General features: G+C 47.5%; 48 protein-coding genes, 1 tRNA gene and 2 pseudogenes (2 of these 51 running past the window's edge). 13 read left to right on the top strand and 38 right to left on the bottom strand.

The window, feature by feature from the left end:
• From SP90_RS03050 to SP90_RS03000, 11 genes are all read right to left on the bottom strand, one after another.
• Nucleotides 1-2,753, bottom strand: partial view of an FtsX-like permease family protein gene (locus SP90_RS03050; protein WP_082936262.1) — the 5' portion only. 2,227 nt of this gene lie to the left of the window's left edge; only the first 2,753 of its 4,980 coding nucleotides appear in the window; the start codon lies at nt 2,751-2,753; its stop codon lies beyond the left edge, outside the window.
• The gene (locus SP90_RS03045) at nt 2,750-3,493 is read right to left on the bottom strand and encodes an ABC transporter ATP-binding protein (RefSeq protein ID WP_066852428.1); all 744 of its coding nucleotides are present in this window, start codon (nt 3,491-3,493) and stop codon (nt 2,750-2,752) included. Before SP90_RS03045 ends, SP90_RS03050 begins: the two co-directional genes overlap by 4 nt.
• Nucleotides 3,475-4,383 (bottom strand): class I SAM-dependent methyltransferase, encoded by a 909-nt coding sequence (locus SP90_RS03040; RefSeq protein ID WP_066852426.1) that lies wholly within the window; start codon nt 4,381-4,383, stop codon nt 3,475-3,477. Before SP90_RS03040 ends, SP90_RS03045 begins: the two co-directional genes overlap by 19 nt.
• An 8-nt stretch (nt 4,384-4,391) precedes the next feature.
• A complete protein-coding gene (locus SP90_RS03035) occupies nt 4,392-5,084 on the bottom strand; it encodes an ABC transporter permease (protein WP_066852423.1) in 693 nt (230 codons plus the stop codon).
• Between the two features lie 106 nt (nt 5,085-5,190).
• Nucleotides 5,191-5,994, bottom strand: coding sequence for a polysaccharide deacetylase family protein (locus SP90_RS03030; protein WP_066852421.1), 804 nt, complete (start codon nt 5,992-5,994; stop codon nt 5,191-5,193).
• A gap of 46 nt (nt 5,995-6,040) precedes the next feature.
• Entirely contained in the window at nt 6,041-7,234 is a 1,194-nt protein-coding gene (locus tag SP90_RS03025; protein ID WP_066852417.1) for a glycosyltransferase family protein, read from the bottom strand.
• The gene (locus SP90_RS03020) at nt 7,234-7,848 is read right to left on the bottom strand and encodes a histidine phosphatase family protein (protein ID WP_066852415.1); all 615 of its coding nucleotides are present in this window, start codon (nt 7,846-7,848) and stop codon (nt 7,234-7,236) included. The genes SP90_RS03025 and SP90_RS03020 overlap by 1 nt, the downstream gene beginning before the upstream one ends.
• Before the next feature lie 30 nt (nt 7,849-7,878).
• Nucleotides 7,879-8,991, bottom strand: coding sequence for a glycosyltransferase family 4 protein (locus SP90_RS03015; RefSeq protein WP_066852414.1), 1,113 nt, complete (start codon nt 8,989-8,991; stop codon nt 7,879-7,881).
• Nucleotides 8,988-10,352: a glycosyltransferase gene (locus SP90_RS03010; protein ID WP_066852412.1), complete on the bottom strand. Its 1,365-nt coding sequence runs from the start codon at nt 10,350-10,352 to the stop codon at nt 8,988-8,990. The genes SP90_RS03015 and SP90_RS03010 overlap by 4 nt, the downstream gene beginning before the upstream one ends.
• Nucleotides 10,345-11,556 carry a glycosyltransferase family protein gene (locus SP90_RS03005; protein ID WP_066852410.1) on the bottom strand — a complete coding sequence of 404 codons (1,212 nt, stop codon included), beginning with the start codon at nt 11,554-11,556 and terminating at the stop codon, nt 10,345-10,347. The genes SP90_RS03010 and SP90_RS03005 overlap by 8 nt, the downstream gene beginning before the upstream one ends.
• A 111-nt stretch (nt 11,557-11,667) precedes the next feature.
• Nucleotides 11,668-12,843: a radical SAM protein gene (locus SP90_RS03000; RefSeq protein ID WP_066852408.1), complete on the bottom strand. Its 1,176-nt coding sequence runs from the start codon at nt 12,841-12,843 to the stop codon at nt 11,668-11,670.
• 134 nt (nt 12,844-12,977) lie between these two features.
• On the opposite strand from SP90_RS03000, the gene SP90_RS02995 reads away from it, so the two are divergent.
• From SP90_RS02995 to SP90_RS02955, 8 genes are all read left to right on the top strand, one after another.
• Entirely contained in the window at nt 12,978-13,286 is a 309-nt protein-coding gene (locus SP90_RS02995; RefSeq protein ID WP_066852406.1) for a hypothetical protein, read from the top strand.
• A 270-nt stretch (nt 13,287-13,556) separates the two neighbouring features.
• The gene (locus SP90_RS02990) at nt 13,557-15,581 is read left to right on the top strand and encodes a PAS domain-containing sensor histidine kinase (RefSeq protein WP_066852404.1); all 2,025 of its coding nucleotides are present in this window, start codon (nt 13,557-13,559) and stop codon (nt 15,579-15,581) included.
• A gap of 261 nt (nt 15,582-15,842) precedes the next feature.
• Nucleotides 15,843-16,202, top strand: coding sequence for an ArsR/SmtB family transcription factor (locus SP90_RS02980; RefSeq protein ID WP_066852399.1), 360 nt, complete (start codon nt 15,843-15,845; stop codon nt 16,200-16,202).
• 258 nt (nt 16,203-16,460) lie between these two features.
• Nucleotides 16,461-17,183 (top strand): FadR/GntR family transcriptional regulator, encoded by a 723-nt coding sequence (locus SP90_RS02975; protein WP_066852397.1) that lies wholly within the window; start codon nt 16,461-16,463, stop codon nt 17,181-17,183.
• A 43-nt stretch (nt 17,184-17,226) separates the two neighbouring features.
• A complete protein-coding gene (locus tag SP90_RS02970; protein ID WP_066852395.1) occupies nt 17,227-18,024 on the top strand; it encodes a sulfite exporter TauE/SafE family protein in 798 nt (265 codons plus the stop codon).
• A gap of 254 nt (nt 18,025-18,278) precedes the next feature.
• A complete protein-coding gene (locus SP90_RS02965) occupies nt 18,279-19,508 on the top strand; it encodes an ABC transporter substrate-binding protein (protein ID WP_231895523.1) in 1,230 nt (409 codons plus the stop codon).
• Entirely contained in the window at nt 19,492-20,565 is a 1,074-nt protein-coding gene (locus SP90_RS02960; protein WP_066852391.1) for a nucleoside hydrolase, read from the top strand. Before SP90_RS02965 ends, SP90_RS02960 begins: the two co-directional genes overlap by 17 nt.
• A 365-nt stretch (nt 20,566-20,930) precedes the next feature.
• The gene (locus SP90_RS02955) at nt 20,931-21,206 is read left to right on the top strand and encodes a hypothetical protein (protein ID WP_066852390.1); all 276 of its coding nucleotides are present in this window, start codon (nt 20,931-20,933) and stop codon (nt 21,204-21,206) included.
• A 180-nt stretch (nt 21,207-21,386) separates the two neighbouring features.
• Here the strand turns inward: SP90_RS02955 and SP90_RS02950 are convergent, their stop codons facing one another.
• Both SP90_RS02950 and SP90_RS02945 read right to left on the bottom strand, forming a co-directional pair.
• The gene (locus SP90_RS02950; protein ID WP_066852388.1) at nt 21,387-21,704 is read right to left on the bottom strand and encodes a TusE/DsrC/DsvC family sulfur relay protein; all 318 of its coding nucleotides are present in this window, start codon (nt 21,702-21,704) and stop codon (nt 21,387-21,389) included.
• A 518-nt stretch (nt 21,705-22,222) separates the two neighbouring features.
• Nucleotides 22,223-22,897 carry a CBS and ACT domain-containing protein gene (locus SP90_RS02945; RefSeq protein WP_066852387.1) on the bottom strand — a complete coding sequence of 225 codons (675 nt, stop codon included), beginning with the start codon at nt 22,895-22,897 and terminating at the stop codon, nt 22,223-22,225.
• A 224-nt stretch (nt 22,898-23,121) separates the two neighbouring features.
• Between SP90_RS02945 and larC the strand changes: the two genes are divergently transcribed.
• A complete protein-coding gene (larC, locus tag SP90_RS02940; RefSeq protein ID WP_066852385.1) occupies nt 23,122-24,300 on the top strand; it encodes a nickel pincer cofactor biosynthesis protein LarC in 1,179 nt (392 codons plus the stop codon).
• Nucleotides 24,301-24,418: 118 nt separating this feature from the next.
• Here larC and ade read toward each other — a convergent pair whose 3' ends face one another.
• The 5 genes and pseudogenes from ade to SP90_RS16925 form a co-directional block, all read right to left on the bottom strand.
• Nucleotides 24,419-26,155, bottom strand: coding sequence for an adenine deaminase (gene ade / locus SP90_RS02935; RefSeq protein ID WP_066852383.1), 1,737 nt, complete (start codon nt 26,153-26,155; stop codon nt 24,419-24,421).
• 161 nt (nt 26,156-26,316) lie between these two features.
• Nucleotides 26,317-27,666, bottom strand: a complete 1,350-nt coding sequence (locus SP90_RS02930; RefSeq protein ID WP_066852381.1) for a D-serine ammonia-lyase — start codon at nt 27,664-27,666, stop codon at nt 26,317-26,319.
• Between the two features lie 24 nt (nt 27,667-27,690).
• Nucleotides 27,691-28,542 (bottom strand): glycerophosphodiester phosphodiesterase, encoded by an 852-nt coding sequence (locus tag SP90_RS02925; protein WP_066852379.1) that lies wholly within the window; start codon nt 28,540-28,542, stop codon nt 27,691-27,693.
• Between the two features lie 364 nt (nt 28,543-28,906).
• Nucleotides 28,907-29,503, bottom strand: a pseudogene (locus SP90_RS16930) (methyl-accepting chemotaxis protein); the annotation flags it as partial.
• A 303-nt stretch (nt 29,504-29,806) separates the two neighbouring features.
• Nucleotides 29,807-31,330, bottom strand: a pseudogene (locus SP90_RS16925) (Cache 3/Cache 2 fusion domain-containing protein); the annotation flags it as partial.
• A gap of 496 nt (nt 31,331-31,826) precedes the next feature.
• Between SP90_RS16925 and SP90_RS02915 the strand changes: the two are divergent.
• From SP90_RS02915 to SP90_RS02905, 3 genes are read left to right on the top strand one after another with little or no spacing between them, the layout of a single operon-like run.
• A complete protein-coding gene (locus SP90_RS02915) occupies nt 31,827-32,636 on the top strand; it encodes a TetR/AcrR family transcriptional regulator (RefSeq protein ID WP_066852376.1) in 810 nt (269 codons plus the stop codon).
• Nucleotides 32,560-33,618, top strand: coding sequence for an efflux RND transporter periplasmic adaptor subunit (locus SP90_RS02910; RefSeq protein ID WP_066852374.1), 1,059 nt, complete (start codon nt 32,560-32,562; stop codon nt 33,616-33,618). Before SP90_RS02915 ends, SP90_RS02910 begins: the two co-directional genes overlap by 77 nt.
• Nucleotides 33,615-36,821, top strand: a complete 3,207-nt coding sequence (locus tag SP90_RS02905; protein ID WP_066852372.1) for an efflux RND transporter permease subunit — start codon at nt 33,615-33,617, stop codon at nt 36,819-36,821. Before SP90_RS02910 ends, SP90_RS02905 begins: the two co-directional genes overlap by 4 nt.
• A 92-nt stretch (nt 36,822-36,913) precedes the next feature.
• Here SP90_RS02905 and SP90_RS02900 read toward each other — a convergent pair whose 3' ends face one another.
• The 20 genes from SP90_RS02900 to ffh all read right to left on the bottom strand — a co-directional run bounded on the left by SP90_RS02900 (nt 36,914) and on the right by ffh (nt 56,947).
• Nucleotides 36,914-38,302 (bottom strand): aspartate ammonia-lyase, encoded by a 1,389-nt coding sequence (locus SP90_RS02900; RefSeq protein ID WP_066852370.1) that lies wholly within the window; start codon nt 38,300-38,302, stop codon nt 36,914-36,916.
• Between the two features lie 123 nt (nt 38,303-38,425).
• Nucleotides 38,426-39,166 (bottom strand): DNA/RNA non-specific endonuclease, encoded by a 741-nt coding sequence (locus SP90_RS02895; RefSeq protein WP_066852368.1) that lies wholly within the window; start codon nt 39,164-39,166, stop codon nt 38,426-38,428.
• Nucleotides 39,167-39,455: 289 nt separating this feature from the next.
• A tRNA-Ser gene (locus SP90_RS02890) sits at nt 39,456-39,549 on the bottom strand.
• Nucleotides 39,550-39,690: 141 nt separating this feature from the next.
• Nucleotides 39,691-40,869: a bifunctional glutamate N-acetyltransferase/amino-acid acetyltransferase ArgJ gene (argJ, locus tag SP90_RS02885; protein ID WP_066852365.1), complete on the bottom strand. Its 1,179-nt coding sequence runs from the start codon at nt 40,867-40,869 to the stop codon at nt 39,691-39,693.
• A gap of 481 nt (nt 40,870-41,350) precedes the next feature.
• Nucleotides 41,351-43,864, bottom strand: a complete 2,514-nt coding sequence (gene secA / locus SP90_RS02875) for a preprotein translocase subunit SecA (RefSeq protein ID WP_066852361.1) — start codon at nt 43,862-43,864, stop codon at nt 41,351-41,353.
• 338 nt (nt 43,865-44,202) lie between these two features.
• Nucleotides 44,203-45,537 carry a (Fe-S)-binding protein gene (locus tag SP90_RS02870; RefSeq protein ID WP_082936259.1) on the bottom strand — a complete coding sequence of 445 codons (1,335 nt, stop codon included), beginning with the start codon at nt 45,535-45,537 and terminating at the stop codon, nt 44,203-44,205.
• Between the two features lie 10 nt (nt 45,538-45,547).
• Nucleotides 45,548-46,927, bottom strand: a complete 1,380-nt coding sequence (locus tag SP90_RS02865) for an FAD-binding oxidoreductase (protein WP_066852359.1) — start codon at nt 46,925-46,927, stop codon at nt 45,548-45,550.
• A gap of 251 nt (nt 46,928-47,178) precedes the next feature.
• On the bottom strand, nt 47,179-47,652 hold the full coding sequence (gene smpB, locus SP90_RS02860; protein ID WP_066852357.1) for an SsrA-binding protein SmpB: 474 nt from the start codon (nt 47,650-47,652) through the stop codon (nt 47,179-47,181).
• Nucleotides 47,652-49,439, bottom strand: a complete 1,788-nt coding sequence (gene ptsP, locus SP90_RS02855; protein WP_066852355.1) for a phosphoenolpyruvate--protein phosphotransferase — start codon at nt 49,437-49,439, stop codon at nt 47,652-47,654. The genes smpB and ptsP overlap by 1 nt, the downstream gene beginning before the upstream one ends.
• The gene (locus SP90_RS02850) at nt 49,439-49,732 is read right to left on the bottom strand and encodes an HPr family phosphocarrier protein (RefSeq protein ID WP_066852353.1); all 294 of its coding nucleotides are present in this window, start codon (nt 49,730-49,732) and stop codon (nt 49,439-49,441) included. The genes ptsP and SP90_RS02850 overlap by 1 nt, the downstream gene beginning before the upstream one ends.
• A gap of 15 nt (nt 49,733-49,747) precedes the next feature.
• On the bottom strand, nt 49,748-50,506 hold the full coding sequence (locus SP90_RS02845) for a PTS system mannose/fructose/sorbose family transporter subunit IID (RefSeq protein WP_066852351.1): 759 nt from the start codon (nt 50,504-50,506) through the stop codon (nt 49,748-49,750).
• A 30-nt stretch (nt 50,507-50,536) separates the two neighbouring features.
• Entirely contained in the window at nt 50,537-51,367 is an 831-nt protein-coding gene (gene rsmI, locus SP90_RS02840; protein ID WP_066852349.1) for a 16S rRNA (cytidine(1402)-2'-O)-methyltransferase, read from the bottom strand.
• A complete protein-coding gene (locus SP90_RS02835) occupies nt 51,309-51,713 on the bottom strand; it encodes a YraN family protein (protein ID WP_066852347.1) in 405 nt (134 codons plus the stop codon). The genes rsmI and SP90_RS02835 overlap by 59 nt, the downstream gene beginning before the upstream one ends.
• Nucleotides 51,707-52,360, bottom strand: a complete 654-nt coding sequence (locus tag SP90_RS02830) for a ribonuclease HII (RefSeq protein ID WP_066852345.1) — start codon at nt 52,358-52,360, stop codon at nt 51,707-51,709. The genes SP90_RS02835 and SP90_RS02830 overlap by 7 nt, the downstream gene beginning before the upstream one ends.
• A gap of 129 nt (nt 52,361-52,489) precedes the next feature.
• On the bottom strand, nt 52,490-52,837 hold the full coding sequence (gene rplS, locus SP90_RS02825) for a 50S ribosomal protein L19 (RefSeq protein WP_066852457.1): 348 nt from the start codon (nt 52,835-52,837) through the stop codon (nt 52,490-52,492).
• Between the two features lie 58 nt (nt 52,838-52,895).
• Nucleotides 52,896-54,173: a tRNA (guanosine(37)-N1)-methyltransferase TrmD gene (gene trmD / locus SP90_RS02820; protein ID WP_066852342.1), complete on the bottom strand. Its 1,278-nt coding sequence runs from the start codon at nt 54,171-54,173 to the stop codon at nt 52,896-52,898.
• A gap of 8 nt (nt 54,174-54,181) precedes the next feature.
• On the bottom strand, nt 54,182-54,712 hold the full coding sequence (rimM, locus tag SP90_RS02815) for a ribosome maturation factor RimM (protein WP_066852340.1): 531 nt from the start codon (nt 54,710-54,712) through the stop codon (nt 54,182-54,184).
• Nucleotides 54,713-54,728: 16 nt separating this feature from the next.
• A complete protein-coding gene (locus SP90_RS02810) occupies nt 54,729-54,962 on the bottom strand; it encodes a KH domain-containing protein (RefSeq protein ID WP_066852339.1) in 234 nt (77 codons plus the stop codon).
• An 82-nt stretch (nt 54,963-55,044) separates the two neighbouring features.
• Complete coding sequence (rpsP, locus tag SP90_RS02805) at nt 55,045-55,281, bottom strand: 30S ribosomal protein S16 (protein ID WP_066852338.1); 237 nt, start codon at nt 55,279-55,281, stop codon at nt 55,045-55,047.
• A 100-nt stretch (nt 55,282-55,381) separates the two neighbouring features.
• Nucleotides 55,382-56,947, bottom strand: a complete 1,566-nt coding sequence (gene ffh / locus SP90_RS02800; protein ID WP_066852337.1) for a signal recognition particle protein — start codon at nt 56,945-56,947, stop codon at nt 55,382-55,384.
• A 356-nt stretch (nt 56,948-57,303) separates the two neighbouring features.
• Here ffh and SP90_RS02795 point away from each other — a divergent pair, with 356 nt between their 5' ends.
• Nucleotides 57,304-57,671, top strand: the 5' end (the start) of a protein-coding gene (locus SP90_RS02795) for a hypothetical protein (protein ID WP_066852336.1). Its footprint extends 862 nt past the window's final position; only the first 368 of its 1,230 coding nucleotides appear in the window; the start codon lies at nt 57,304-57,306; its stop codon lies beyond the right edge, outside the window.

The following is a 57,671-nucleotide window of genomic DNA, read 5'->3' as shown; positions in this document are numbered from 1 at the left end:
GCAAGTGCTGCTCTGGATGTATTGAGCAGACCGACCCAGTCTCGAACGGAATAGTATTTCTCAGCTTGTGTAAGAAGTTGTTCTGCCTGTTGGTAGAGTGTGGATATCCGTTCGTTGTTGATTCCCTTTTCTTCTAAATTCTGAATGCGGGGAATGAGCAAAGTCCACATATCTTTTGCCGCATGGTATTCCGTAAACGGGATAACAGGCCATTTGCTGATAAGGTAACCTTTGCCAAGCGGGTCTTCGGGAGTGTTGTTCAGTAATAACACTTTCTTGCCAAGCACTGTGTCGGAAAGCGTCAGCTTAAATGGAACATCCGGTTCAAGGAAAAAGGTACCGAGAGTGGAGCTGCGTGTGTCCAGACGTGAATACCAGTATCGCAGCGGACTTGTTTCGGTACGCGCATCAATAATTTCTGTCCGGTACAGATACGCAAGCGTACGGGCATCCAGCAGGTTGAACAGTGTGGATTGAGCGCAGTCAAACATGGTGAGCTGCGTTCCCATGGTGTTGCGGCGCATTTTGACACGGTAATTACCTTTACCGGTGCTTGGTTTATCTACTGCCCAGACGGCAAGGCCGGTATCCGGATCCAGCCTGAATGCTTCAATAACTGCCTTGTGAACAGTCTGTTGCGAGGTGGCAAGGCCTGGCAGTTCAAATGTACCATCCGTATTTACCAGAGAATAAAAACGGGAAGGGCCTTGGTAGGTGAGTACAAGAGTTCCTACCGCAGGTTTATCTGGGAACGGCTCCCCTTGCCGCTGGAGGTTAACGCTTCCGCCAAGTGTAGCAAAACCGTCTCTTCCTCTTTCAATTTCAGGCAACGAGCCGTCAGCAAGTTTGGTGATAAGGGCGGTGACAAATTCAGTTTGCTTCAGTGCGTATTCTGCATCCGTGGCGTCCAGTACATCATAGGGAGTTCCCCATAATGGCCGGAAGTCGTGAAGCGAGGCTATGGTAATGACGGGGAATCCGGCAATGGCAAGAACCTCACTACAGAATTTAGGGAGATCCGGTAAATAACTTTGCCACGGTTTAGTCGGGGTAGGGTGTAATGAATCCTGCCAGAGCTCTTCGTATCTGGGGATTTCCCGAGCCATATCTGTAACGCTTTCTACCAATGGTTCAAAAAAGGAAGTTCTGTTCACACTGGCTTTTAATTCATATAGGTAACCGCGTGTAAATCCACCTATGCCGTTGCCGTGACTGGACAGGTACAAACCGAAACCCGCCTGCAGTTCGCGGTCTCCAATGGTTTCTTTTAACATGCGCTTACTTTCAATGCTGCGTAAGCGGATGACTAAGTCTGCAAAACGTTCCTGCTGTTCTGCTAGTGCAAGAGACACAAGACTGCGCAGCAAGGTGATTTCTTCTGCGGGTACTGGTCGTTGTGCCTGTTGAGGGGCACTGATCCAGAGTAAATTTCTGTAGGCCAGTCGTTTTGCTGCCAGTTCTTTTATGCGGGCACTGTCAGCCTCGGTTCCGGTAGCTGCCAGACGAAGCGCGACAACCTCGCGGGTGAGCATGTCTACCTGCGTCTTGGATACAGACTCAAGAGCTGAGCGTAGCAGTTCACGTTCCTGTGCCGGGTACTGTTCAATTGATTCTGGAGTGGCAAGCAGGTTCGGGTTTCGCAATATCGCAATAGTATTGCGTGCATCCGAAACTTTTTGTGCGAGTTCTTCAGATACTTCTACGATATCATCCAATGATTGGGAGAGTACTCCTGTGAAGGAACGTGCCCCTGCTTTGGTCTGGGAATGACCGGACGTAGCAAGCAACAGCACAGATTCATTGGGAGGATTTTTGCCAAAGTGTTCAGCTATGGAAAGTAAGGTGGCAATGGAAGTGGACTCATCTGCTCCCGGGGCATGTTCAGGTACAAAAGCACCTGTGTCATAAAATGCTTCCACAAGCATGAATGATGTGCTGGCATCATCACCGGTTCCCGGAATAAATACCCATACATTTTCCCCCTCAGCCTGCACCCATTTAACGTTGGCAGAAACGTTAACAGTCATGGATTGTTCTTTGGGGGTGGAGGACTGATAAAGTGCTTCAAGGTCGCCAAAAATTTCTGTTGCCTGCTCGTGGGATATCCAGAAGCGGGGAAAATCAATAGGGGTCAGTTCAAATTTATCGATGAAAAGAGCTTTGTTTGTGGGAACGTTGTTGCCGTTGTCCACATAGATAAGCGCAGATGCACCGAGCTGAGCAGCGTTTATCCAGTTTTTACCGGATGCAAGATCCATGAGTACGACTGAGCCTTGAACATCTTTACCGTTAAACTCTTCAAGTTCACCGCTCTTAACGTAGATACTATGTCCCTGTATGCCTTCTGGCGTAGTTGTGGGAGGAGTTATGGCGTTAAGACGTAACGGGGGCAGAGTCACAGGCCCTTCTCCTGTGACTGTGTCTGTTCTTCGTAACAGCCCTTTTTTAAATTCAGTTATCGGTAGCAGATACGACTGGATGCCCATGCGTACTGTTTTGTGATCAGCAAATGCAGCTTTGAAATGACCAAGAATAAAACGCGCGGCTTCTTTGGCACCCTGCGATCCTGTGTACCTGTCTTGCAGCAAGGAAAGTGCGTATATTGTCTTATGTAATTTTTTAGCACTGTCAGTTGCTTTCTGGGCATAGCTTACGTGTGGTGTGCAGCACAGAGCGAGGCAGAACAGAATAAAGAATGCGCTGCATGCAGCAATGCATCTGGTGCGAAACGGTATGGCAACGGTGGAGTTCATTCGCGCTCCTTCTCTCCGATAGTTCCAAGAGAAATATTCAGCTGATCGCGATGTTCTTCTTTATCTACCCGTCCGTCTTTTACCCACACAACGCGGTCGGAAACGTTGATCATTTTGTAGTCGTGTGTAGCGGTGATAATGGTCACGCCGCGTTCTCTGCAAAGAGAGCGTAATAGTTCAATCGCCTCCTCACCGGTACGCTGGTCAAGGTTACCGGTGGGCTCATCCGCGAGGATAATCGCAGGGTCATTGGCAAAGGAGCGGGCAATAGCCACACGTTGTTGCTGACCACCGGAAAGCTCTAAGGGCTTGTGCTGGTGACGGGTTCCCAGTCCCACGAGATCGAGTAACTGAAGTCCTTTTTCTGTTGCAGCTTCGTTGTGCATACCGGCAAAGGTCATGGGCAGGGTTACGTTTTCCAGTGCTGTCAGTGTCGGGATAATGTTGAATGTCTGGAAAATGTAGCCGATTTTACGGTTGCGCAGCCATGCCAGTTCGTACGCATCCAGCTGGGAAATATCTACTTCATCAATAAAGACCTTGCCTTCAGTCGGCTTATCAAGCCCGCCGATCATGTTGAATAGGGTTGTCTTCCCACTGCCGGAAGCACCCATAATGGAGAGGTATTCACCGGCGTAAATTTCGAGATCAACCCCGCGCAGCGCGTGAACATGCTGCTTTCCCATTTTAAAGGTCTTTTTGACGCCTTCTACCCTTACAATTATTTGCTTTTCTTCCATCGAGCCTCTCCCTGGCTGTGCATTGGGGGGTGCCCTGTTGCTGGTGAAGCCAGCCTGTGGGCGCGGATGGTTACTTCGAAAAATTTATCAGGAGTTATGGCAAATTCCCGATGCGTTGCATCCAGTTTTTTGCGCGTGTAAATGGCGCACAGGGTATTGGATGCGTGGTAGAGATGCTTGTGCTCTTTCTGCGGAACTCCGTCTAAAATACCTGCAAGAACTGCCCAGCGTATTTTTTCCGGTGACTGGGCATAGTCATGCCAGACTATGATGGAATCATCATTTTTTAATAGCTGGAAGATATTGCGTGTATCACTGGCAACAGCTGCTGCGTGATGGTCGCCGTCTACAAAGATGAGATCAAATTTTTCTGTAATAGCGGAAAAGTCGTATGAAAGCGTGTCGCAGTTAATACAGGTAATGTTCGGGTATTGTTCTGGAGTAATGAAAAAACCGTCCTGCCGGATCATGGAGTTACTGAATCCTGCCTGTGCCTGTTGTGAAGGTGAAAGGCTCAGTGAGTAGCAGGTGTTGGTAAGCGGAGCGACATTGGTGATGGATTCACCCCGCCATCTACCGATTTCAAGGTAGTTGCAGTGTTCAAACGAGCGGGCAAGCCCTTTAAGCAGAGCAATATCCATAGGTGTTGCGGCGGCTTCCAGCATGGCGTAGGGCGAAATTGTTTCTTCAAATTCAGGTATGAGATCAAGCAGATCAACCTGCGGTAATCCGCGTTCCATGTTGTACTGCTCGGTGATGTATTTTTGCCACCACAAGGCATCGTGCCTGTCTCTATAGATGGACTTGAGTGCTTTATGCGGTTTGCGCAGCAGGTACCATAATGCTGTGAGCATCCGTTTGTTTTTATGATTTTTGTTTGTGTGCAGCATATGGCTTCCTAGTGTTGCGCGTTAAGAGCTTTTACAGGTTCCATGCGGGCTGCAATGATGGCGGGATACAGTACGCCGATAATGCTCAGGCAAAAGCCGATGGCTGTAGCGATAAGGAACGAAACAAAAACATCTGCCAGCGAAACAAGAATGAGTGAGGCGACACCGAAATTCACCAGCCCGTTCAAGAACGCAAAAACAATTCCCCCGGCAGCGCCAATTGCTGCTCCTGCAACACCGATCAAGGCAGCTTCAATAAGGAACAGCCTCAGAATCATGGAGTCCAGTGCGCCAAGGCATTTGAAAATGCCTATGACTCGAAAGCGTTCTGTAACAGACATAAGCTGCGCATTAACAATGCCTACGGTACAGACCAGCAGGGAAAGAATAACAATCCATCGCTCTTTAGGGCCTGTTGAAACTGTGCCCAGCGATGTATCCACATCAAAACCCATTTCCATAAGTAACGGGGCAAATTGTGAGCCGCCGAATTCAACAAGACCGCTGGCAATATTCAGGTTCACAAGGATAAAAGCTAGAAAGGCTACAGCCAAAACAAGGCTGCTCATGGTTATGAGCGAACGGGTGAAGCGGTGCCGGAAGTTTTGCAGCGCAAATTCAAAGGATTTCTTCCACGGAAATTCAATGCGATGGCTTTCATCATGCGTAAAAAAACCGGTTTTTGAGTCTGTTTTCGGCATGGCTTTTCCTGCGGTTAATGTCTGTTGCAATTAGTAGGACTACTCTCCAGTCCGCCTTGTTTTTCCGTTGAATCCCGCAACAGCGCAAAATCATGAGTAACCGCCATCATAGCATATAGAAATTTATGGGAACAGATTGTACTGGGTAGCTTTTTAAGATTATCAGCAATAGCTGAAGAAAGTCGGCGGCAGCGGTATTCATTCTGTCATGGTGAAGCATTACACCGCATCTGCCGGAAGCAATGCCTTCACGCAGTTCATCCAGCAGATTCTTCCAGCCGCTGGCGGCAGTGAGTTCATTACGGGTGTGCAGGTCAACATTTACGGGAATGTCTGGCAAAATGGTCTGGGGCGGGGCGGAGGCAGAGCGTGAAATTGCTTTGAAGCCGGTTTGTTTTAGCAGCTCAATATTCGCATCAGATATTCTGTTCCACGGCGGGGTGAAAAGAGGACAGAACTGGTCGCCGAACAGGGAGTGGAGCGTGGAGTACCCTTGTTGCAACTCATCGGCGCATTCAGCACTGGTTCGATCACTGCCGAATTCACATTTTCGTCCTTGTTTGGCGTTGTTTTCGTGTGCCCAGCCGTGTTGGTGCCAGCACCACAACTCGTTTTTTTCCGGTGCGACAGAAAGGAGTGTTGCGACATGGGAGGGGGAACTCCATGCAGGAACAACTGCGAGACCGAGCGGGGTGTTCTGTTCAGCAAAAATTTGCATCATGGTCTTGCAGGGAGTGGATGGAATAGCAATATCGTCCGCACGGAAGAATATAGTAGGTGTTTCTCCCATAGGGCATCCGTTCGCCTTGTATGCCTCTATACCTGCATGGATATATTGTGACAGTAATGCCTGAATGTTGGAAGGAACAGCATGCCACAGTGCAGAAATGTACGGTCGGTGTCCTGTCATAATGTTCTCTCCTTTTTGATGCGGTCATCCCTTACATTATCTGGAGTTATTCACTTGAAACCAGTCGCTCCAGCAGGCGTGCCGATTCAGCCGCGCCGTCCAGATCGACCTTGTGCTGCGGAAGCGGTGACGGGTTGGTAAGACAGTGTTCCAGCTGCTTGCTCAAAATCTCCGGTGCCATTGCTTCCTGTTCCAGAATTTGCAGTGCGCCTAACTGCTGAAGATTGGTTGAACGTAGTCGTTGTTCTCGGTTTTGGTCGAACGGATACACCAGCCCGTATGTGTTTACAGCAAGAAGATTCATGGTCGTGTTATATCCAGCCATGCTTACGGAAAGGTCAGCTGCACTCAGGTAGTTTATGAAGTCAGGGAGAAAGTCTGTAACGGTAATATGCGCGTGCGGTGTGCACAGGTTACGGATGCGGGACTGGTATTCCTGAGACATGAACGGGCCGGTAGAGATGAGCAGCGAATGTGGGAGATTGGACGAAAGATTGATGGAGGCCGCTGCAAGTTCTTCCATAATTTCAGGATGTACAGAACCGCTGCCGATGCTGCCGAGAATAAATGGTTGCTCCGGTGCAATGGCAAGTAGTTTACGGGTAATATCCGGATGAGTGAATTGCGGGCGTGGTGTTATGTACCCCGTATCATACACGGGAATAGTAATGTCATTGATGCGTGAAAAGGTAGCACCCAGTGTAATAACTGCAGGGTCGGTATGGACAAGGACTGCGTCAAAATAGGTGTTGAGAATGGAGATGACACGTTCTTCAAATTGCTGCTGGTTTGCTTTTTCCACCAGAATATCCCGTACGCTGCATACCGTGTACATGTACGGGAAGGTGTTTTGCTGTGCCAGTTCCAGAACAGGCATGAGTTCAAAGCTGAACTGCTTGCGACCGAAAGGGAACAGTTCCACTAAAAAAATATCCGGCTGAAGCGCAATGAGAGTTTCAGTGAGCATAGTTGCCCGCTGTGCTTTGATGGCAGTAACCTCTTGTTCGGACAATGCGCGTTTGCTGCCATCCGGTTCTGTGTGTACGAATGTGCCGAAATTTTCATCCATGGACAATGCTGGAAGTTCAACGACCTGAACGTGTTCTGGATATTCCATAGAGAGCGGAGCGCCGCCTGTGATGAGCGTAACCTCATGCTCACTGAGTGCCTTGTCTATCTCTAGGCTGCGGAAAAAGTGTCCCATCCCTAATACGTGCTGGCAGTAGTGAACAATACGCATCACAGCACCTCGTTGAGAGCTATGAGGGAAAACTTGGGAGTATCGTGTGTATGGTCTGCAACAATGCGGTGCAGGGCATGTTTCTCGACAAGTTTTCCTTCTTCAGGAAGGAATTGTTTGTTCATAAGGTGGTTGGCAACACAGGCAATGTTTCCTTGATGCGTAACAACAAGAATGTTTTTGCCGTTCCATTTCTGCGTTGCATCATGCAGGGCATTCAGAGTGCGCTGGAGTACTTGAGTTCTGCTTTCACCTTGGGGCGGGGTGAAGTTCCAACCTGCGGATTCCTGCCGTAAAACTTCGTCAGGTTCGTAGGTGCGAAGTTGCGATATGAACCGCCCTGTCCATATTCCCCAGTCCTGTTCCCGTAGGCGCGGATCGAGCTCAAGAGGCAGGTTCAGGTGTTTGTTTACAGCAAGGGCAGTGAGGTACGCTCGTGAAAGATCGCTGGTAAGGAGTTGTGACCAAGGGTATTTATGGAGAGTCGACATCCACTCGTCAATGAGGCCGTAACTGTCCTGAAGGAGCGGTACATCATGTTGCCCCTGAATTCGTTTTACCTTGTTCCAACCTGTGGGTGCATGACGCAGAAGACCGATATATGTTTCTTCCATGGCGACCTCCGGTATGGGGAGAATGAGCTGCTAGTGTTGAATCATGTCCCGTAACTTCTGATCCATCGCTTCATAGTTAATGTGCATATTGTGGTTGGTAGCTGCATGTGTTGCGGCAGCTGTTCCCATGGTTGTTCGCAGTTGTTTTGAAGCAGTAAGTTTACCGATAGCGTCAGTAAATTTTTTAGAATCATATGACGGTGTGATTATTCCGGTAACGCCATCAGTAACGACCTGCGGTGCACCGTCATGATCCCATGCCACGACGGGTAATCCACAGCTTTGCGCTTCAAGGTATACCATTCCCAGCCCCTCATTAATTCCGGGAAAAGCAAAAATATCACAGCTTGAATAGAGTTGCGGGAGTTTTTGTGAAGACACTGTGCCTAAAAAGTGGTGCCTTTCAGGAAGCAGCTGCTGTGCCTGTGTCTCCAGATGAGAGCGCATGGTACCGTCTCCCGCCACAACAAGCGTTATGTCATATCCATTACGTAGAAGCGTGCCGCAGCTTTTTATCACATGCTCAACACCTTCGGATTTGGTGCCCTCCCGCAGCATGGCTACGGTGAGAACCACAACTGAGTTTTGTGCATTCCATGTCGTTCGGTTTTTTTCCCGTGTTGTTTTGTCTCTGGTAAAGTCCTCTGTTCGGATGCCGGGAGGAATGAACGTGATATTTGCTGAATCAACAACCTGTTCAAGCCCTTCAAGATCTCGTTGCTTGTTCGAAAATATGTGTGACGTTTTTTGTAACGCTCTTTTGTTCAGATAATATCCCGTACATGTTTTCCAGTGCTGTTTTCGTTTTGGCGCGTGAGACGGGGCGAACATGGTGTAAGGAATATTGTTTTTCACAGCCAGTGTGCCGAAAATGTCCGGTGCCTTGTAGTATGAGTGGTACGTAAACCAGAGATCAGGGCGATTCTCGCTGATCAGGTATTCCTGAATTTCAAGCGCAGCAATATGCGCTCGTAACCACCGTTGCGGAGTACTCCATATGCGGGTTGTTGAAACATGAGGAACCAGTTGCACCTCGTGTCCCTTTTCCTGAAAAAAACGGACGAGACCTTTGGCAATGGTGACATCGCCAGAAACTCGCGGATGATTCAGCGGTTTGAATGGGGTACAGAACGCGATCTTCATGAAGATGACCACTCCAGTTCAGACATGGTATCGGCTTCTTCCCGAATTATTCCGTTGGATTCAAAAATAGCAGCAAGCTGCATAATCAACTGCCTGTTGTTGAACACTTGGTGCACCTTGCGTTCTGCCCCGTTGATGATCGTCTGGCGCAGTGCATTGTTTGTAAGCAAAGCCTCTGTGGCGTCTGCCAGCGCTTCAGAATCGTTACATGGTGCAAGCAGGCCTGACTGCTCATGCTCTACAAGCTCAGGAATGCCGGATACCCGTGTGGCTACCACAGGCACGCCCATTGCCATTGCTTCTGCAAGTACATTAGGAATTCCGTCTCTATCCCCGTCCTGCGCGGTGGTGCATCCTAACAGAAATACGTCTGCCCTGCGGTAGTGGCGCAGAACGTCTTCATGAGCAAGGGTTCCGGCAAAGGTTACAAAGTCTGTGAGTCCGTATTGGTAGACCTTGTCTGCTACTTCCTTCATGAGGGGGCCTTCACCTATCAGGGTATATTGAAAAGGAATGTTGCGTAAAAAGAGCAGGCGCAGTGATTCGACTATGGTGAGCAGGCCTTTTTTCTCAACCAGTCTTGCGACGGTAAGGATGGAATACGGTGGTGTCGTTGTAACTCTGTTCTGTTGTGTGGAAAACAAAGAGAGGTCAATACCGTGGTAAACCGTATGTACAGGGCAATACCCCGGTTGCGGGGTGCGCACCGGAGAGCCGTCAGCAATGGGCGCCAGAGCATAGGCGGGCGGTGCGTTACGTGCGGGAAATGAGCGGGCAATGGTTTCCAGAGAGACTTTATTGTAGTTGGTGCATGTTACCGCAAATAATGCGTGTTGCATTTTTTCTGCAACCCGTTCTGGACGCTGGGTGTAGATGTCCTTTGCATGTGCTGTGAAGCTGAAGGGAATACCGGCAAGCTTGGCAGCATACATGGCAACGGATGTGGGGGAGTGTACAAAATGGCTGTGCAGATGCGTAATGGAATGCGGAGCAACAGAATTGGCAACTACGCATGCCTGCATAAAGTGTTTAATCCATGTGTGCAGTTTGTCTGTTCCTGAAAAACGGGAGAGGAAAAATGAGAATGTCTTGCGGAATCGCGTAGTGTGCAGCAAAGCGCAGAGCAGCGTATTCCAGAGAAGACGGGGGAATCCTATCGAGAGATGTTCCGGCAGGTATGTAACCTTGGCATGAATCGACTGGACAGATTCGTGCGAGAATGTTTCACGCGGTTTGCGCATTGAGAAAATATGAATATTGAATCCCTGCTCTTCCAGCAGTTTAATTTCATTTGAAATAAAGGTTTCAGAGATTCTGGGGTATCCCTTCAGGATAATGCCGAGTGTAGGTGTGTTATGCATCAACGGATTCTCCTTTAAACGAAGAAAGCCGGTCTCGGATGACATCAAAGCCGGTCATGGAGAACTCATTAATACTCTGTTCGTATTCCGAAGAGTCTTCAAGCATGGAGAGAATTTTTTCATGAAGTGTGGAAGCAGTGAGGCAATCCCATTTGATATAATCAGCAAGATTGGCGGACTGGAGAACACGCGCACGGATGAGTTGTTCAAGGCGCGGGCTTTCTCGCGGAATAATAAGGGACGGCTTTTTGAGCGAAAGGATTTCGCACACCGTATTATAGCCCCCCATGCTGACAACAAGATCTGCCGCTGCCATGATCTTTTCCAGTCGTTTATGAAAAGTGGCGAAGATAACACCGGCTTTTTTTGCACGTTTGGCGAGTGAGTCCTGTAAATCCTGAGGAACAAAGGGGCCTGAAACCATGTATGTTTTAAACGGTATGTCTGGAGTCTGTTCAACCATGGAAAGATAGGTGTCCAGCATATGGTAGCCGTCGCCTCCTCCTCCAGCTGTGACAACAATAAGTTTGCTGTTGTCACTGGAGCTGTTTCCATTACCGTTACCATTTATCAGGTGCTTCAGGGTTATTTTTCGATTGGGGGTCTGACGGGGGATGTACCCTGTAAAAATGCACTTGTCGCTTATGGAGGCAGGAAGCCCGTATTCAACAATGGGATTATAGAAATCTTCCTGTCCGTAAATCCATATTTCTGAGTACAGATCATCAAGTACGTTAAAGTAGTTTTTGTCATTCCATTCTGCACGGGTAGAGGCAGAGTCGTCTAAAATATCGCGCAAGCCCAGAACAACTTTTGTGTCGGGGCGTGAGGTTTTAAACCATTGCAACACCGGAAGTACTTCCCCTTTTAATCCTACCGGAACCTTGTCCACAATAAAGAGGTCAGGATCAAATGATTTAGCTGTTGCTGTGATGATCTCCTGTCGGATCTCAAGCGCTTTTTGCGGATTCACTTTGATAGAATGGGGTACATAGACTGTATTGCTTTGTTTGATCATCCCGGGAATACGGACAAAATCTACACCGTAGGGAATGGAAAATCTGCCTGCAATGGGAGAGCCGGTCAGGATAAGAACGGAAACTCCCGGAGCACTTAGATTTTTCGCAATGGCCATTGTTCTTCGGATATGTCCAAGTCCATATGTATCGTGAGAGTACATGAGGATGTTGTATGTAGAGCTCATGGGTCAATCGGCACCTTGGTAAGAAGTTCACAGAAGTACGCAAGTACCTAATTCTGTGAATCATTACGAAGAAAAATTATATTATTGTTTTGATGCAGTTGCGTGCCGGCATTATTCTTTTTGCGGCATGGGGATAGCTTGGCCTGTTGCAGCCAAGTGTTCAGGGGTAGTCGCACTTGGGCGAACTATTTCACTGAGTTCCGGAGAGAGTGGGGGGACTTGTTGTTCACTGATGATAGTATCCAACAGTGTAATATTTTCTTTATATCGGGAAAGATGGGGGTGAACGGTATGGGCTTGTTCAAAGAGTCTTCTGGCGTGTGCGTAATCATTGGTTTCGCAGGCCAGTACTCCCATATTGTTTAACGCACTGGAGTGCTCACTGTCATACAGAAGCGTTTGTCGGAAAGCGTGGGAGGCACTGTTGGATGCACCTGTAAGGAAAGAACGTATTCCTTCTATAAACCAGCCCTCTGCCGGGTTTAAGTCTACGTAATTGACTCCCTGACAAGGGCATCTGTCCACTGCGCACGGCGTAGCGGAACTGTTCAGGGTGACTTGATCGTGGATATTGCCAAGAACAGTTCTGTCTCCAGGACAACGGAAAATGGTTCCATCCGGTTCCATACGAATAAACGAATGTCCACTCAGGCAATCCACTCCACGGAAATTAAAGACCATCTTTATTCCCGCAGCAGGGTGTTCTGTAAAAATATTTTTGATTTCAGCTGAATAATTTTGTGGATATGTGAGTCCGTTATGGACTCCTTTGAATGGGCGGGGAGTGATAGGCACTCCATGTTTACTGAAAAACGCAACGTCATCAGGATAGCGCTGTTCCATAGATGGATGCAGTACGTAATTAACTTTAATAGTAAACCCTGCATCTGCTAAGATATGGTAATTTTCTATAAATGCTGGGATTGCATTTCTTTTTTCTCTTTCTTCAATATGGAGTGAGGCATATATATCATTAACACTCTGGGGCGAAATTGTTTTTGCAAACTCATTAATTTGTTTTGATAAACTAAGATTCGTGTCAATTCCAATATAGTGTTTTTGTGTAATCTCTTTGCATAGAGAAACGAACTCAGGATATAAAAATGGTTCACCACCTGTCATGCCCACTAACCACTTGTCATGATTTCTATTTAGAAATTCAAGAAGTGTCTCTGCAGAGATTGGATTACGTATTTTTTCGTTTGTATGTGGAAAATAACAGTAGGAACACTGGAAATTACAATTCCTTGTCATGTTCCATATCATGGATTTGTTGTAATTGAGCATGATTAGTGAACCTTGGTATGATTTGCAAATAACGGGTTGAAGTGGTAGGGAACCGCTTCATAATTTATACATAGTTACAGCTTAAATGAATCAGCTTGCTTCTGATGCGGGTATCTCGCAGGAGACATACGATAATGGATTTACGTGTTTTAGCAGAATTAAAAGAGTATCTTACAGTAAAACAACATACCCCGGGCAGATTGAAAGTGAAGGTTGATTTGAATATTCGAAATCACCCTAAGCTGCCGGAGTTGCAAAACGCTGCCAAAGACGGAAGCGCTGTTATTAAGAAGACAAATTTGAATATCTTTACGCAAACATTAACTGTTGAGTACGATAGCTCGTTGCTGCCGTATGAAGGTTTGCAGGAACTGCTTACCAGCAATGATGCAGATAGAGTTGCAGAGTTGGCAGCAGGGCTTATGGAGAACGTGACTGCATAGCTACGTTATTCTTTAATATGCCATAAGCATAGTTAGTTAGAGTGAGTGACACCCCGCAGATAGTACTATCTGCGGGGTGTTTTTGTTATTATAAGTATGAATAAGAGTATGTTAGACGTTCTTTAGCGTGTTTTTGCTGTGGTCGGGTGGCTTAAACTGGAGATCATGAGTGTGCTTTTCTTTATAATGTGCTGTAATGCGTTGCAATTAGTCTTGGTTGTCGTATGACTATGCGTACTTGAATTACATACGGTACTGATTGGAGAAAGCATGAAGAGTATATCCGGCAATAAGCAGTTCCATGTTTGTACAATTGATGAGCAGCCATGTTCGAAAGATCCGGGGTCACCGTCGGCACGATATATCTGCAGAGCAGAAACACCGTGTTGCGTTGATACCGCCCATCGTAACCAGCCCGTACTTCCTTATGAACTGCTGATCACTACATTGGATATGGGTCCTATGGCCGTTGCGCTGTTTACTGCCTCTTGTTATCCCGTATACTGGAATAAAAAATTTGAAGAAAACTTCGGTTCGCTGGAGGGGATTGGCCCGAAGGAACTAGAAGAGCAGCGAACCAGCCGCTGGCGATGTGTGGGGACATATCTTTGTGCGGTCAGAGATAGTCAGAAAGAGGTTTGCGGTGAATGCTGCAAATTGACCAGCAATGGCACATATGAATGGTTTGAAACCCGCACGCAGGTTTTGGAGTTTCCCAATTCGGAACCGATGTATCTGTATGTCGCTACCGAGGTGACACGCCAGAAAACTGCACAGATCAGTTTAAAGCAAACCCGTGATGAATTGGAAGAACGAGTCAAAGAGCGAACAGCTATTCTTGCACGGTTAAATAATACCCTTGAAGAGCAAGTTGCCAGAAGCAAGCAACAGCAGGAGGCACTTGCTGAAAGTGAAGAGCGGTTTCGTAATCTTTTTTTGAATAAGCACGGAATCCGTTTTCTATGGGACGCTGAAACATTTTGCATTGAAGAGGCGAATATAGGGGCAGCGGAGTTTTACGGGTATGAACAGGATGGTATGATCGGGCAGTCTGTTCAGCGTGTAACTGGAATGTCCGGTGCGGCAGTGCAGGACAGGATAGAGGAGGTAAAACGGTCTGGCCATGCATCGTTCACTTCACTGCACAGGCAGGCAGATGGTGAAATGCGGTACGTTGAGGTGCATTTTATCAGTGCTAAAAACAAAGGACGTAGGCTGATCTATTCTTTTACTATTGATATCAGCGAGCGCATTGAGGCAGAGCGGAAGGTTCACGAGCACAAAAACAACCTGAAGACATTGATGAATTCCACAAGCGATTGCGCATTGCTTGTAGCGCCTGACGGACAGGTGATTACCATGAATCAGGCAGCTCGGCAGGAGTTTAGATGCCTTGATCAGCCCGTTGAGGATGTGAATATTTTTACAACGCTGCACGAAAGTGTTGTCGGAGCATGGCGGAGAGCTTTTGAAGCGGTTCTCATCATGGGGATGGCAGAGCATATTGAAACAGATGTCAGCCGGTGCTTTAACGTTGCCTTTTACCCTGTCTTTACCGAGAGTCTGGATATAAGCGCTGTGGCTATTTACGCTGAAGATGTGACGTATGAAAAACGTACTGCGGAGCATTTAAAGCTACTTTCCAAACGGGTACTTTCCGCACAGGAAGATGAACGCAAGCGCATAGGCCGTGAGTTGCACGACAGTACTGCCCAGACGCTTTCAGGCATCAAATATATGCTGGAAAGCGAAGTTGCCTGCATGGAGCGTGGTGAGGCGGCAGATTCCGCTAATCTGGGCAAGATGATAGAGCTGCTGCAAGGGGCAATTGTTGAATTGCGGCATATTATTATGGCGTTGCGTCCCACTGTGTTGGATGACTTGGGATTAATTTCAGCCCTCAGATGGCTGTTGAGTGAAGCCTCTACAATACATCCGGCTATATCATTTTCCAGTATGTTTGAAGTGTCCGAACATGTCTTTACCGAACTGCAGAAAACTGTGCTGTTCAGAGTGGCACAGGAGGCGCTGGCAAATGCTGTAAAGCATAGTCAGGGTACTGAAATTACAATGCATGTTAAGCAGGAAGGCGAAAGCTGTGTGCTGTATGTGCAGGATAACGGTAGAGGTTTTTCAGTGGATGCCTGCACAAAGTCCGGCGTAGGGCTGGGAAGCATGCGGGAGCGAGTTGAGCTTGCACACGGGATGCTGGATATCCTTTCTGCAGAAGGAGAAGGCGCTCTTGTACGTGCGGCGGTTCCGTTGCGTACTACAGGAAATGACGGGGCTGATTGATGATGCTCCGTACACAGCGGCGTCATTTTGAAAAAAAGCCGCTCACAGATGGTTATCTGTTTGTCCCACCTGATCTTTTTTCATTCCCTGCACTGCATAGAGTTGCTGCAATCTGGCAGGTAAGGACGTTGTCAGCAGTTTGCGGTAATTTTTGTTTGTCAGTTTTCCTGCTTTCCTGAAATAGACTTTGTGAACATACTTGATTATCATAGTACCTAAGTAGAAATTCTCTGTTGTATCTTAACGTTGTAGGAGGAGCGGGTGGCTGAAATCACACCTGTTTGCCAGATTACTTGTGTTCACGAAGAAGCGGTTGCCAAAGTTCAGGAATCAATGCTTCCGGATGAACAGCTGAGCAGCCTTTCAGAATTATTTAAAATTTTGGGTGACAGAACGCGCATGCGTATTCTGCACGCCTTATCGCATCATGAATTGTGTGTATGTGACCTTGTGACCATTATCGGCATGAGCCAGCCTGCAGTTTCGCACCAGCTGCGCCTGTTGCGGGCGGCAAAACTTGTCCGGTACCGTAAGGTTGGAAAAAACGTGTACTACTCTCTGGCAGATGATCATGTGACAGTGCTGCTCTCCACAGCATTGGAGCATATCCTTGAAGAGTAGCGGTATATGCGCAACGTATATGAGTTAAGTAGAAGCCAAAGTTCATAATACATATTGTATTACGGAGTTTGGCTTTTTTGTGGGCATGAATACAATCGTTAAGACGATGTATGAGTGCGTAACAGACAGTTCGCAGTGTCTTTTTCTGTTTACAGACTGATGGCAGCTTGCTATCAGGAGTGTATTGGTCTGACCAATGTGTGTGACAGAAGTAAACCTGCTCATGGTATAGTGAGCTGCAGCGCAGAAGGAGTGGGTATGCCGTCATCAAAAAGTGAAGCAACACAACCGCAGGCTAAACAGCGTAGAGTACATGAAGCTATAGCTGATCAATTACGGGATGTTATTACCAGCGGTGAATTTCCCGCGGGAAAGCGTCTTCCGTCTGAGCGTAAGCTTGCGGAAATTTTTTCTGTTTCTCGTCACGGGGTACGCGAGGCATTGCGTAAACTTGAGGAACAGGGGCTTGTTTTTTCGCGGCAGGGTGACGGAACATACGTGCGACATATAGAAGAAGCACAAGGGCGAAAGCCTGTTGCGGCGGCACTGGACAGAAATAAGTGTCGGTACGTTGAGGTGCTTGAACTACGCAAAGTTATTGAACCGCAGATTGCCGCCCTTGCTGCACAGCATATTACAGAAGAAGAACTTATTGAGTTGCGGCGGGTGCTTGATGAACAGATCGATGAGATCAGTCAGGGACGCAGCGGCGCAGAAGCAGATTGCGAATTTCATAAGTTGATTGCTGCCGGTACAAAAAACAGCGTAATGCTGGAAATGGTAACGCGCATTCATGATATTGTGGCACAGAGTTTAGAATTTACCTTGGAAAACAGCCATCGCAGGCACTGGGCAACAGAGACGCACGAACGAATTTTGCGCGCCCTTGAGAACAGAGATCCGGAGACTGCACGCAAGGAAATGTATGAGCACATAGCGTATGTTGAATCGCTTGCGCTTTCTGAGTTGGAAGGGGAGTAATGTGCTGACCCTTCAATGTTTGTAATGAGAATGGAGAGATTCTATGGTTTCAGTGGTGCTTTTGTATCTGGCTGTGGGGGCATTTGCAGGCGTATTAGCAGGACTCCTCGGGATTGGAGGCGGTCTGGTTATTGTTCCGCTGCTGGTGTTCAGTTTCACCTTGCAGGGGATTCCGCAAGAGGTGTTTATGCACCTTGCGCTGGGCACATCCCTCGCTTCGATTATTTTCACATCCATTGCCAGTTTCAGGGCACACGATAAACGTGGAGCAGTGCGCTGGGATGTCTTCCGTTCCATTACCCCCGGAATTATTATTGGTAGTCTTATCGGGGCGGAAATTGCGTCACGTATGTCCTCCGGTGTGCTCAAAGGTATTTTTGTTTGTTTTCTCTACTATGTGGGAACTCAGATGCTGCTCGGCATTAAGCCTAAAGCAAGCAGAGAGCTTCCGGGAACTGTGGGCATTACCGGAGCAGGCGGTGTGATCGGCATGGTTTCAAGTATTGTCGGTATTGGTGGCGGTACCATGTCTGTACCGTTTCTTTCTTTCTGTAACGTGCCTATGCACGTTGCCATCGGTACTGCGTCTGCCATTGGTTTCCCGATCGCTCTTGCATCAACCTTAGGGTATGTTGTTACAGGTTTTTCTGATCCAATAACGCCTGCGTACTCTTTAGGCTATGTTTATCTTCCAGCGCTTGCAGGTATTATCAGTGCCAGCTGGTTCACTGCTCCCCTTGGTGCAAAACTTGCGCACTCGCTACCAGTTGCTAAATTAAGCAAAATTTTTGCAGTCTTGTTGTTCGTTGTCGCAACAAAAATGCTGTTTAGTTTGTTCTAATCGATAGAATTCCCCAGATTATATAAAGGCACTCTATTCTTAGTTAGATAGAGTGCCTTTTTTTATGCGTAATGCTAAGGGAAGATGCATGTTGGTGGTTGTTATTTTACAACAATCTTTCTAATGCTGAAAGAAGGACTGTCATCAGGCTGTAGAGATACTGTGCATGAAGGACGATTACTTTTTTGCGCAGAGTCGGCTTGAAAGCAAATACAATTTTATGGTGTTCGTGCATTAACCAGTTGAGGTACGTAGTGAGAAGTTTGTATCGATTTTTACTGACAGGATTATGTGTTGTTCTGATGGCTGTTGCTGCCGGTTGCGGCGGTGAGGAAAAGCAGGAAGCTGCTGGTGCGTTAAGCTGGGATGAGCATGTTGCCGCAGCTAAAGGTTCAACCGTGCGGTTTTATATGTACGGCGGCATGAATAATGTGAATGACTGGATTGATGGCACGATTGCTCCGGCAGTGAAGGAACAGTACGGCATTATTCTTGAGCGTGTTCCCATGAGTGCGCCAGTCTTTATGAACAAAATGCTTACTGAGAAAAGTGCTGGAAAGACAAAGGGCAGTATTGATTTGCTGTGGATCAACGGGGAAAATTTCAAAAATGCACGTAAGGCGGATTTGCTTGAAGGGCCTGTGACCCAGTTACTTCCCAATTACGCTGCCTACGTGAATCCGGTTGAATCTGCGACGGACTTCGGCTTTCCGGTTGAAGGGTATGAGGCTCCATACGGGCGGGCGCAATTTGTTTTTGAATATGACCGTGCTCGTACTCCAAACCCTCCCAAATCATTTGCTGAACTTAAGGAATGGGTGAAAGAAAATCCGGGACGGTTCACCTATCCTTCCCCACCAGATTTTACAGGTTCAGCGTTTATCAGACAGGCGTTTTATGCGGTCACAGGCGGGCATGAGCAATATCTGAACGGCTTCGACCAAGCACTGTATGATGCCAATGCACCAAAATTGTGGGCATACCTCAACGACATTGCACCGTACTTATGGCAGGAAGGAAAGGCATATCCAAAAGATCCTGCATTTCAGGCAACGCTTTTTTCCCGTGGGGAAATTGATATCATGATGGCCTACCATCCTACCCATGCGCAGAACAGAATTCATGATGGAACATATCCGGAAAGCGTCCGAACATATGTGATGGAGGAAGGTTCCATCTATAATACTCACTTCACAGCAATTCCAAAGAATGCACCGAATAAGTCCGGTGCGCTGGTTGTTATGAACTATCTTCTTTCCCCAGAGGCACAGCTTTCAAAGTTTTCACCTGAAGTCTGGGGAGATTTCCCAGTGCTCGATATGAATAAGCTGTCACAGGAGCAGGCCGCCGCATTTACAGCTGTTGAACTGGGCATAGCAACGTTGAAGCCCAAAGAGTTGAGTGATGCTGCGGTACCTGAAATTCCTTCCGAATGGTTAGAAGCTCTTGAACAAGGCTGGGAGAAGCATGTTCTTAAAAAATAGTGATGCCATCCCGCTTGTTATAGACACTGACAATGCTTTTGGGATGCCAGTGCGCGATCTGGATGACGGCATTGCGCTTATCATAAGTCTTGTCTCAGAACAGATTGATGTAAAGGGTGTTGTGGCATCCGCGTGCAATTGCAGAGCGCATGAGGCTGCGCAGAATACACTGCATCTTTTTGAGCAGTTTGGAATTACACATATTCCTGTAGGACTAGGGGCGGAAACGCCCCTTTCTGGCAACAGGGAGGCGCATCATCAGTATCTGGATGCCAAAGTGCAGGGAAAAGGGGCTGTATACTGGAACGATGCCCCTGTGGTTCCTTCTCGAAACGTATCAGCACTCCCGAACGGTGTTGATGTTCTGATCGATGCGGTTCGGGCAAATCCGCATGAAATTGTGCTGGTGGCGCTGGGCAGTTTTACCAACATAGCGCTGGCATTGCGTAAGGCTCCTGACATTGTTCCTATGGTCAGGGAAATAGTGCACATGGGTGGTTCATTTGAACCGCAGGAAGGAGAAATGCGGTTTGACTGGGATACACCGGATATCCCCAAGGAAGTATGGGATACAACACTTCGCTTTAACACATGGTACGACAAGCAGGCCACAGCAGAGGTTTTGCAGTCCGGCATTCCTGTGTGTTTTATTACAGCCAATGTGACCAGTAATTTTTATTTGCAAAACACGCAGGTAGAACAGCTTTGTGATAACGCCAAGGGTGAATTGGGGAGCTACCTTATGCGTTTGATCCTACCGTGGCAGAAGTGGAGTATTGCAGAAAGAAAGTTGGCCGGTGCGCATATGCATGATCCGTTGACCATACTTGCACTGCTGGACAGGTCAGTGTGCACATACCGTTATATGAAAGCCGATGTTTTAGGGTTTCTGGCAGGATACGAACTTTTTCCACAAAATGAATCAAGACTGTGGAAAACGTGTCAGAATACGTTTATCCCAAAGGTAAAAGTGGCCACTAACTTACGGACGGCAAGGGCTGAGCAATTGTTACAGGATTTATTGCTCAGAGCTGTGACGTTAGAATCTAACGAATGATTAAATAATTGGTTTTTTGGGCTGTTACTTGATACTGTTAGTGCAATTAGCTCCGTGATCCTATTTATAGTTAGAGCTAATTTTGAGGAGGAAAAATTCCGTGTATCACTAAAATACTTGGATTTGTTCTTAACTTTGCACTGCTTGTGGAAAAAAATATACTTGTTGCTAAAACACCTCCGTTCTAGTGTGCACTTCAAGCAAAAAGCAAGAATAGGAATCAGGGTAAAAATCCTGTAAATTTAAGTTACTAGAATACATTCTCTAGCTGCTCCACGTTATGTGGCTTGAATCTCAAACTTTATTTTCCCGATAGAGTACAGAGAGTTAACACAGAGGATGAAAGTGATACTTTGGAGGGCGCCGTGCTCAAAGATACAATGGACAATATGATTATAAAACTTGGGAAAGAATTTTCTGAATTTTCTGGAACATTGCGTTCCGTAAAGAAAAACGACTGCGGCGATTTCGTCGTCTCTCCCGAGGTAATGCGTAATATTGTGGGACACGTGGAAAACCTGTTTGGTACCATGCGTGAAACCCAGCAGTCTGTGCAATTAGCTCTGGAAAGCGAGTTGTTGCAAGAAGAGAGGAAATGGATTGATTTGCTTGATAACGCAGATATGACTACCGAGCATTAAGCTATCTTTTCATATCAAGCTGTTAGGCGATTTAGTTGTGACATGTGTCCCCTTGGTGCGAAAGCATTGAGGGGACGTGTGTTTTTGCAGGGCAGAGGCTGTGTCCTGCTTTATTTTGGGCAAAAGAAAAGCGGGAGAAAAAACTCCCGCTTTACATGCTCAAACTGTAAGATCAGCTGACTATACGCAGCCGGTAGGCTTAGGAAGACCAGCCATCTTACATGCTCCCTTACCTGGGCCGGAAGGGAAGAGTTCGTATACCTGCTTCAGTTTGAAGCCGGTGTTTTTAGAAAGGATACGCACCATAGGAGCGATACCGTTCTTTTTGTAGTAATCCTGAAGGAAGTCGAGGATTTTCTGGTGATCTTCGGTGATCTCGGAGATACCTTCAGATTCTTTTACGTATTCAACCCACTCAGGGCACCATTCTTCGAACTTAAGCAGGAAGCCGTCTTCATCAACTTCGAAAGTTTTACCTTCATAAGTAATTTCAGCCATTTTGTCCTCCTTGGACATGGTCTATAAGCGTTATATTCAGCTCAGACATATGCCGGGTTGCAGCAATAGCTGACAACCGATGTAAAGCAGTGATCCACTGCTTGTCTCCATCCAGATTTGCTCTATAAAGCAAACACTGACTTGTTAAAGCCGCGATAGCCCATTTGTCAATGGGGCAAGCTCATAAAATTCGATTTTTCTTGTTGTCTTACGAAACGGAAAAAAAGAAAAACAAGTGCTCGCGACGGCGATAAGATGCCATAGTGTGCTAAAAAACACAAGCATCCTGAGGCTGATGAATTGTTAAACATACAAGTGTATTACGTGTGTTTAACGAAAAAAATGCCGCAAGTGAAGGAAGCAATAGAAGTAAGGTGAGAGTGATAGGCTTATAATCCGTTGCGAAGCTGCAACTAGGTGTTGCAAAGTTGCTGCTTGTGAAGGGTTTACTGCAGTAGCACGCATAAAAAAAGGACGGCTTGGAAAAGCCGCCCGTAGTTTTGCACAATTTGAGCAGGTTATTGAGGGTGCACATTGTCACGCGCCCAGAAAATGACATTGAACTTGCTTTTAAGTTCTTCAATTATCTGGTTTTCCTTGGTGCGTTCCATAGGCATGATACGAATGTTCACATCGCGGGTGCCTTTTCCTTCCTCTTCTTCCATGGAAGAGAGGATAGAAACGATACGCGCTTTGTGCTCGCGCATAACGTTCAGAATCGGACGCAGGGTTCCGGCCTCGTTCGGCAATCGGATACCGAACTGGACACCGCCATGACGAACACCGGTAATACTGATGAGCACATTAAAGATATCACTTACTGTGATAATGCCCTCCAGCTTTCCATCTTCATTAACTACAGGGAGTCCGCCAAAGTCTTTTTCAATCATCATGATAGCGGCATTTTCAACAGTGTTGTCCGGGCTTGTTACAAGCGGGTCCACTGTCATAATGTCCTTAACCTTGATTTCAGAGAGCAGGTAGTAAAGCTCATGAACATCAAGTGTTGTAGCTTTGGAAGGAGAGGCTTCTTTGATGTCCCGGTCAGAGACAATCCCGACAATACGGCCGTCCTGATCAACTACAGGAACACGGCTGATATTGTGTGTTTTTAGAGCCTTGGAGGCCTTCATCATTGATGTATCGGGCGAGACAGTAATTACATCTTTTGCCATCCAGTCGCGAATCAGCATGATTTTTCCTCCTGAAATACACTCATACGTTTGATCATTGATAGTATACTTGTTTTATATATAAGCATTTATTTTATGGCTGAACAAGCGAAATTTGCCATAATCAGACGGCTGTACTTTGTTTGAGTGTTAGCTTAGTAGATAATAGATATAATTTTTTTGTTTGATGGCACACTAGAGTTCTCCACCGGTTTTACTGTCCCCGTGATATAAGGATGATGCACATGAAAACATTGTATATGGATTGCAGGTATGGGCTTGGCGGCGATATGTTTTTGGCCGCTGTGCATGAACTGGGTGTAGATCTGTCGCGGTTGCAGCGAATTTTTATTGAGGCTGGCATTTATGTTTCCATAGCCCCTGTCAGTACATTGCGGCAGTCCATTGTGGGCGCAAAAGTTTCCATAGAATGGCCTGATGGCCAGCCTTTGCGTCATCTTCCTGAAATTGTAGAGATCATCAAAAAGCTGAATGTGTCTCCCGAAGTGCGGGTGCGGTCTGTACAGGCGTTTCAGCGTCTTGCAGAAGTCGAGGCAGCTGTTCACGGCAAGGCCGTCAAAGAGATTCATTTTCATGAAGTCGGTGCCATTGATACGCTTGTGGATGTTGTGGGCGCTTTCTGGGCGCTTGAGCAGCTTGGCGTTACAAAGGTTGCAGCCTCCCAGTTGCCATGGTTCTCCGGTACGGTTGAATGTGAACATGGCGTGCTTCCGCTTCCTGCGCCGGCAGTCCTTGAACTGCTGAAAGGGAAGCCTGTTTTTGCCACAGAATATGAGGAAGAACTTATTACTCCTACTGGTGCGTTACTTATTGACCAGCTTGTTACCAAGTTTACTTCCGGTGCGGAGGGGACTCTTCTTACAACAGGTACTGGTTACGGGCAGCGTGAGACAGGCGGCGGGCTTCGGATAAGCTTGCTGGAACCGCAACTTCCGGCAGAAGAGACGGTGGAGGAGACAGATTCCACTGCCACAACGGATGAGATTTATGTACTGGAGAGTCATATAGATCATCTGACAGGTGAAGAGTTGGGACGGTGCTTTGATGTGTTTATGGATGCAGGAGCGCTGGATGTCTTTTTTGCAGCAGGGATTATGAAGAAGAATCGTCCTGCGGGAAGTTTCAAGGTGCTTTGCAAGCCGGAAGATTTGAGCCGCATGGAACAGCTGTTCTTTGCGCATACCCATTCGCTCGGAATACGCAGACAAAAGATAGAGCGGGTATTATTACCACGGCGTGAGGAGCGGACAGAAACTCCGTACGGTGAGATGGACGGGAAGAGCTATCATATTGACGGCATGAAAATGTCTAAACCTGAATATGAAGAGCTGGTGAAATTTTCAAAAAAAACAGGACGTAGCTTGCCGGAGCTTCGCTACATGCTGTTTGATAAGAAAAAATAGTCTGATGAAGCTACTCTGTTTAGCAACGGAGTGTGTTTTGTATAAATAAAGGGTTGGCCTGTGTACACAGGCCAACCTTTTTATATTGAATTATGTCAGAATCATTTTGCGTCTGTTGTTAGGCGTCTGCCTCAACAGGAACGAATGAGAATGTCGTAACATCAAACAGCCCGCCGTCAGTAAGCTTGAGCGCCGGAATAACAGGCAGGCTCATGAAGCTGAGTGTCATGAATGGCTGCAGTTTCGGGTTGATGTTGAACTCTTTGGCAAGGGTCAGTAGTTCTTCCATTTTTGCAGCAACTTCCTGTGCAGGACGGTCAGACATGAGGCCGGCAATAGGTAACGGCAGATGACCAAGCACCTTGCCTTCCCGTACGAGCGTAATACCGCCGCCGATTTCTTTAAGGTCGTTAATGGCTGTCAGCATATCTTCATCATTATCGCCTGCAACTACAATGTTATGTGAATCGTGGGCGATAGTGGTGGCAATGGCGCCATTGGTGATGTGGTAATTTTCAAAGATACCAAGACCGATGTTGCCGGTGGCGTTGTGGCGCTCAACTACAGCGATTTTAGCAAGGCCTTCATTCTGGCGCGGGTTGAAGCAACCGTTGTCATCAAGAACGACTTCCTTTGTAACGGATTCTGTGAGTACAGTATCCGGAATAACATGTATTGTGCGAACCTTGTTGCTGGAGAGCTTGAGTGTAAGGTCTTCAATGTTGATTGGAGAAAGATTTACAGTGTCGCGTACAGAGTCACGAACAAGCTCTTGCGGTTCGACAAGCAGGGTTCCATTCTCTGCGATGTGTTTTCCGCTGGTGAACACGTGGCTGACTTCAAAATTTGTGAGATCACGAACGATCATAATGTCAGCATCGTAGCCCGGAGCGACGGCGCCTTTGCTTTTCAGGCCATAACATTCGGCTGTATTCAGTGTTCCGATGGTAATGGCTTGCAGAGGGTCAATACCTTCTTCAACAGCAATTTTGAGGTTCTTGTTCAAGTGGCCGTTTGCAAGGATGTCTGCCGGTTCACGGTCGTCTGTGCAGAAAACGCAACGTCTGTAGTTGGCATCTGTCAGTCCCTTGGCAAGAGCGCGTAGATCCTTGGTTGCAGAGCCTTCGCGGATAAGCACATACATGCCAAGGCGAATGCGTTCGTGCATTTCTTCTACACTTGAACATTCGTGATCTGTTTTGATGCCTGCTGCGGCATAAGCAATCAGGTCACGACCGGATAATCCCGGTGTGTGTCCGTCAGAAACAAGGCCGCGGGATGCAGCCATGTCGATTTTATCCAGCACGGTCGGGTCGCTGTTAATAACGCCGGGAAAGTTCATTACTTCCGCAAGGCCGTGCACACCTTCGTGATCGATAAGTTCAGATAATTCTTTTGCAGTGAGCGTGGCGCCGGAGTTTTCAAACGGTGTTGCAGGAACACAGGATGGAAGCATGATACGGACATTCAGTGGCAGGTCTTTAGACGCATCAAGCATATAGCGGATGCCTTCAAGGCCGCAGACGTTAGCAATTTCGTGCGGGTCTGCAATGATTGTAGTGGTGCCGTATGGCAGAACGCATTTGGCGAATTGTGCCGGTGAGACAACAGAGGACTCAATGTGCACGTGTCCGTCAATAAGCCCCGGCATGAGATAGCCGCCAGCAGCATCAATTGTGTGTGCTGCCTCGTATTCACCGAAGCCGACAATTTTACCGTCACCTATGGCAACAGCGCTTTCAAAAATAGTCTGAGAAAATACATCAACAACTTTGCAGTTGGTAATGAGAGTGTCTACGGGAATACGGCCTGCCGCCATATCGATTCGACGGGTAAGAGCTTCGCGTTCTGTCATGATCTGTCCTTATATATGATGTGCTGCCACGAACTGTCGTGTAAAGTACGGAGCAAATATCATGTAACAGGTTCGGATGAAAGAAGAAGGATGTGTTCAGCTCTTTGGTTGTGTAACATGTTGATGATATTTGTATTGTTGCAAGGTTTCGTGTTGGCGCACTATGTTTTTTTGAGTAAAGCGGCTCCGGTTTCATAGTATTTTTGCATTTCTTCATCCGGCACCATACTTCCGCCTGTACCCCATGCGATATGTGTTGCCGAAGGCATGGTGTCTTGCAGGTTGTGTTGCTGGATATATTCCCTGTGGTTATGCATGTGGACAATACCGGACATGCCGGCAAGAGCGGAAGGTTCCAGCTTGATGCCTTCTGAGTCTGTCAGCATGGTGAGCAGTTTGAACATGGTATCATCACTTACGGTGAATGTACCATCAATCATATGCTGCATGGTTTTTCCGACAAATCCTGAAGGTCTGCCTACTGCAAGGCCGTCTGCAACTGTTTTGTTATCTATGCCGAAATCCTGAACTGATACAGCATCATGTAGTCCTGTATACAGGCCGATGAGCATTGCAGGAGAACGTGTGGGCTCAGCAAAGAAGCAGTGCACATTGTCCCCGAAAACAAGCTTCAGCCCGAAAGCAACGCCGCCCGGGCCGCCTCCGACACCACATGGGAGATAGACAAAAAGCGGGTGATCAGCATCAACAGTAATATTTTTCTCTTCAAGCTGCTGTTTGAGTCGTTCTGCTGCAACAGCATAACCAAGAAACAGCGTTACAGAGTTTTCATCATCAATGAAATAGCAATAAGGATTTGTTGCTGCTTGCTTTCTTCCTTCGGCTACAGCCGTTGAATAGTCAGAATCATATTCAATGACATGTACTCCTTTGGAGCGCAGCATGTCTTTTTTCCACTGACGTGCGTCGGCTGACATGTGCACAGTGACAGAGAAGCCCAGCTGTGCGCTGATGATTCCGATGGAAAGCCCCAGATTGCCGGTAGAGCCAACCGCAATGGCGTGCTTGCTGAAGAAATGTTTGAATTCTTCACTGTCGAGCTTGGAGTAATCATCTGATTCGGAAAGTAATTCTGCACCGAGTGCAAGCTTTTCTGCATGATTGAGAACTTCGTAAATACCGCCGCGTGCTTTTATGGAGCCGGATATGGGCAGCTCGCTGTCACACTTAAGCAGAAGCTCTCCAGAGAGTTGTGTTCGGAAATATTCGCTTAATGCTGATTTCATGTAAGGAATATGGCGCAGGGGCGACTCAATCATCCCCTCACTTGCTTCTGTTTCAGGGAATACTTTTTCAATGTATGGACGAAAGCGTTCAAGCCGTGCTGCTGCGTCTTCTACGTCTGCTCTGGAGAGTGCAATGCCTTTGGTTGCCTCCGCAAAAGGGAGTGTGTCAGGATTGAACCATACAGTTTCGGTAAGATCTATAAGTTGATTGATGAACGCGTTATTTTTCCAGTTTGCAATAGTCTGTTCAGTCTGGGCAGGCATGGAGAACTCCTGTGTGAGGTTGGGTTAGCTCAACGTTACGTTCTTTATGGCAGTAAGGGCAAGATCAGGGAAGTCAGAAATAAGACCGTCAGTTCCCCATTGAGCAAACGTCGAGAGCTCTTTTTCGCAGTTTATTGTCCAGATGTTCACCAGTAATCCGGCGTTATGCAACGCCTGAATGTCTTCAGCAGTCGTAATGCTGCGGCATGGATGGTAGGCAGTTGCATTGAGTTTTTTGCAGTACTCAGCAGGGTGTTCAATACGTTCTTCTGTGAGCACACCAAGCGGCATTTCCGGCATAATGGTATGGATGGTTTTGAGGTACTCGTGATTGAACGAAGATATCAAAATTTGAGCTGCCACATCGCGTCCGCGAATTTGATCAATAACCGTATGTACAATGGTGTGTGTATGGTCATCAATTTCTGTCTGATCTTTTATTTCCAGATTCAGCAGCATGTTTGATTTTTTGAAAAAATGAAGCGTTTCTTCCAGTGTCAGGATTTGTGTTCCTGTAAACGCTGCTGCTTCGTCTGACGAAACAGCACCTTTTGTAATCTGGTTGAACGGGTCTGCTTCTGCATACCACGCCCCAGCATCAAGGGTCTGTACTTCGCGCAAGGTCAGGTGGTGGATGCCGGTTTTTTCATCATGTTTTTGTAACTGTGGCAGCTTGGAAATATTAGTGGTGCGGGTAAGCACATAGTCGTGGAACACAACCGGATGGCCATCTTTGGTCAGTTGTACATCAAGCTCTATTGCTTCAGCACCAAGCTCGAGTGCTTTGGTAAACGCAGGCATGGTATTTTCAGGTGCGTAGGCTCTTGCACCGCGATGTGCGTATGTAAGTTGTGTTGCTGCTCTCTCTATAAACACTAGCTGCTCCTATAGTGCCTGTCTTTGATACGTAACTTGGGACAATATTGTGCGACAGGCTGTGTACTTTCGGGAATGGTGTGTCAATAACATGGGCATATCACTCATGGGGGGCAGAGTGAAGTGTTACGGGGCGTTATTCTCAGATTCAGATACAATGTACTCTGCCATATAGTGCATTTCTTCAGTGGAGGTTACAAATGCTGTTTGGATGCATTAACGCTAAGAAGTACCTGATTGTGGGATTAGAGCGCTGCATCTGGCTGTGTAACAAAAGCCAATCCCAGCACAGAAGGAATTTGTGCTGAGATTGGCTTTTATATTTGGGTAGTGCCAGATGTATCTCAATCAGGCAGCGTTTGTATTACTGCTGCAACTCGTCAATAAGCGTTTTGAGATTCTGAGCAAGTCTGGAGAGTTCCATTACAGCGTGAGCTGATTCGGTAAGGGCTTGTGCAGATTCATCAGCAAGGCGGTTCACCTCACCGGATGCTCCGGCAATTTGCTCTGCTGCTGCGGATTGTTCTTCAGCGGCGGTTGCAATGGATCGCACACGGTCAGAGGTCTCAAGTACCGTACCGACAATTTGTCCCAGTGCTTTGCCAGCATTTTGTGTTTGTGACGCTGTTCCCTCAACAAGGCGGGAAACATCATTCATATGCGTAATTGTGCTTGAGGTACTGCTTTGAATACCCTGTACTACGGATTCAACTTCCTTGGTGGCATTCACTGTTTTTTCAGCAAGTTTGCGCACTTCATCTGCTACAACGGCAAATCCGCGTCCTGCTTCACCAGCACGGGCTGCTTCAATAGCCGCGTTAAGCGCCAGAAGGTTGGTCTGGTCTGCAATGTCGTTAATCACACTGATAATATTACCGATCCCTTCAGCCTGAGCGCTGAGCTCTGTAAGAGTATTCTGCATGAGCTCGGTGTGTGAGTGGACTTCTTCTGTGGAGGTGATGACGTTGGAGACAACAGTGGCACCTTCTTCTGCAATGCTTTTTGCTTCGTCTGCATTTTCGGCAGCGTCCGCGGCATTTTTAGCAACTTCAAGCGTTGTGGAGTTCATCTCTTCAATGGCGATGGCTGATTCTCCGGCGCGCTCTGCCTGAGTAGAGGCGCCGATTCTACACTGCTCAACTTGTGCAGACAGCTGTTCGGATGCGGAAGAAACTTGGTCTGCAATAGAATGGGCTTGCGCTGCCGTATCGGCAATGCGTTCATTCTGACGGAGAATAACGGTCTGGTTTTCACGGATTTCGGTCATGTCATGCCAGAACGTAACGGAGCCAAGCAGGTTACCGTCCATATCGTAAAACGGTGTGGAGCTGACAGCAATGTACAGGGTTCGTCCGGAAGGGTGTTGTACTTCGATATCTTGCGTAATGGCTTTTTCAGAAAGAATAGCCTTATCTGCAATTGTTTCGCGGTTGGCATCGCCGTAGAAGAACTCACCTGAACGCATTCCTTTATAGCTTTCAGTGTCTCCTTTTTTGCCAATATAGTCAAGTAGTTGTGAGTTTGTCCAAAGCACTGTAAGGTCGGGTCCGATGATAGAGCATGGAGCAGGAATTCCGTTTAAAACACCTTCAGAAAAGCCTAGCTTATTCTTAAGCTCTGCCACCATGGTGTTAACAGAAGTTACTGTGCTGCCGATGGCATCCTGAAGGCTGTACTCATAATGGGCATTCAGGTCGCCGGCTGCAATTTTGCGCGTTGTTTTTCCAAGTTCTTCCAGCGGTGCAAGCAGGTTCCTGAGCAGGAAGACAAGTGTGAGGCTGGAAAGCAGGATGCCGCAGACAATGCTGGCCATGCTGAGTTTTTTCAGAGTTTCATCAGCTTTAAGGCTTAGATATTTTTCCGGAACAGTGAAGCCGACATGCCAGTCGCGGGATTTAATGTACTTAACAAAGGATAGTCTTTTTTCTCCTTTGAATGTGTAATTCGTAAAACCTTCTCCGCTTTTCATGATGGCGCGGCCAGCTTCTGTGTCGGCCAAGTTGCCATTTGCCATAAATGCTGCATCAGGGTGGTAGACAAAGCTGCCGTCAGTACGGGTGATAAATGGATATCCGTATCCATTATATGTAACTTTTTTGACCATTTCGAGTAACGGAGTTGTCATCATCGGGCGGCCACAATAAACCACGGCAATAATGCTACCATTTGTGTCTTTTAGTGGTTTGTATGTGGTTACGTACCATGCGTTAACTACGAAAGCTCGCCCGCGGAAGGTGTTGCCGCCCATCACCGTCTGGTACACAGGGCTGCTGGATGGAATGTATGTGCCAGTGGCACGTTTTCCGTTAAGTTTTTTTACATTGGTAGAGATGCGGAGAAGTTTTCCCGGAAGGACTTGAAAGATGGTTGCAGTGCCGCCGACAGTTTCTTGAATGTTATCAACAAGTTTGTTGCTTTCATTAAGAACTGTACTGTCAGCACCGGTTCCCAGTGTAAGGGACGGGATGGTTACAGATTCAGTCTTTTTTGTAATCTGATTTGTAATGTCAGTCGTAATGGTTTTGCTGGCATCAAGAGATATGCCGCCATGTAGTTCGACTTCATCTTCGAACACATTAATGTCTGTTGAAAGTTTTTCCAGTGTAATGCTGTGCTGCATTTCCACGCTGTCTTTCAAACTTACAACCATAGTACTGATGAACTGCTTGCCAAGATTAACAAGTGCATCATGAGAAACTGTGTAGTTGCTCCAGCTTAATACGCCGAGGAGAAGTACTATTACAATCAGTATAGAGCCTATTAATTTTTTATTAAAATTTAGCCCCATGTCACAACCCCCAAAAATTTAACAGTCGTCAAATCTTCACATCATATGGCCTCGTAACGATGCAAAACAGCAATGAAAAGATACTCGATTCCCAGATTGAGAGTATCGTCCCATTGTACCTCGAATAGTATATGTAACGTCATTCAGATGAAGTTTGTTCGGGACTTGATTCATCTGAATGACTGTAAACGGCGTAAAATGATGTAAGGTCTCGTTGCTTATAACTTATCGGTTGTTAGATCTTGTTTCTTTAATGAGATAGCCTTTTTTGCTGGTTGTCGTCTTTCTTTTAATTGTTTGAAATGTATTAATAATATTTGTTTAGACGCTATTTAGGAAAACGTTAGGTAAAAAATATGGTGTCATGTTGTGAGTAAGACCTAGTATGAGGACTGTATCTGTCAGGCCTCAATAGATAATTTTCTTGACAAGATTCAAACAATGTTTGAAATAGGGATTCAAACATTGTTTGAATCTGATTAAGAATGAGGTCTTAATGGAAAATAAAGTGCTTCCTGCGCGATTTAAAGAAATTGCGCTTGAATATTTCCGTTCGCGCGAACAGGCACTGAACACGTGGAAAGAACGACGTGCGCAAGCCCAGAGTGCATCGGATACCCGTAGCCGTATTTTTAATGCGGCGCGTACCGTCTTTGCTCAGCAGGGACAAGGCGCTACGGTTCGGGAAATTTGTCATGCTGCCAATGCCAACGTATCTGCTGTTAATTATTATTTTGGTAATAAAGACAGATTGCTGGCTGCGGTGCTTGAACAATTTCATTCGGAAGTACGGGAAATCTACCCGTTGCATGGTGGGGTGGATGACTCTGCTGAACCGGAAGAAAAGCTGTTTGGTTTTACACTCGCTTGTATGAGTGGAATGCTCATTTCACATGGTGAAGAGTATTGGAACTTAAACAAGCTGCTCATGGATGCTTTTATCAATGAGTTTGAAGCATTTGCGGAAGTGGCTGAGAAGGATTGGTTGATGCTGCGGGGGTTGGTGATCCCGCTCGTAGACGCCATGACTGATCACAAATGGGGCACAACGCATTTGGATTCATTAACTGGTGGTTATTTTTCCCAGTTGTTTTTTTATGCAATGCACGTTGAAGACTTGCTGTTAATACGAGGGCAAAAGTATTTTACAGACAGTGAAGTCATAGGCGTAGCACAACATATTACTGCCTTCTCCATTGGAGGCATTAAGAATTATGTGGAGTTGATGGATGCAGAGATTGATTTTCCAACTTTGTGCAGTGCTGATGGTTGTAAGCGCTATCGTGAGCTTAACAGCGTGCAGTAACGGCGAAGCAAGTGAAACAGCACAGAATGTACCCGTTGAAAAAGAATATATTGTAAATGTAAAGGTTGAAAAACTTACCCCGGCAGCCATTACTGATGAAATGATGCTCCCTGGCGAGACAGAGGCTATGTATGATGTTTCACTCGCTGCGGAACAAGAGGGGCTTATTGAATGGGTTGGTGTAACTGAAGGTGATTCCGTTGAAAAAAACGGTGAGATTGTTCGTATTGATCTGAAAGCATTGAAAGCTGCGAAAGATCGTGCGGATGCGAACCTGCGGTTGAAAAAGCACCAGCTCAACAGACGCCGTAAATTACATGATGGCAATGTGCTTTCCCGTGAAGAGCTTGAGCAGGCTGAAACTGAATTTACAGTTGCGAAAACCAACCTGCAGGAAGCCGAAGTTAATTACGAGAACGGTATTGTCGTCTCTCCTGTTGCCGGCGTGGTGAACAAAGTTAACGTTGATCCGGGGGAGTACGTTTCCAAAGGTGCACCTATCGCGAATATCGTGAATATTGATCAGATTAAGATCATGTTCAACGTTCCGGAAATGGATGTGCGGTTCCTGTCAAAAGGGCAGACTGCTCCTGTTGTCTTTGATGCCTACCCGAATGAAAAATGGGAAGGTGTTGTGGATTTTGTTGCATGGAAAGCTGACCCTGCGACCCGTACATTCCCTGTACGCATTATCGTTAAAAATGATGATGAAAGAATCCGTCCGGGCATGATCGCGCGCGCAAGTTTTGTACGCCGTTCACTCAGCGATATTGTGTCTGTTCCTCTCTTCTCAATTATTGATAAGGGTGGAGAACGTATTGCTTTTGTAGAAAAAGACGGTGTTGCAGAAGCGCGTACTGTGACTCTTGGAGTTATCTCTGGAGACAAAGTGCAGATTCTTGCCGGACTGAATGTCGGGGATAATCTGATTATTGCAGGACAGCGTGAAGTTGAAGACGGCGTGAAGGTGGATGTTCGATGATACTTAACGAAGTAGCGTTGAAGCGACAATCTGTTGTTTTTGTTCTGCTGTGGTTGATTATCCTTGCCGGTTTAAGCAGTTATTTTGCGCTCCCGCGTGAATCTGAACCGGACATCACTATTCCGTACGTCTTTGTAAACACCACATATGAAGGTGTTGCGCCGGAAGATGTTGAAAAGCTGATTACCATTCCCCTTGAACGAAAGCTGAAGGGGCTTGCAGATGTTGACGAACTCAGATCAACATCCAAAGACGGTGCATCCGCTATCGCGATTAAGTTTCTGCCGAACGTTATCATCGATGACGCGCTCCAGAAGGTTCGTGATAAGGTTGATCAGGCTAAAGGTGATTTACCGAGCGATCTGGAAGACGATCCTCTGATTTCGGAAGCTAACTTTTCAGATCTGCCGACAATGCAGGTTGTATTGTCCGGCCCTTTCAGTCTGAAACGCCTGAAAGTTTTTGCGGAAGATCTGGAAGATAAGCTGGAATCTGTGCAGGGTGTTCTTGACGCACGCCTTATCGGTGGTCTTGAGCGTGAAATTCATGTTGAGTTCGATCTTGACCGTATTGCGGCATACAACGTTCCTTTTAACTCATTAGTGAACTCTGTTCAGAAGGGTAACGTTAACATGCCGGGTGGTTCCATGAATATCGGTGACGCCCGCTATCAGGTGCGCGTACCGGAAGATTTTCAGGATCCTGCGGAGATTAATAACATTGTAGCGTTCGTTCGTGATGGCAAGCCAGTGTACCTGCGCGATATCGCGTCAATCCGTGATCACTATAAAGATCCGGTGACCCGAAGCCGTATGAACGGACAGAATGCTGTGACGCTTCAGATTATTAAGCGAAGCGGTGAAAACATTATTGAAGTAAACAAGGGTGTTGAAAAGGCGATTGTGGAAGCAAGAAAATTCCTTCCGCCAACCCTTATCCTCGATACTGTGGGTGACAGAGCTGACGATGTACGCATGATGGTTTCCGACCTTGAGAACAATATTCTCACAGGTCTGGTGCTGGTACTCGGCGTTGTGTTCTTCTTTATCGGTGGCCGTTCAGCATTCTTTGTGTCCATTGCGATTCCACTGTCCATGCTCATTACCTTTGTGCTGCTGCGTGCGCTGGGAATTACACTCAACACGGTTGTGTTATTCTCACTCATTCTGGCACTGGGGATGCTCGTTGATAACGGTATTGTAATTGTAGAGAACATTTACAGGCACATGCAGGAAGGAAAAGGCAGATTGCAGGCGGCGTTGGATGGTACCAACGAGGTTGCATGGCCTGTTATTACCTCCACACTGACCACTGTGGGGGCGTTTCTTCCGATGATTTTCTGGCCGGGTATTATGGGCGAATTTATGTCCTACCTGCCGAAAACAGTTATTCTGGCATTGTTTGGTTCTCTCTTTGTAGCGCTGGTTATCAACCCTGTGTTCTCAGCACGATACCAGACTGCTTCTGCACCGAAGTTTGCGGATGATGGTGGAGACGCTGTAACCGGCGGTCGTCGCATTTATCTCAAAATGTTGAAGTGGTCTCTGGATCATCGTTTCCTCGTGCTGCTGATTTCTGTGGTTATGTTCTTCGCATCTATTATGGCGTTTGGAGCGTTCGGAAAGGGCGTTGAGTTCTTCCCTAAAGCAGAACCAAAGCGTGCGAATGTAAACATTAAGGCTGCTGTCGGAACCAACCTCGACGCTACTGACCGTTTTCTGCGCGTTGTTGAGCGGGTGGGTAAAGACTACAAAGACGTCCGTTTTGTCATTTCCAATGCCGGCTCAGGTTCCGGCGGGGAGTTTGGCGGTGGCGGTACAGGTACGCATCTTGGTGTAGTAACCTTGGACTTTGTGCCTATTGCAGAACGAAGCAGAAACTCCTTTGGTATCATTAACGAGATCCGTGACAAGCTTACCGCATTGATTACTGGCGCAGAAGTGCGTGTTGAAGAAGAAAAGGGCGGCCCGCCGACAGGTGATCCGGTTAACCTTGAAATCTACGGTAATGATATGCGCGAGCTCGGAACTATCGTTGAAAAGATTCGCGGAGTCATGCGTGACATTGACGGGCCGGTTGATATCAAGGACGACTTTGTCTCAGGTAAGCCTGAAGTACAGATTCGTGTTGATAAAGAACGTGCTGCATTGCTCGGACTGGATACCTACACTATCGCGTACACAATCAAAGCAGCCATTAATGGTGTGAAGGTGGGCGTATACCGTGAAGGTAAGGACGAGTATGACATCCTGACCAAACTGCCGGAAAATGAACGTAAATCTATCGAGTCATTACGTCGCATTACAGTTTCCGGGCCTGATGGAAAACCTGTTCCGCTTACTTCCGTGGCAACCGTTAAGCTTGCATCCGGTCTCGGAGCGATTAACCACAAAGACCAGAAACGCGTGGTTACAGTGTCATCAAACGTGGAAGGCCGTCTGGCAAATGATGTTATTCGTGATATTGATGCCCGACTTAAAGAGATGAGCTGGCCTCGCGGGTATTCCTATACCTTCACAGGTGAGCAGGAAGAGCAGCGTAAGGCACAGGAGTTCCTTACCGAAGCGTTTATTGCGACTATCTTCCTGATCTTCCTCGTGCTTGTGGCGCAGTTTAACTCTATGGCGACTCCGTTTATTATTCTTACCTCGGTATTGCTGTCGCTTATCGGCGTATTCGGCGGACTGCTCATTTGTGGCATGCCGTTCGGTATCATCATGACCGGTGTTGGGGTAATCTCGCTTGCCGGGGTTGTAGTAAACAACGCAATTGTACTTATTGACTACTTTGAACAGTTGCGGGCTAAAGGATTGCAGACTCGTGAGGCGCTTATTAAAGCCGGTCTTACACGTTTCCGTCCTGTATTGCTTACTGCAATCACAACAATTCTGGGCTTGCTGCCTATGGCGGTGGGTATCAGTTTTGACTTCTTTACCCTTACGTTCATTACAAAGTCTGACTCTACGCAATGGTGGAGTCCGATGGCTGTAGCTGTTATTTTCGGCCTGTTTGTAGCAACAATGCTGACCCTGCTTGTTGTACCTGTATTGTGTTCCCTTAAAGACGGTGCAAAAGCCCGTTGGGGAAAAATGACCAACAAAGATATGCAGGAACAGGACGATTCAGCAAACGTACTGGAAGAGTCCATTCAAGAAAGTGAAAAAAGAAAAGGCGCAGGCACGGCGCCTGGCGATGCCGCTTAGCCGCTACCTGTTATCCTGATATATAAACGCCCCTGACAATTCTGTTGTCAGGGGCGTTTTTTCATTCAATGCAGTAGTGGCAGCGTTACCGTTTACGCAAGATGGCATGTGTTGAACGCATCATCTACTTCTTCTTCTGTCATTATTCCAAGCTCTACAGCAGCCTTTGCAACTGTAATATGTTTTTTCATGGAAAGTTTGGCTATTTCAGCCGCCTTTTCGTATCCGATGAGCGGCACAAGTGCTGTTGCCATGACTGAGCTCTGGACGAGAAGATCATTGCAGCGTTTTTCGTTAGCAGTTATTCCACTGACGCATTTGGTGGCAAGAGCATCCATTGCGTTGATGAGCATATGCAGGGATTGCAGAACATTCCAGATGATAACAGGTTCCATGACATTCAGCTGCAACTGTCCGGCTTCTGCCGCCATGGTGATGGTTACATCATGTCCAATAACTTGATACGCAACCTGATTAACCAGTTCTGGAATTACCGGATTGACTTTACCCGGCATAATAGAAGAACCCGCCTGCACAGGAGGAAGTGTTATTTCTCCCAAACCTGCGCAAGGGCCGCTGCTGAGCAGGCGCAAGTCATTACATATTTTGGATAGCTTAACGCAGATACGTTTGAGGGTTCCCGAAAACATGACAAACGCCCCCATATCGGAAGACGCTTCTATAAGGTTTTCTGCGGGAATCAGTTCGTATCCTACAAGGTCACTTAAGTGGCGCACGGCTTTGTACGCGAAATGTGGTGGTGTATTGATGCAGGTACCGATGGCGGTTCCACCCAGATTGATTTCTTTGAGCAACTGGGAGAGCTGGATAACGCGCTCCACGTCTTCTTCAATAGTGACTGCATAGGCGGCAAACTCTGAGCCCAAAGTGATGGGAACCGCGTCTTGTAACTGGGTTCTCCCGACTTTAAGGATGTGGCTGAAAGCCTCAGCACGTTCTTTGAACGCGGCGCTCAGTTCCAGCTGCTTGTCCGTGAGTTCTTTGCACTTGCTCAGCACAGCAACGCGGGCACTGGTAGGGTACACGTCGTTTGTGGACTGGGAGCAGTTAACATGGTCGTTAGGGTGCAGGTGCTGGTAGTCACCTTTTGCATAGCCCATTTTTTCCAGAGCAAGGTTGGCAATAACCTCGTTTGCATTCATGTTGGTAGATGTTCCGGCTCCGCCCTGCATCATGTCGACAATGAATTGATCGTGATGATCGCCTTCAATGATGTCGTCACATGATTCAATAATGGCGTTTGCCTGAATATCCGTCAGCAGTTTGCTTTCAAAGTTTGTGAGAGCGCAGGCTTTTTTTACGCGCGCAAGGGATATGACCAGTTCAGGAAAGTGGTGCAAGGGGATGCCAGTGACAGTGAAGTTCTGAGCAGCACGGGCAGTGTGTATGCCGTAGTAGGCATCTTTGGGGACTTGTAGCTCGCCAAGAGAGTCGTGCTCAATGCGATATTGATCATTCATAAGGACTCCGCAACGTAGATGGCTGTTAAAAAGTGAATATATCCAATTAATAACGTTAGGTGCAGTTAAACATGAAAGTCATCTAATCGCGAGTGTTATCTGGCAGGAAAACTGACATGGTTTTTACCATCGCCAGTCTTCAATACACACGTTTCCTTCCAGTACTGCTTCGTAACCGTCATCAAGCGAAGCAAAAAAATCAATTCCCGTTTTTCCCTCAATCACGTCAACAGGAACAACAAATGAAGTCAAAGCGGCCTTTGACCCAGTGTTTGGGAGCAGGAAGCCGATAGCCTTACGCTTTGATGGTACATAGATAATTTTATAGTACCATTCTGGAACAAGCACTTTGTTGCGACCAATATGCTGTTCTCCTTCAAGCACGCCTGCTGTTACTACGATGATGGTGTCTTTTTTTGCCCAGCTTCTGACGAGTGCTTCTAGTTTTTTCCATATGCCACGGTTAAACGAGGGGCGCTGGGGACTCATGTTGGACATAAAAAAAGAGTCGCGCATTGCCTGTTTTGAAAATGCCATGTCCGCAGCCGGAGCAAGGTGCCCCCTGTCAAAACCGCTTTTCTTATAGTCACGCAGTGTAGCTGACCGAGTCGGGATGGCAGGATCAGGCCGGAACCTGTCTTTACGCTGTACCTTTGGTGCAGTGGCTTCTTTTACAGTGAATTCGTACATTACCCATGCCGGCTGCTCAGTATCCTCGTCATAGCCTATGGAGTAAAAGTCATGATGAATGATGGACTCTGAAATGTTCTCTTCAGGGATAAGATTTTTATATATTTCAGCACAGGTTAGTGAGGGGATACTTATAACGATTAAGATCAATGCGAGGAGAAGACTCTTTCTCATTGTTGGCTCCATTGTAATTAGAATGAAAATAGAGAATTAAAAGAAACTACAACATATAACTATCGCATGTTTCTTTTATATTTCCAAATTATAAGAGAAATGAGAGTGGTATCGTTAACGATATAAAGAGAAGTGGTTAGCTTATAGAAAGGATGTGCGAAAAGAGTCGTGAAATACGAATGCAGGAAGATAACATGGAAGGGGGGATACGTGTGGAGCGGTGAGGATAGAGGGCGTGCTTTGGGCACAAAAAAAGGGTTGTATCTTGCGATACAACCCATATAAACACTGGCGATGAGGGAGAGATTCGAACTCTCGATACGCTTTTAAGGCGTATACTCACTTAGCAGGCGAGCTCCTTCGGCCAACTCGGACACCTCACCGTGTTTTGTGGTCTTAACGAAGGGCTTCCTTCGTTGCGACGAAAGAGTGTTTACAGAAAACGAAGGGTAACTGTCAAGCGCAATTTTAAAAATAATTTTAATTTGCGCGGCGTGTTCTGCATATTTCCGCGAAAAGCATTGTTAACTGCGATAATCGGCATTGATGGAAATATATTCGTGAGTAAGGTCAGATGCAAACAACTCTGCCTTACCTTCGCCATTTCCAAGAATAATGTCGATGAGAATGTCTCGCTTCTCTAAATACGGCTTAAGCAATGTATCGAAATCAGCGTCTGTTGGCTGTCCATTTTTGAATAATTCAATACCGCACATGGAAAGCTGTACATCGCCTGCTTCAAATTCTGCTCCGCTTCGTCCGACAGCAGCTACAATTCTTCCCCAGTTGGCATCTTTACCGTAGATCGCGGTTTTGACTAACGGTGAGTGACCGACAGTACGGGCTACTAAATCGGCTTCAGCATTTGTTTTAGCGCCGGAAACCATAATCTGCATGACTTTGGTTGCACCTTCACCATCTTGCACCAGCTGGTAAGCCAGCTCACGCATAATGGCAGTAACAGCCTGCTGAAATTCTGCTTCAACAGCTTCCGTAATCTGTGTGCCGCTGGCACCGTTTGCAAGAGCAAGAACGCAGTCGTTTGTGGACGTGTCTCCATCAACAGAAACGCAGTTGAAAGAGCCGTCCACCGCGTTTTTTACAATGCGCTTCCACATTGCAGCATCAATTTGAGCATCAGTGATGACAGTGCCGAGCATAGTTGCCATGTTCGGGCAGATCATGCCTGCACCTTTTGCCATACCGGCAATAGTCACATCACTTCCGTTCACAGTGACGATTCTGCTTGCAGTTTTTGGGAACGTGTCAGTGGTCATGATTGCTTTTGCAAAATCATCACCCGTGTGTTTTCCCACAGCGTCAGCTAATACAGGAGCAGCTGTTTCCCATTTTGCCATATCGAACTGCATGCCGATAACACCTGTTGAAGCAGGAAGAATAGCATCAGAGCTAAGGCCTACTCGGGAGGCAACAAGCTCCAGAGATCGTTTGCAGTTGGCAAGCCCCTCTTCACCCGTGCATGCATTCGCACTACCTGCATTGATCATGATCGCTTGAATGTTTGCAGAAGTCTCCACAAGCTCTTTAGCAACCAGCACAGGGGCAGCCTGAAATTTATTGGTGGTAAATGTACCCGCAGCAACACAAGGCGTATCGCTGACTATAAGCGCAAGATCGAGTCTGCCAGAATACTTTAAATTTCCTTCAATGGCAGCGTATCTATATCCTTTAGGAGTATCCATAGCATCTCTCGTTAGTTAGTGTTAATTACGACGTAGTACCATTAGCCAACACTCCATAATTTGCGAGACTTCACAGAAAGTCAATGGGTAGCAGGAGGTTCGCAGTCGGATGTGTGTTATGTTGCCTCCGGCAGTGCTTGTACAGCGGGATGCCTCTGGCGGTGCTTATCAGCAGGATGCCTCCGGCGGCTTAAGAACCTCTTGCAAGAGGTTCTTAAGAATCTCCAGAAACTTTTATATGCGAGATAAGCACGTTGTTTACCAGCCTTCACGGCTTTTATCTCACTCCCTTTCTAAAACAAAAGGCTGTCCATCAAATGACGGACAGCCTTTTTTTGTTACAGAAAGGTAGCTTCTACGCGGCTTCCAACGTCATACATGACGGGCAGATTCGCGTATACTTGGGGTCAAGGGGACGCGTCCCCTTGCGGGGGTGCAGGGGGCAGAGCCCGCCTGCTGCGTCAGATAATTTATATCTGCCCTATGCTCCGCAGCATTTTTTGTATTTTTTGCCGCTGCCGCATGGGCATGGAGCGTTACGACCGATTTTCGGCTCTGCGCGTTTTGCAGGCTTGTTGTCTTCTTCACCGCCGGAGTAGGTAACGTTTGTTTCTTCTTTGTGGCGGAATTCATCACGAAGAATTTCTTGTTCTTCCTCTTCTGGGCGCTGGATACGCAGGCGGGTAAGTGCCTTGAACACGTTTTCACGGATGCGGAAAAGCATATCCTGGAAGAGTTCAAAACCTTCGCGTTTGTATTCCTGTTTCGGGTCACGCTGACCGTAACCACGCAGGCCGATACCTTCGCGCAGGTGGTCCATGTTGAGGAGATGTTCTTTCCAGCAGCGGTCGAGTTCTTCAAGGAGGAAGTAGCGCAGCACATCTTCGTAGACTTCTTTTGCATCGTCGCGAAGAACGGCGAGGCGGTCTTGAACTGCTTTGTGTGCTTCTTCTTCTGTTGGTACTGACTCGAGGTTGATGGAAGCTGAGAGATTGAAAATTTCATCAAGCTGAGCTGGCAGAGCTTCGGCAAGCTCGCCACGGTCTTCAGGCTTGGTTGCATTCCATTCTTCGTAGAGTACGTCCATGAGGTCTGAGAGGAATTCCTGAATGAGTTCTTCCTGACTTTCATTCATCATGATGTCACGGCGCAGGGTGTAGATAACCTCACGCTGCTGGTTCATCACGTTATCGTAATCGAGAAGTGTCTTACGAATTTCAAAGTTGCGGCCTTCAACGCGTTTCTGTGCATTTTCAATTGCTTTGGAAACCATGTTGTTTTCGATTGGCTCGCCTTCATCCATACCAAGCTTCTGCATCATGTTGGACATGCGCTCGGAAGCAAACAGACGCATAAGGTCGTCTTCCAGAGAGAGGTAGAAGCGGGAGGAACCCGGGTCACCCTGACGACCGGCACGACCACGCAGCTGGTTGTCGATACGGCGGGATTCGTGGCGTTCTGTACCAAGAATGTGGAGACCGCCTGCTTTTTTTACGCCTTCGCCGAGCACGATGTCAGTACCACGGCCAGCCATGTTGGTGGCGATGGTAACGTGGCCTTTCTGACCTGCTTCAGCAACAATCTGCGCTTCCTGCTCGTGGTGTTTCGCGTTCAACACGTTGTGCGGGATGCGGCGTTGCTTGAGGAGCTGAGAAATAAGCTCGGATGTTTCAATGGAGATAGTACCGACGAGAACAGGCTGACCGCCCTGATGCAGTTCAGCAATGGAATCTGCAATCGCATTGAATTTTTCGCGTGTGGTGCGGTAGATAACATCAGGGAAATCTTTACGCGCCATTGGACGGTTGGTCGGGATAGAACAAACTGAAAGGTTGTAGATCTGCTGGAATTCAACAGCTTCAGTATCTGCAGTACCTGTCATACCGCCCAGTTTTTCATACATGCGGAAGTAGTTCTGGAAGGTGATGGAAGCAAGAGTCTGGTTCTCTGCTTCAACTTTTACGCCTTCTTTTGCTTCCAGAGCCTGATGCAGACCGTCTGAGAAGCGGCGACCCGGCATGAGACGACCGGTGAATTCGTCAACAATAACTACCTGACCGTCTTTAACGATGTAATCAACATCACGCTTGAAAATTTTGTGTGCTTTCAGCGCCTGTAATACGTGGTGCTGCAAGGTGATGTTGGTCGGATCGTAGAGGTTGTCAATTTTAAGAAGCTGCTCAACGCGGATAACACCTTCATCTGTCAGGGCAACAGAACGGGCTTTTTCGTCCATTGTGTAGTGTGTTTCTTCTTTGAGAGAAGGAACAATGGTGTCGATCTGGCTGTAGAGGGCGGTTGAGTCTTCTGATGCACCGGAAATGATGAGCGGAGTACGGGCTTCATCAATGAGGATGGAGTCAACTTCATCGACAATAGCGAAGTGGTGCGGGCGCTGCACGAGCTGTTCTTTGTAGAACTTCATGTTGTCGCGCAGGTAGTCGAAGCCGAATTCGTTGTTGGTACCGTAAGTAATATCGGAACCGTATGCTGCTTTACGGTCTTCATCGGTAAGACCATGAACAATGATGCCGGTAGTCAGGCCGAGGAAACCGTAGAGCTGTCCCATCCATTCGGCGTCACGTGTGGCAAGGTAGTCGTTTACAGTAATTACGTGCACGCCTTTGCCGGTAAGTGCATTCAAAACAACCGGCAGGGTAGCCACAAGGGTTTTACCTTCACCGGTTTTCATTTCAGCAATTTTGCCGTCGTGCAGTGCACAGCCGCCGATCAGCTGTACGTCGTAGTGACGCATGCCCAGTACGCGGACACTGGCTTCACGGACAAGTGCAAAAACTTCAGGGAGAATCTCTTGTAAGTCTGTACCGTTGGCAACTTCTTCCTTGAGTTCGGCAATACGTGCTGGGAAGTCTTCATCCTGCATTGCCTGAATTGTAGGCTCCATGTCGTTGATCTGTTTGATCACCGGGCGCAGGCTTTTTAAGTAGCGGTCATTCTGTGTGCCGAATACTTTTTTGATAACGAAGTTGATCATTCTTTCTCCTGAAAACAGTATGAAACTCCACGTAATGCGGAGGGAAAATTTGTACTAATCGCAATGTATGCCGATCGTGCATACATTGCGGTATGATAAAAAACTATTGCAGCATACCGGAAAAGAGCATGCTTTGCATGGTGTTCTTTGTGTCTTTTCGGTGATTCTAAAGCAGTAAGCCTGTAATCGGACTTGCTGCACCGTGTATCGAAAGCACGGGGCGATACGTTGGTCAGATACACGCAGAACAATCGCTATAGGTACTGGAAATCAGTTAATAACGCAATGAGGTTTGGCAAGGGGTAACAGCCACTTTTTAGGGTGTCAGCATCATATTTCTATGGTGCAAGAATATCGAGCCAGTGGCCTACCTTAACTTTTTTACCGCTGTGCTCAGGTGCGGTTCCACGTAGTTGAAGTGTACATCCGCTGCAACCGGTGACAATAAGATACTCTGGAGTAACAGCATCACACAGTTCCGGTGCGTCTTCGTCTTCCTCATCGTAGAGGTCGCACAGGCAGTTGCCCATTGGTTTGCTGTAGCATGGTACACTGTCGTCTTTTTTCGGTGGCTGTTGCAGAAGGTTATCCCAGCAGCGGGTTGCAACCTTTCGAGTAAGCTTGCGGTTGCCAAGCTGTGCAATACCACCCATACCGCAACAGGATGCGGAGTCAGGCTTACTTACCTCATCGTAGAGTACTTCTTTCAGCCATGTAAAATCGGCATCCTTACCATGCCAGTGACACGGCTGATGGTACCGGATGAAAAGGTTGGCCGGAACATCTACAGTAAACAGAGAATCACCCCACAGTGTGGAGAGCGGACGCAGTGCGTTTGTCCAGGCTTCCTGTTCACCTTCAGCCCAGTCCAGAGAATCGTCATGGGCGTATTCCGCAAGACCTAAGTAACAGGTCGCACAGAAGGTAACGAGAAGCGGGCGCTCAGCAGCACGCCATGCGCGCAGGTTTTGCATGCGGCTTTTGTGTGCTGCGTCCGGTACGCCTGCGTGATCAAGTGTCAGTCCGCAGCAGGTAAGTCCTTTTGCGGAAACGAGCTGGTATCCAAGATTGGTGAGAATCGCTTCACTTTTCTGCTTCCAGCTTTTTTGAACACGGTTCGCTGTACAGCCGGAAAAGAGCAGTACGCTTTGACCGTTAGCAAGTTCTGTGTCGTATTGTGCAACAGAGATATATTGCGGGATATCCACAGGAGGCTGCATGGCTTGGATAGACTGCACAAAGCGGCTTGCTTCGTTTTTGCCTTTGGAATCCGGTGCAGCTTTACTGAGAGTGGAAAGCATAGGCCAAAGTACAGACCCCTGATTCACCCAGCGGTTCCATACCCACTGACGCCAGCCGGAGTGCTTGGCGCGCATGGTGGCAAGCTGTTGCGGGAAGTTGAGCCCCTGAGGACAGGTCTGCGCACATTTTCCGCAGGAAACACACATTTCTGCAAGTTTATTACAGTCTGTAACGTGCAGTTTCTGTTTGTTTTCTTTCAGCGCAGCAATGGTGCGCTGCTTTGCCTTTGGAGCCAGCTCTTCCTGTTTGGTCGCTAAATAGACGGGGCATACAGAAACGCATTTGCCGCAGAGAATGCACGCAGCTTCACGCTCTTTTTTCGTCATTTTTTCTGTTTCAGGGGAAGTTGTCTGTGAGTTTTCGTGTGTCATTATGCTATCCCTAAAACGCCTTGCCCGGGTTCATAATACAGTGCGGATCAAATACGTGTTTGATTTGCTTCATGAGTGAGCGTTCTGTTTCACTGAGTTGCAGGTGGACATATGGAGCCTTGACCAGTCCCACTCCGTGTTCACCGGAAAGTGTTCCCTGAAGTGATAGGATAAATTCAGAAATATCCTTCTTGGCGGCATTGGCTCGCGCCAGTTCCTGCGTATCGGATGCATCGTACATAATATTCACATGAATATTACCGTCGCCTACATGCCCGAAGGTCAGAATAGGCAGCGTGTGTTTTTCAGAAATTTTCCGGATGCCGGTTACTGCTTTCAGCAGCTTGCCACGCGGCACGGTGACATCGTCAGAGTATTTATTAGGAGCCACTTTAAATGAAGCCGGATTAATGGAACGGCGTACATCCCAGAGCGGTTCCTCTTCGTCTTTGCCAATGCCGGTGGTAGACCACAGGACATTGCAGGCTTTAAATATCGCTTCAGCTTTTTCAAGGTCTGCCTTGAGCGCCTGATGCGAACCATCAAACCGTAGCAGCAAAGATGCCGTTACAGTGGAAGGCCACGGAACAGCTCCGGCATTGGAAAGTGCGTTGAGCACTTCAGGCCCCATGAATTCCAGCGCGGCAGGGAGCATTCCTGCTTTAAACATAATTTTGATCGCGTGAAGTGCTTCTTCAAGGTTGGCAAATCCGGCAAGAATAGACGCGGTTGATTCAGGTTTCGGAATCAACTTGAGTGTGAGTTCTGTCAAAAACGCAAGCGTTCCTTCACTGCCTGTGAGAAGACGCAGTAAATCAAGCCCCACCACGTTTTTGTGGTTACGCCCGCCGCAGGTAATGGTTTTTCCTCCGGGAAGAACAGCCTTGCAGCCGAGCACCCATTCGCGGGTAACGCCGTACTTGAGCGCACGCATGCCACCGGCACAGGTGGCAACATTTCCGCCGATGGTGGAGATTCCTAAGCTTGCAGGGTCTGGCGGGTAGAACAGCTTGTCCTGTTCAACACGTTTTTGCAGATCACCGGTGATTACCCCCGGTTCAACGCGGGTGATGAAGTCGTCGGAGTCGACTTCCAGAATATTGTCCATTTTCAGTGTCGAGACAACGATTCCCGGCTTTTGAGGAACGCATAGTCCGACAACGTTGGTGGCACGGGCACGTGGGTAGAGCGGCATACGCTCGGCGTGCGCCCAGCGCATCAACTCAATAATCTGCTCTTCTGTTTCCGGACGGACAACAGCAAGCGGGGTGCCTTCAAGACGGCTTGCATCGGCTTCGAATACAACCATTTCCTCAGGCGATAACAAACAGTCGGAGCCGGGGAAAAGGTCTTGTAAAAATCTACGCTGCGGAAGAGAAAGTAACGACATACATCTATCCTGAAAATGGCTGGATGACATTTGGAGGTAGACACCCCAGCCATGTGGTACGTTTCTATATAAAGTGTAGATCAGGGCTGATACGCCATAAATCCGGCAGCAGGAGTGAGACAACCCGATGGTAGTGCATGGTTGCCTGCAGGGTGGAGTAGTGTCTGCTGCTCAATTTCTATCTGATCATACAACAGAATATGCCGGAAAGAACGCACTAATGCGTTATTTCCGGCATAGAGAAAATACAGTTATCGATCCAGCATCTGACGCGCAAGATCGCGCGCAGCATCACGCTGCTTAATTGATTCACGTTGGTCGTGCAGTTTTTTACCACGACACAGACCAATTTCCAGCTTGATGCGTGAACCTTTGAAGTAAAGCTTCAGCGGAACAACGGTAAGACCTTTTTGTTCCACCTTGCTCATCCACATTTCAATTTCACGGCGGTGGAGCAGCAGTCTGCGGTCACCGTCGGGATCATGCTGGGAGTAGCCGGCATTTTCGTACGGAGCAATGTGCAGACCGATAAGCCATGCTTCTCCGTCTTTATAGCTGATGTAGCTGTCCTTGAAGGCAACCTGTCCTGCGCGCATGGATTTTACTTCAGTGCCGCGCAGAGCAATTCCGGCTTCCTGTGTATCAAGCACTTCGTAGTAACGGCGTGCTTTTTTATTAACGGCAATGGAACTGCCGCCACTTTTTTTCTTTTTCTTTTTACTCATTACGGTTCCGTTATATCATCCTGCTCAATGAGTGATGCGAAGAAAGACAGTTCTTCAGGGAAGCGTTTGAAAATACGCTTACGAACTTTGGTATTGATTCTGGATACGGTGGCGTGTGTGAGAACATCGCCCAGCAGCTCAATACATTCTTCCATATCAATCTGGCGGATTACGCGTTTAATTCCCGGAATAGCTTGCGGCGCAATAGAAATTCCGTCAACCCTCATGCCCATCAAAATCGGCACACAATACGGGTCTGATGCTACTTCGCCACATACGGATGCTTCGATGCCTTCTTTGTGCGCGGCATCAATAACAAATTTTATTGACCGTACAATGGCCGGATGCAGCGGCTGGTATAGATAGGACACATGTTTGTTTGTCCTGTCGATACCCAGCGAATATTGAATAAGGTCGTTTGTCCCGATGGAGAAGAAGTCAACCTCACGGGCAAGCGTATCAGCAATCATCACTGCACTTGGCAGCTCGATCATAATACCTACCGGAATATCCGGATTATAGGCGACGCCTTCGGCATCAAGCTCGCTTTTTACAGAGTTAAGTACAAAACGTGCCTGACGCAACTCTTTTAAGCCGGAGATCATCGGAAACATAATAGCAACGTTGCCGTGAACAGAGGCGCGCAGCATTGCTCTGAGCTGCATGCGGAACACGTTCTGGTAACGCAGGCAGAAGCGGATTCCGCGCAATCCCAGTGCGGGGTTGGCTTCATCAAGCATTGCCTGTTCGTCCAGAAGTTTGTCAGCGCCTACATCAAGGGTACGCAAAATTACTTTTTGCGGAGCAAGCTGCTCTGCAAGGGTTGCATACTCCTCGTATAATTTTTCTTCGTCCGGCATGTTGCTTTTATTGAAGAAAGCATACTCGGTACGGTACAGCCCCACACCTTCGCCGCCATTATCTTTTACCTGCACAAGCTCTTCTGCAAGCTCTATGTTGGCGCATACTTCCAGTCTGTACCCGTCAACAGTTTCAGCTGGAAGATGGCATTGTTTAACAATGGCTTTCTGATAATCTTCAAACTGGTATTTTCTGTCACCGTAATGGGCAAGTTCATCTTCGCTCGGATCGATGAAAATGAGTCCCTTAAGGGCATCAATAATGACCAGATCGCCGTCCCTGATAGAATCTTCAAGGTCTTCCACGCCAACAATGGCAGGAATCTGCAGGGAACGGGCAAGAATACCGGTATGGGAAGTTTTGCCGCCTTCAGCGGTAGCAAAGGACATAATTTTGCTAAGCTCAAGCTCAATGGCATCAGCAGGGGTCAGGTCATGCGCCATAAGAACGCGGCGGCCTGCCGGAAGATCAACCGGTTTTGGGGTACCGATAAGTGCCTGCATGATTTTATCACCGACAACACGTACGTCCTGCATTCGTTCACGGATATACGGGTCATCAATGGCACTGAAGGCTTTGCCTATAGCATTGATGGAGCGCTCCAGCGCCCATTCCGCTGTGATGGCACGTTCTTCAATGTTCTTCGCTGCTGATTCGACAAGCTTCGGGTCCTGACAAATCATCAGGTGCGAGTCGATAATGGCTCCATGTTCTTTCAATTCTTCAGGAACGCGCGCGCGTGCATCCATGAATCCCTGCCGTACTTCTTCAACGGCATTGCGAAGACGCTGGGTTTCAATTGCAACAAGATGGTGCGGTATAGTTTCGCGCGGAATACGGCGCTCTTTCTGACGGTTAACAAAATAGGCTTTACCAATTGAAATACCAGCAGAAACAGGAATGCCGCGAAGAATTTTACGAGCCACTATGTATCCCCTTCGAACTTGTCATGAAAAAGTTGACCGATCTGTTCAAGGGCTTCACTGGCGTCACAGCCGGAAGCTTTAATACAAATTTCTGTGCCTTGCGGTGCCGCAAGGGAGAGAATGTCCAGAATGGATTTTGCGTCTGCTCTTTGATCTGCCACACAAAGAGCAATGTCAGCCTGAAATGATTGCGCAAGTTGAGCTACTTTGCCAGCAGGGCGTGCATGCAGCCCCAGCTCGTTTTCTACGCAAACAACTACTTCTAAGCTGTTATTTTCACCTGATGGTTCCATTGTTCGTCAGTTCCTCTACATTGGGGAAAGTGGAATAACATTGCTAATCCACGGGAGTATAAAAAACATAAGAAAGAGTAAAAGATATACAAGCAATACACGTGATAAATGCAGTCTTCCCACAACAAAACTTGCGCTTAGTAAAGTGCCCGCAATAAGCGACCACTCAGGAATGTCGTGGGTTCCCGGCCAGAAGATATACAACATGAGGACAAGGATCAGGGAGTTGACCATTTTTATACGGTCTCCCCAGTTGATAAGATCCCAGCTCTTAAGTGTTGTGATCATCTGTAGTCCGTTCCGGACTCCGGTAACAAAGGTGAAGAATTTGAAAACCTGCAAGGCTGCAAATAGTAGCAGCGTCCAAGACAGGGCAAGGATATCAAACCCTGCAACCAGCATGCACACGGTGGATAGAGCCCACATGGCAAGCAGGCTGCCTCCGAAAAAGGAGTCGCCAATTGCAGAAAGAGTGTAGGTTGTTGTTTCTTTCACGGAACTGAGCATTTTGGACGGCAAGTTGCCGCGGGCAATATGCGATTCCAGTGAGAGAAATACGCCTATGAGAAGAGGCGTCCAGAACGGATGTGTGTTATATAGTTCCAGATAACGGCTTCTGGCTTCGCGCAGCTCTTCAGGATTTTTATATAGCTCCCGCAGCCCTGGCTCCATTGCAAACACCAGACCTGTATTTTGCAGGCCGCGGGTGTTGAATCCCGTACCGACAAGATACGTACGGAAAAAGCAAGTTATGAGAGTGCGGGCAGTAAGCATAGGAAATCCTGAGTGTACTACGTATCGGGCTTAGTTATCCTGCATAAACTGATAGACGGCTTTTACTGTCCATCCTGAAGCTTCTTCCTTGACTCGTCTGGCAATTTCTTTTGGTTTGCCGCCAAGGGCTGTTTCTTCAGCAATAAGTTTCAGCAGTTCTTCTTCACTTGTTTTACCACCGGATTCCGGCGGGCCGATAACAACGGTGATTTCGCCTAATAAATCCTGTGGTATTTCCTGATGTTTTTCAAGACGGCCTAGAATAAACTCCTCATGAAGCTTGGTCAATTCCCGTGCAACACATAGTTCGCGGGGGCCGAGAACTTCATAGGCAGCTTGAAGCGTTGCTGCCAAACGGTTTTTACGTTCAAAGAAAACAAGCGTGGAGCGAAGATTGGAAAATTCTTCAAAAAGCTTTTTCTGATCACTGGCTTTTCGCGGAGGAAAACCGATGAATGTAAAAGGCTGCGGTGCGATACCACTGGCTGCAAGAGCGGTAAGCGGGGCACTCGGGCCTGGAACAACAGAAACGCAGATCCCCTTTTCTCTCGCAAGTTTTACAAGACGGAAACCCGGATCTGAAAAAAGCGGCATTCCTGCGTCGGATACAACTGCGTAGACCTGACCTTCTTCCATTGCTGCAATAATGCCGGGTGCTTTTGCTTCTTCATTGTGATCATGGAAGCTTACCAGTTTTTTTGCAGTCACACCTGTAGATTTAAAGAGGAGGCCGGTACGGCGGGTATCTTCTGCAAGCACCATATCGACAGATTCGAGCACTTCTCGCGCTCGTGGAGAAAGATCACCATGGTTGCCAAGCGGTGTTGCCACCACCCATAAGCTGGGAGAGTTCGAAGGCATCTTGTATGTGCTCCACCTGATACGTATTGCCGGTTCTTGTCACTGCAAGCAGGTCAAACCGGCAGGGTGTATCCCATAAATTATGTTGTGAAATATACAGCTGCGCTGCTTTGCACAGCTTTGAAATTTTGTGTGCGGACAGAGCTTCCTGCGCTGTGCCCATACCTGAACAGGAGCGGGTTTTCACTTCTGCAAATATAACAGTATCACCTTTGGTACAGATAATATCCAGCTCCAGCTGTTTAGCCCGCCAGTTGCGGGTGACAATGGAGTACCCGTGTCCGGCAAGATATTCGGCCGCAGCGTTTTCTCCGGCTGTACCAGTTGCAAGGTGATCTGCTACCATAGCGAATTTTGTTCCTGTGTTGGCGGCTCAGGCTTTACTTTTGCGAAAGTGAGCCTATGCATTCTGCATGGGCCTTTTGCGGCAATGGCTGCAATGTGCTCTTTTGTGCCGTAGCCTTTATGCCCTGCAAAACCGTATCCATTGTAACGTTTATCCAGTTTGACCATAAGATCATCACGGAATGTTTTTGCAAGAATCGAGGCTGCGGAAATAGCTTGGATTTTCAAGTCACCTTTGACGATAGCTTGCTGGTCAATCGTCCCTGCGATTTCTTTCGGAATAGTTGCATTACCGTCAATGGCAAGGAAGACAGGTGAAACCCGAAGGCATTCTACAGCTCGGTGCATGGCGTGGAATGTGGACTGGAGGATGTTGATACGGTCAATCTCCTCCGGCCAGGCAACGCCGATTCCCCACGCAAGGGCTTTTTCTTTTATCTGCGGATACAGAGTCTGCCTGCGTTTTTCCGTAAGCTTTTTTGAATCTGTCAGCCCTTCAATAGGGTTGGACGGATCAAGAATACAGGCTCCGGCAACAACAGGGCCAGCAAGACAACCGCGACCTGCCTCGTCAATGCCTGCAAACGGCGTAGGCCAGTCAGCTTCCTCGGATGAAGGGGTAAAAAGCGTAAGCGTATTCTGTTTCATAAGCGTACCGTTGCGTTACCGTAGCTAAGCTAGCATGTGTTGCGCAGAGAATATAGAGTTAGTTGACCGTAAAAAAGGGAGCTGGCATCGCCAACTCCCTTTGAAAAACTAATTGATGGTGTCCTGAGACTACCAGCGGTTTTTCGGCTTGATACGAGCAGCTTTACCTTTGAGGTTACGGAGGTAGTAAAGGCGGCTACGGCGAACGCGGCCTTCCTGAACAACTTCAACGCGTTCGATGGAAGGGGAATGCATAGGGAATACACGCTCAACACCAACACCGTCAGAAATCTTACGAACGGTGAAAGTAGCGTTGGTTGTACCTTTGCTGATACGAATTACTGCACCCTGGAAAACCTGGATACGTTCTTTTTCGCCTTCGATAATACGCATGTGAACTTTAACAGTGTCACCAGCGTTAAACTCAGGGATATCCATGCGAAGCTGTTCGCGTTCGATTTTTTCGATAATAGTCATGTTAAATGCCTTTTTTCGCAGCACGAGTCTGCGTTAAAAAATTACGTTACGGGGAGCCCTATAAGGCATCACCCAATATCCGGTCAATGATGATAGCAGCTGCGGTTCTTACAGATAAGTGGTTGTATCCATCAAGATACCTGACCGGTCGCAGTGTTCTGTCACACATATCCAGAATCTGCGGTGCAAGACCGTGAGCTGTACCAAACAGGAGCAATATCGGTCGGTCCACGATTACGTCACGTACTTGTTCGTAATGCATGTCGCCAGCCCCTCTGGCACTCGTCGCAACCAGTAGAGGGCGTTGGCCGGTACGCTCTATAATATCCTCGATTGCTTCCTCGACATAGCGGACGCCCTTGATAATTTGTAGGGCTTCCCCACGATCGGGGTTAGCAGTTGTTCCCGCCCCTGTTACCCAGTGCTTGAGAATATCTGCAAGCATCTGTTGCTGGTCTTCAATCGGGGTTGAAATATAGTACCCACCAAGACCATAGGTGCATGAACAGCGGGCTATATCGTGAATGTCGAGATTTGTCAAAGAAACTGCAACAGATTTATCTTCTTTATTGACAACCGGATAGTGTACCAGTGCACAATAAAGGTTTCTTCCGATGCGTTCTCTGTCTTCATTCTTCAATGTTTCCATGTCATTAGCGTCGAGTGGGGCGCATTGAAGAATATCTGGTCTCTGGTGCAGGGTAAGTTTCAGCGATTGTTCCTTGCGCCACTCTGCAATGCGCTTATGGTCACCGGAACGTAAGACTTCGGGAACCGTCAATCCCTCAAACTCGACTGGGCGAGTGTAGTGAGGATATTCGAGCAGTCCTGAGGAAAAGCTTTCCTCTTCACCGGAGTCATCGTGTCCCATGAAACCCGGAACAAGACGGGCGGTAGATTCGATTATTGAAAGAGCAGCTGTTTCGCCACCGTTAAGAACATAGTCTCCGATGGAAACCGGTTCGATGTCGAAAAGCTCTTCTAAGCGGGCATCAAATCCTTCATACCGTCCGCAAATAACAGTAATATTTTCTTCTGAGGAAAGCTCTTTAGCCATTTTCTGGGTGAAGGGCTTTCCTTTTGGCGCCATCATGAGGATGCGCCCCGGTTTTTTGATACTGCGCAGTGTTTGAACAAGCGGATCAAGCATCAGAACCATGCCGGGACCACCGCCGTACGGACGGTCGTCAACAGTCTGATGCCTGTCAGTTGCAAAGGTGCGCGGGTTGTGAAAATCAAAAGCGACCAGACCGGAGTCTGACGCTTTTTTCATAAGCCCGCATGTTAACGCAGAGTCAAAAAACTCTGGAAAAAGGCTGACAATGTTAAACTGCATAATGTGCGCTACTTCTCGCTTAGGTAAATATCCAGCAAGCCGGGAGGCGGCGCTATGGTTATAGTTTCTTCTTCAAGATCGATGTTTCTGACAAATTCTTCTGTAGCAGGGAAGAGTACTTCTTTCTTGTCTTCGGTTGTAATAACCCAGACTTCAGCACCAAGGTTAAACTGGAATGCGGTGATACGGCCGAGTTTTGAGCCGTCTTCAAGCAGTACAGTCATGCCTTCGAGCTGATGCAGATACACTTCTTCTTCAGTGAGTTCCGGCAGATCAACATCGGGAACCAAAACCTTCACATTGCGTAATTCTTCAGCACAGTTTCTATCACGGCAACTTTCAAGCGTAAGTAATTCCTGCCCCTTGTGAGGGCGGGAAGATACAACCTTGTGTTCAACAGGGTTACTTTTGCCTTTTTGAAGCCATACTGAGCCTTTCAAGAGAAAAGGGGAGTCTGCGAAGTAATTAACGCAGACTTCCCCCCGCAATCCGTGTGGCTTGACTATCAATCCAATTTCAATGAAATGAGTTTCAGTCATGTGCCCTTAGGGCGTTCTATTCAAGAATTTCAAGAACAGAACGTTTCTTGGCTTTTGTGGAGGCGGCGCCGAGGATGGTGCGCATTGCGCGAGCAGTGCGTCCCTGTTTGCCGATTACCTTGCCAAGGTCTTCTTTTGCAACCTTGAGTTCAAGTACAGATGTCTGTTCGCCTTCAACTTCGGTAACGATAACTTCGTCAGGGTTGTCCACCAGTGACTTAGCGATATACTCAACTAGATCTTTCAACACGACTCACCTCCACTCGTTGTTCAGCATGATATCAATATTAGCTATCGATGACCTGCTGAGAGAAAGCTGTCAATAGAAAAAGCTACTTAGCTTTCTTGATAAGACCACGAACGGTTGGAGTAGGCTCAGCGCCTTCTGCAAGCCATTTCTCGATCTTTTCCATGTCGAGCTTGATTTCAGCTGGTTCAACCATAGGGTTGTAGTAACCGAGGTACTCAAGAGGACGTCCGTCGCGACGGCTCAGGTTGTTAGCAGCCACCACGCGGTAAAATGCACGCTTCTTGTTGCCCATACGGGTCAGTCTCAACTTAACGGCCATATTGTTGTTCTCCCATTATATTTTGTAATCATATGGTTTTTTTTTAAGAAAGCAATACTGACAATGTTGAGTCAGCGTATTTCTTTATTCAGGAGCGTAATTACTTCTTCTTACGACCCTGTTTTTTCTTTTTCTTTTCTTTTTTACGGGCGTCGCGCTTCTTCTGGAGCTCCTTTTTGGACGGGCCGGAGGAATCATCCATGCCCATTCCAGGAAGTCCGCCCATGCCCGGGAGGCCACCCATTCCAGGTAAACCACCCATGCCAGGCATGCCGCCCATGCCGCCAAGAGCATTCATATCAGGCATTTCGCCGCCACCTAAACCACCCATGCCAGGGAGTTTAGGGAATTTACCTTTTTTGCCCTTACCGCCGCCCATCATTTGTTTCATCATCTGCCGCATTTGGGTAAAGCTTTTAATGAGGTCGTTAACGTCTTTGAGTTTAAGACCACAACCTTTAGCAATACGTTCTTTGCGGCTCTGATTGATGAGCTGCGGATTGCGACGTTCCTGATTCGTCATTGAGTTGATAATAGCCTCAATGCGGTTCAGTTCGCTGTCCGGTACATTGAGATCGCCAAGTTTGTTCTTGAGCGCCCCCATGCCCGGAATCATTTTCAAAATGCTGTCCAGAGAACCGAGTTTTTTCATGCGGCGCATCTGGGTGCGGAAATCTTCAAAGTCGAATTCCGCTTTCTGCATCTTGCGAGCCATTTCTTCGGCTTCTTCTTCGCTTACTTCAGCTTGCGCTTTTTCAACGAGCGTAAGCACGTCGCCCATTCCAAGGATACGACCTGCAATACGGTCCGGATGGAATACTTCCATCTCAGAAAGTTTTTCACCCATACCGACAAATTTAACGGATTTGCCGGTAACGGATTTAATGGAAAGTGCTGCACCACCACGTGCGTCACCATCCATTTTGGTGAGTACTACACCGGAAATTTCAAGTTGCTCGTTAAATGATTCGGCAACAGTTACCGCATCCTGACCAGTCATGGCGTCAGCAACGAACAAGATTTCCTGAGGAGCAACATCACGTTTGATGTTGGAAAGTTCTTCCATCAGTTGTTCGTCAATGTGCAGACGACCCGCGGTATCGATGAGTACCACATCGCAATCCTGCTCTTTTGCTTCAGCAAGCGCAGCGTTTGCGATATCCACCGGATTCATGTCCGGAGTGGACTGGTACGCAGGAATACCGAGCTGTTTTGCCAGTGTGTGCAACTGGTCAATAGCAGCAGGGCGGTAAATGTCAGCCGGAACAAGGAACGGCTTTTTGTTCTGCTTGCGCAGTAAGTTGGCAAGCTTTGCAGAGGAGGTAGTTTTACCGGAACCCTGCAAACCGACCATCATAATGACTGTCGGTTTCGTGCCTGTGAGATCAAGTTCTGTGGTGTCGCCACCAAGCAAGTCTACAAGCTCGTCGTGTACTATCTTGATTACCTGCTGCGCAGGGTTGACACCTTTCAGTACATCCTGACCGAGGCATTTTTCGCCGACACGGGCGATAAATTCTTTTACGACTTTAAAGTTAACGTCTGCTTCGAGCAGTGCAAGGCGCACTTCTCTCAGGCCAACCTGTACGTTTTCTTCGTTCAAGGTCTTTTGACCACTGAACTTTTCAAATACACTGTTTAATCTGTCAGATAAGGTATCAAACATCAGCACTCCGCAAGATAGACATAAGAGATGGTTCGTTAAGTGAGATTACGAAATAAGTCAAGTTTAGAATGGCAGATGCCTAAGCCCCTCAACCGGCAAGCGAGGTGTACTGCATTTCATTCTGAAAGGAAAGTATGCATTTTACAAACTCCCAGCAGCAGGGAGGATTATAAAAGGTAGCCAACGGCGCTGGTGTGTTCTGGCCGCAGTGGGTGAACACTGGTGGTGCGCATACTGGCATTGGTTGGTTAGCCATATTAAACATGTTATAATATCAAACGGATACAATGTAGAATACTGTTAGATTTGGACTCAAACTTATATTGTTAACGACCGTAAGGATTAGAGTCAGAATTATGCATTCAATTCTCACCTCATCAGCTGCTCCCTTGCTTTTGCTGCAAAAGCCTGTGGCCGGAGAAGAACGCCATATCACGTTGCATGGTGGCGAAAGGATTTATGCCACCTTTCCCGCTTCGGATGTACAGGTTGCGCATAGTGGTTCAGACATCGTGTTAGAAGTCAGTGGAGAAAAAATTGTTCTTGAAGGAGCTGCAGCTTCTATAGATTCAGGAACTCCGCTGGCGATGATGCTGCAGGGTGCGTATGTAGTAATAGCATCTGAGGCCATTCAGCAGCTTTCGCCTGAGGAATATATTTCCGCCACCAGTCGTGTCTTTGAAGTCGACGGGCTGAATTCTGCTTACTTGTCTGATGCCGCTTT

The sequence above is a fragment of the Halodesulfovibrio spirochaetisodalis genome (assembly GCF_001672295.1).
In the GTDB taxonomy this organism is placed as follows: domain Bacteria; phylum Desulfobacterota; class Desulfovibrionia; order Desulfovibrionales; family Desulfovibrionaceae; genus Halodesulfovibrio; species Halodesulfovibrio spirochaetisodalis.
The sequence above is the reverse complement of the archived record's forward strand: the minus strand, read 5'-3'. Positions and strand labels throughout refer to the sequence as shown.

What these genes read in the sequence shown, in the direction of transcription:
- SP90_RS03045 (WP_066852428.1), bottom strand. Translation starts at nt 3,493, where the DNA reads ATGGAAGAAAAGCAAATAATTGTAAGGGTAGAAGGCGTCAAAAAGACC.
- SP90_RS03040 (WP_066852426.1), bottom strand. Translation starts at nt 4,383, where the DNA reads ATGCTGCACACAAACAAAAATCATAAAAACAAACGGATGCTCACAGCA.
- SP90_RS03035 (WP_066852423.1), bottom strand. Translation starts at nt 5,084, where the DNA reads ATGCCGAAAACAGACTCAAAAACCGGTTTTTTTACGCATGATGAAAGC.
- SP90_RS03030 (WP_066852421.1), bottom strand. Translation starts at nt 5,994, where the DNA reads ATGACAGGACACCGACCGTACATTTCTGCACTGTGGCATGCTGTTCCT.
- SP90_RS03025 (WP_066852417.1), bottom strand. Translation starts at nt 7,234, where the DNA reads ATGCGTATTGTTCACTACTGCCAGCACGTATTAGGGATGGGACACTTT.
- SP90_RS03020 (WP_066852415.1), bottom strand. Translation starts at nt 7,848, where the DNA reads ATGGAAGAAACATATATCGGTCTTCTGCGTCATGCACCCACAGGTTGG.
- SP90_RS03015 (WP_066852414.1), bottom strand. Translation starts at nt 8,991, where the DNA reads ATGAAGATCGCGTTCTGTACCCCATTCAAACCGCTGAATCATCCGCGA.
- SP90_RS03010 (WP_066852412.1), bottom strand. Translation starts at nt 10,352, where the DNA reads ATGCATAACACACCTACACTCGGCATTATCCTGAAGGGATACCCCAGA.
- SP90_RS03005 (WP_066852410.1), bottom strand. Translation starts at nt 11,556, where the DNA reads ATGAGCTCTACATACAACATCCTCATGTACTCTCACGATACATATGGA.
- SP90_RS03000 (WP_066852408.1), bottom strand. Translation starts at nt 12,843, where the DNA reads ATGCTCAATTACAACAAATCCATGATATGGAACATGACAAGGAATTGT.
- SP90_RS02995 (WP_066852406.1), top strand. Translation starts at nt 12,978, where the DNA reads ATGGATTTACGTGTTTTAGCAGAATTAAAAGAGTATCTTACAGTAAAA.
- SP90_RS02990 (WP_066852404.1), top strand. Translation starts at nt 13,557, where the DNA reads ATGAAGAGTATATCCGGCAATAAGCAGTTCCATGTTTGTACAATTGAT.
- SP90_RS02975 (WP_066852397.1), top strand. Translation starts at nt 16,461, where the DNA reads ATGCCGTCATCAAAAAGTGAAGCAACACAACCGCAGGCTAAACAGCGT.
- SP90_RS02970 (WP_066852395.1), top strand. Translation starts at nt 17,227, where the DNA reads ATGGTTTCAGTGGTGCTTTTGTATCTGGCTGTGGGGGCATTTGCAGGC.
- SP90_RS02960 (WP_066852391.1), top strand. Translation starts at nt 19,492, where the DNA reads ATGTTCTTAAAAAATAGTGATGCCATCCCGCTTGTTATAGACACTGAC.
- SP90_RS02950 (WP_066852388.1), bottom strand. Translation starts at nt 21,704, where the DNA reads ATGGCTGAAATTACTTATGAAGGTAAAACTTTCGAAGTTGATGAAGAC.
- SP90_RS02945 (WP_066852387.1), bottom strand. Translation starts at nt 22,897, where the DNA reads ATGCTGATTCGCGACTGGATGGCAAAAGATGTAATTACTGTCTCGCCC.
- larC (WP_066852385.1), top strand. Translation starts at nt 23,122, where the DNA reads ATGAAAACATTGTATATGGATTGCAGGTATGGGCTTGGCGGCGATATG.
- ade (WP_066852383.1), bottom strand. Translation starts at nt 26,155, where the DNA reads ATGACAGAACGCGAAGCTCTTACCCGTCGAATCGATATGGCGGCAGGC.
- SP90_RS02930 (WP_066852381.1), bottom strand. Translation starts at nt 27,666, where the DNA reads ATGCCTGCCCAGACTGAACAGACTATTGCAAACTGGAAAAATAACGCG.
- SP90_RS02915 (WP_066852376.1), top strand. Translation starts at nt 31,827, where the DNA reads ATGGAAAATAAAGTGCTTCCTGCGCGATTTAAAGAAATTGCGCTTGAA.
- SP90_RS02910 (WP_066852374.1), top strand. Translation starts at nt 32,560, where the DNA reads ATGCAGAGATTGATTTTCCAACTTTGTGCAGTGCTGATGGTTGTAAGC.
- SP90_RS02905 (WP_066852372.1), top strand. Translation starts at nt 33,615, where the DNA reads ATGATACTTAACGAAGTAGCGTTGAAGCGACAATCTGTTGTTTTTGTT.
- SP90_RS02900 (WP_066852370.1), bottom strand. Translation starts at nt 38,302, where the DNA reads ATGAATGATCAATATCGCATTGAGCACGACTCTCTTGGCGAGCTACAA.
- SP90_RS02895 (WP_066852368.1), bottom strand. Translation starts at nt 39,166, where the DNA reads ATGAGAAAGAGTCTTCTCCTCGCATTGATCTTAATCGTTATAAGTATC.
- argJ (WP_066852365.1), bottom strand. Translation starts at nt 40,869, where the DNA reads ATGGATACTCCTAAAGGATATAGATACGCTGCCATTGAAGGAAATTTA.
- secA (WP_066852361.1), bottom strand. Translation starts at nt 43,864, where the DNA reads ATGATCAACTTCGTTATCAAAAAAGTATTCGGCACACAGAATGACCGC.
- SP90_RS02870 (WP_082936259.1), bottom strand. Translation starts at nt 45,537, where the DNA reads ATGACACACGAAAACTCACAGACAACTTCCCCTGAAACAGAAAAAATG.
- SP90_RS02865 (WP_066852359.1), bottom strand. Translation starts at nt 46,927, where the DNA reads ATGTCGTTACTTTCTCTTCCGCAGCGTAGATTTTTACAAGACCTTTTC.
- smpB (WP_066852357.1), bottom strand. Translation starts at nt 47,652, where the DNA reads ATGAGTAAAAAGAAAAAGAAAAAAAGTGGCGGCAGTTCCATTGCCGTT.
- SP90_RS02850 (WP_066852353.1), bottom strand. Translation starts at nt 49,732, where the DNA reads ATGGAACCATCAGGTGAAAATAACAGCTTAGAAGTAGTTGTTTGCGTA.
- SP90_RS02845 (WP_066852351.1), bottom strand. Translation starts at nt 50,506, where the DNA reads ATGCTTACTGCCCGCACTCTCATAACTTGCTTTTTCCGTACGTATCTT.
- rsmI (WP_066852349.1), bottom strand. Translation starts at nt 51,367, where the DNA reads ATGCCTTCGAACTCTCCCAGCTTATGGGTGGTGGCAACACCGCTTGGC.
- SP90_RS02835 (WP_066852347.1), bottom strand. Translation starts at nt 51,713, where the DNA reads ATGGTAGCAGATCACCTTGCAACTGGTACAGCCGGAGAAAACGCTGCG.
- SP90_RS02830 (WP_066852345.1), bottom strand. Translation starts at nt 52,360, where the DNA reads ATGAAACAGAATACGCTTACGCTTTTTACCCCTTCATCCGAGGAAGCT.
- rplS (WP_066852457.1), bottom strand. Translation starts at nt 52,837, where the DNA reads ATGACTATTATCGAAAAAATCGAACGCGAACAGCTTCGCATGGATATC.
- trmD (WP_066852342.1), bottom strand. Translation starts at nt 54,173, where the DNA reads ATGCAGTTTAACATTGTCAGCCTTTTTCCAGAGTTTTTTGACTCTGCG.
- rimM (WP_066852340.1), bottom strand. Translation starts at nt 54,712, where the DNA reads ATGACTGAAACTCATTTCATTGAAATTGGATTGATAGTCAAGCCACAC.
- rpsP (WP_066852338.1), bottom strand. Translation starts at nt 55,281, where the DNA reads ATGGCCGTTAAGTTGAGACTGACCCGTATGGGCAACAAGAAGCGTGCA.
- ffh (WP_066852337.1), bottom strand. Translation starts at nt 56,947, where the DNA reads ATGTTTGATACCTTATCTGACAGATTAAACAGTGTATTTGAAAAGTTC.